Origin of the sequence: Akkermansia sp. KLE1798, assembly GCF_001580195.1 — a bacterium.
Classification (GTDB): Bacteria; Verrucomicrobiota; Verrucomicrobiia; order Verrucomicrobiales; family Akkermansiaceae; genus Akkermansia; species Akkermansia biwaensis.
Window position 1 is genome coordinate 96,798 of record NZ_KQ971094.1, and the last position, 55,540, is coordinate 152,337.

The following is a 55,540-nucleotide window of genomic DNA, read 5'->3' on the forward strand; positions in this document are numbered from 1 at the left end:
CGCTCTCCGCAAGGAGGGCGTGGATTGAAACTGGCGACCAGCAGCGAGGCGGTTTTCACCGGAGAGTCGCTCTCCGCAAGGAGGGCGTGGATTGAAACTGCTCCGTGTCGGGCATGGCGAGGTAATCGTCCAGTCGCTCTCCGCAAGGAGGGCGTGGATTGAAACTTGAAGCCTTAACGGTCCTTCAATTATGATTGCAGTCGCTCTCCGCAAGGAGGGCGTGGATTGAAACTGTCCGGACAGTCATCATCAACAACGATCCTTGGGTCGCTCTCCGCAAGGAGGGCGTGGATTGAAACTGGACCCGCCCAACCATTGCCACACCGCCATTTCGTCGCTCTCCGCAAGGAGGGCGTGGATTGAAACAATCCCCAGTGCTACATCGGGGTCGACACGGGCGAGTCGCTCTCCGCAAGGAGGGCGTGGATTGAAACTCGCCCATGATGTCCTGGCGCACGACCACCCTGGTCGCTCTCCGCAAGGAGGGCTCGCTGACTTGTACGATAATTAAAAAGCACCCCGGATCAGGTAAGTCCGGGGTGCTTTTTTGTTTTCTACCGCAGGAGTCAGGGAATGGGTCGATCTTTCGGGTTGAGTTCGGCGGGCGGCAGGGAACGGAGCAGGGCCAGCAGGGGGTCCTGCACTGCGGTTCCTGTTTCACTCTGGCGTTTGAATTCCTCTTCTTCCTGCTGGAGGGCGGCCAGCTTGGTGTCTTCCACCAGGGCTTTGAATTTGTCCGCCTGGGAGTATTCTCCGTCCGTATCCCGGAACACGCGGGCAAGCCAGCGGCGTTTTTCTTCCGTGCTGAGCAGGGGATCGTTCATGAGTCCGGCTGTGTTTGTTTGTCCAGCAGGTTTCCGGCCAGTTGCCTGCCTCTCTCCGTAGAGCGGTAGACATAGGGACGGCAGTCCCCGAAGCGCTCTACGTAACCCTGCGCGATGAGGTCCTGCAAAATGTTTGTAACGGTGTTGGGGTGCAGCCGCGTCGCTTCCGTGATGGTGCTGTGTCGGCGGTACCCGGCAATGATGGCCAGAATGACTTGCGCGCTGCTGAGGCGGAAGTCCATCCTGCGTACGTTGGAAGCGAATATTTGGATGAAGTCCAGGGCTTTCATGAGTTTTTATTCACAGGTTTTTTGGATATTATTCACTTGTTATTCTCAAGTTATTCACAGTCTTCCGGATTGCGTGGGGACTTGATTTTTCTCAAGAGGTCCAACAGAGGGTGAGAGTCGTTGGAGAAGGATTGCACGGCGTTGACCGTGGCGGCCTGCGGAAGAATGATCTTGTGGAATTCCTGGTGAAGATTCTGGCGCAGGCTCTGGTTCCCTGTCATGGGCATGGCCAGTTTTTCCGCCAGGCGCGTCGCCAGGGCGTCCATGAAGAGGGGATCGAATTGTTCCGCGTCTTCAATGTCCGCGATGTAGCTCATCCGCAGCGGAGCCCGGGAGGCAAGAATGCGGCGGCCCTGCATTTTCCATTCCGTGCATTCCACGTCCAGAACGCGCAGGCAGTCTTTCGGCAGGGTGAATTGATAGGGCGTCAGGGAATTGGGGGCCTGGGCGGAAACGGAGTCCAGCGTGATTTGCACGGTGGCGAACGTCCACCGGGCCATGCAGAGTGTTTCCCTGCGGGCCGGATGGTAATGCAGGACGCAAAGGCGGGACGCTGTAGATTCATTGGCAATCAGGGCGTCCAGCGGAGCCTCCCCGATTTTGGATAGTGCGGCATTGCATATATCCAGTGCGGACGGTGTGTCCGGCTGAAGAGTAGATTCATTTGTCATAGCGCCCCATGATTGGCGGAAAATTTTTCCTGGTGCATCATGTTTGGCTGGCGCCTCTTTTGTGCCATCGGTGGCAGGTATGTGTTCGGGGCTTCCCCGGATGCATTTTATATGAATTCCGTTATTGGATAGGGGCGTCCGCCGATCGGAACCTTCCGGCAGGCGGCATAGCGTTCCTTCCGGATGCGGGGAACGGGGTGTTTTCAAGGGCAGGCCGTTTTATGGACTGCCGGACGGAATATCCCGCAGTCGGCCCAGGCCGTCCCGCCATGACCGGAACGGTAAATAACAAAATACAGAGAAAGAAGATATTATGGGATTCATGAAACCGTCCACACCTTCCACCCCGGCTCCCGTTCAGACCATCCCGGTCAAGGCGGAAAGCGTGGGTGCGGAAGTGGGAGAAGATTATCAGGCCAGGGAACGCCAGAGGCAGGGAATGATTTCCACCATTCTGGCGCGGCGCGGTACCGCCGGAGGGCAGGAGGATGTCAACCCGAAGACCCTGTTGAGAAAAACACTGGGATAACCACCGCCATGGAAGAACGAATTGCGGAACTGACTTCCGTGTACAAGGCCCTGGCCGCCCAGCGCGCGCCCTGGGAGACCTGGTGGGACCGGCTCCGGGACTATGTGCTGCCCAGGCGCCTGAACCGGGAGGGGGAAGTTTCCCTACCCAGCCGGGACGCCATGGACCGCATGACGGACACGACCGCCGTGGAAGCCTGCCAGAAGCTGGCCAGTGGCCATATGTCCTACATCACTCCCAGCCATGACGTGTGGTTCAAGTGGTCCGCTCCGGATGACCAGGGCGGGGATGAGGCGGAGGCGTGGTACAACCAGTGCTCGGAGGTCGCCTTGAAGGAACTCTCCGTATCCAATTTCTACACGGAGATTCACGAATGCTTCCTGGACCGCGTGGCTCTGGGAACGGGCAGTCTCTTTACCGGAACGTCCGCGGACGGGCGGCTGCTGTTCACGAACATTCCCTGCGGGCAATTCGCCTGCGCGGAGAATGCGGAGGGCAGGGTGGACACCTACGTCAGGGAATTCACGTTCACGGCTCATCAGGCGCGCAGCATGTTCGGGCTAAAGGCTCTCGGCCCTCGGGCGCGGGAAGTGCTGGAACGCGGCGGCAATCCGTATGCCACTTCCCTGAGGTTTCTTCACGTGGTGCGTCCTCGCACCCGGCGCATCCGCCGCAGGGTTCAGGCGTCCCATATGCCGTTTGAAAGCGTTTACCTGTCTCTGGACGACCAGGTGATCGTGGAGGAAGGGGGGTACATGGAATTTCCGTATCTGGTCACCCGGTTCCTGAAATGGGGAAACGGCCCGTACGGGCTGGCTCCCGGCAGGCTGGTTTTTCCCGCCATCCAGCAGGCGCAGTTCCTGAACCGTATTCTGGACACGCTGGGAGAGGTAGCCGCCTTCCCCCGCATTCTGGAACTGGCCAGCCAGATCGGGGAGGTGGACCTGAGGGCCGGCGGCAGAACGGTGATTACGCCGGAGGCCGCCTCCCTCCATTTGCCGCGGGAATGGGCCACGCAGGGCAGGTACGACATAGGGATGGACCGCCTGGCCCAGAAGCAGGAGGCCATCAAGCGGGCCTACTACCTGCCCATGCTGGAACTGTGGAGCGGCCACCACGGCAGCATGACCGCCACGGAAGTGATGGCCCGGGAAAACGAGCGCGTGCTCATGTTCTCCCCGTCTTTCACCCTGTTCGTGAGCGACCTGTATTCCACCATGGCGCGCATCTTTTCCCTCCTGTTCCGCATGGGCAAATTCCCCAGGCCGCCCCGCGCTGTTCTAAGGGAGGGGCGGGACGGCACCGTCCGGGTGGGAGAACCCAGGGTGGTGTACCAGTCCAAAATAGCCCTGGTGCTGCGGCGTTTGCAGAACGAAGGCATGGACCGCAGCCTGCAGCGCCTGAACATGATGATGCAGGCGGCTCCGGATCTGGCGGACCACGTGGACTGGGACTCCTGCTTCCGCCTCTCCGCACGGGTGGAGGGAGCCCCGGAAAGCATGCTGAAACCCTGGGCGGACGTTCAGGCCGTGCGGCGCCGGCGCCAGGCCCTGCAGCAGGCCGCGGAGCAGGAACCTGCCGTGGAGGAAGACCCTTACGCCTCCCTTGATCCGTTGCTCAGCCAATTAACAGCCATTCAGGAATGAACCAGGATACCATCTTGCAGCAGGAGGCTTCCCTGAAGGAGGCCCGCCTTAAAAGGCGGCAGCTTCTCCGCGTGTTTGACACGCCGGACGGCCGCGACGTCCTCTCCTTTCTGGAAGCCCGCTTCCAGACTGATTTACCCGTTTTTCAAGGCAGTCCGGGGAATTACGATCCCCTGGACGCCATGAGGCGCGATGCGTACAGGGAAGTATTCCTGTACATCCGCCGCCAGCTCCAGCTAGCCCTTAAAGAATCCACAACAGAAAACAAAAATGATTGATTCCATAGACACCAATGCCGCCGCACCCGCCGGGGATGCGGACTTTTCCTCAGCCGCGCCCCTTGAGGCGGAATCCCCTGCCGGCTCCATCCCTGCTACCCCCGCTTCGTCCGGCCTGCTGGGGGAAGACGGTTCCTTTGTTCCGGAATGGTATTCCCGGTTTGAGGAATTGAAAGGAACGGAAAAATCCCTGGCCAAATTCAAGACTCCGGAAGCCCTTGCCCGGAGCTACACGGAACTGGAACGCCTGCGGCGTTATCCCGGGGTGGATAATGAAGAACAAATGGCGCGTTTCCGCCAAATGGCCGGCCTGCCTGACTCCGAAGAAGACTACCGCCTGGAACGTCCGGAAACCATGCCGGAAGAGGAATGGAACCCTGAACTGGCGGAACGCATGGCCCGTGCCGCCTACCGCTACGGCGTTCCTCCGGAAGCCATGAACGCCCTGCAGGACACGATGGCGCAGGCCTACCAGGAGGCCAGGGAAAAGGTGCAGGAACAGCAGATGGAACAGGAAACCCAGGCGGAACAGTCCCTGCAGAACGAATGGGGCGGCAGCTACGAGCGCAACATGGGCAGGGCCACGGCGGCCCTTCAGCGCCTGGCCTCGGAAACGGGGGTGGATGCGGACGCCCTTCTGGACAACCCGGCCCTGGGTTCCAATCCGGACGTCATCCGCCTGCTGTACCAGGTCTCCCGCCTGCTGGATGAGGCGCCCCTCCATCAGGCGGGAGCAGCCGCTCCCTCCCCGGCTGAAGAAGCCATGCGGATGGAGTCGGACCCCTCCCATCCCCTCTATGAGGCATACATGAGCGTGAACCATCCCAATCACAAGTACGCCAATGAATTGTATGACCGCCTGACTTCCCGGTAACGGCCCCGGCCCGCGGAACGCCGCAGCCGGATAAAACAAGCCCGGCGGAAGGGGAACCTCCGCCGGGCTTAATGTCAGTTTTTCATCAGGGGAAGGTTTCAAGGGCTGGGGCCTTCTTTTTCCTTCCTACCATTAGCGTCCTGAGAGGGTGCTTGTGTTCAAAAAAAGTTGAAAAAAGATTTTTGAGCATCAGAAATTACGGTGTGGAAAAGCGTTCTTCTTATCGTATCGGAACACGTCATTTAAGTTTTGTTGCCCATTCCCGGCGTGTGTCCTGTTCCCGGAAACAGTGCCATAAAAAAATCCCGTCCGGAATGGGACGGGATTTTAAGGGGAAGTGGTACGCGGTATAGGATTTGAACCTACGACCTCCACCATGTCAAGGTGTTGCTCTACCACTGAGCTAACCGCGCGTTTGGAAGTGCGGGCGGATTATTACCCGATTAAGGCGGAAAGAGCAATACTTTTTTTGAACCTTGCCCATTTTATGGAAGAGGCAGAAAACTTCCGCCCTTGGGAAAGACACTGATTTTTCTTCCTATGAGGCTTGTTTTTGGTAAGTTGAAAGGAACATTTCCAAAGTGCGATGAACAGACATTTAATTTTTGCATTATGCGCCGCGGTGGGATTCAGCGTTTCCGGGGTTTCCCTGGCTCAGGACGCCCCGGCGGACAAGGAAGCCGCCGCCAAAGCGGCCAAGGCCGCCAAGGTGAAATTCCGCTGGGGAAAGAGCCTGAAGAGCGCCCAGAAGCAGTCGGAGGAAACGGGGCTTCCCATCGTTCTTCTCTTCACGGGAACGTCCTGGTGCGGTTACTGCGTCAAGCTGGAAAAGGAAGTCCTTTCCAAGAAGGAATTCAAGCAGGGCATGGACGGCGTAGCCATAGGCGTCAAATTCGAATTCAGCAGTTCGGATTTCAGCAAGTCGAAGGAAGCCAAGACGTACAAGATCACGGGCGTTCCGGCCATGGTCGTGGTGGATGGGGAAGGCAAGGAACTGGGGCGCACGGGTTATATTCCCGGACGCACTCCCGTCCAGTACGTTGAATTTTTCAAGAAATACGCGCCCAAAACTGCTGAGGCCAAATAGGGAGGGTGGTCCTGACCGAGGCATTTCAGGCAGGTGCGGCGGCAGAAAACCGCCGTTCCTGCCGTTTGTTATTGGAGGGCAAGGAAAAACGTTCTCTACAATCTTTTTCGTGATAAAAAACAAAAAAATATCACGGAAACGTTATTTTAAAAGCACCTTGAATGAAGGAATTTGAGCATCCGATGATACCTGCATACCTGAATTTTCAAATGAATCCGGCGGATGGAAGGAGGGCCGGATTCCCTTCGTGATGAACTTGGCGAGGGGTCATCCGGTTCATGATCGCGGCGGAATATGAATCCGTTCAGCTTTATGCCCGGTTCATGGAACCTACAGGCAACAAGCTGGCTTGGAACCTCCTTTGGGACATCACGAATGAAGGAAGAAACACGCCGGCGAATTTCTCCTTCACCTTCAGGTACGGGCCCCGGACGAACAGGGCTTTTACGACGAAGGAATGGGCAAAACCAATGAAAAAATTGAAAAGCTGAAGGGGCCCTGCAAGAGCATTCCATGTACTTTCTGCAAAACCGTCCTCTGACGGGGAATTTTCCTCCGTTCATGGTGGAAACGTCCGGCTTTCTCCACGGAGGCGGGATATTGGGACGCGGCACGGTTCAATCCGTACTGCCTCGTCAGGCATGGCAAAAGGAAGGGCAGAACAGGCACGGTGCAGGCTGGACGGTCATGGTACGAGTTTTTTCATTCGTTTCCAGTAAGGCGGGGAAGGGCACGAGATGGGAAATCACACGCATTTTGCCCGGTTTTATGAATGCGGAAATCGGACAGCCGACTGCACGGGTTATATTCCTCTCCCCTTCCCGGTTGCTCCTTGGAATTTTGGAAGGATGCGGACGCAAGAGAATTCCGAAAGGGAAGGAACTTTCATTAGACCGTTTTCCGTAATGAAAGTTCAAATAATGTCACGGAAAAATTATGACAAAAGCATATTGAATGAAAGAGTGGCGCATCCGGTCATACCTGCATGCCTGAATTTTCAAATGCATTTAGCGGATTAAAGGAAGACCGGATGCTCACCCACAATGAACTGGTGAGGGCCATTCGGTTCATGATCGCCGCGGAATATGAAGCCATCCAGCTTTATACTCAGCTTGCGGAATCCACGGACAACAAGCTGGCCCAGGACGTTCTTTTGGACATCACGAATGAAGAAAAGGAACACGCCGGAGAATTTCTCCGTCTCCTTCAGGTACTGGCCCCGGATGAACAGGGCTTCTACGACGAAGGGATGGGCGAAACCAATGAAAAAATTGAAAAACTGAAAGGTTCCTGCAAGAGCGGCCAGTGCTCCTCCGGCAAGGACGCCCATTGACGAGGATTTCCCTTCGTTCATGGTTGAAACGCCCGGTTTTCCTCAGGAAGGCCGGGCGTTTTAATGGGCCGGAGTGCCGGCTTCCAGATCCGCCGCCAGGCGTGCGCAGAAGGCGATGCAGCGTTCACACGGGCGGGATGCGTAATAGGCCGCCGTCCTGTCGCCGGGGCGCGCCGTTTCCCCCGCCAGTTGTTCCGGGGTCAGGCCCAGCAGTTGCCGGCAGTACAGCGTGCCGAATTCTTTCTTGAAATCCGCGGCCAGGGACTGCACCAGGGAAAAGATTTTTTCCTTTTCCCCGGCATCCGGGGAGGTGTTGCCGTGCAGACTGCCGGCTACCATGCTCAACCCGCAGAACGCGCCGCAGACTTCCCGCATGCGGCCGATGCCCGCCCCCAGCGGGGAGGAGAGCCTGAGAGCCGTCTCTTCCGACAGTCCGCAGACGTCCGCAAAGGCCGTGAACACGGACTGGGAACAATTGTAGCCCTGGTGAAAGTAGTCCAGCGCGCGGGCTGCGCGGTATTCCCCGGGAATGGTCATGGGCGGCTGTTTATTCGTCTGTTTCCGGAGAAGCGCTTTCCGTTCCTTCCTCCGCCTTCTTCTTGTCCGTCAGCCGCAGCATGATGATGTAGCAGACGGCCAGGACGAGCACGGCCAGAATGAGGGGCAGGCTTTCGCTCTTCACGGTGCGGATCAATTCTTCAGGGGACTTGAGCAGTTCCGGATGCCGTTCGCCGATCCGGTGGCCGTACCAGGCGAGCACGGCGCACCAGGCGAAGGCGCCGAGCGTGGTAACCAGGGAAAACACGCCGAATCCCATGCGGACGATGCCCGCCGGGATGGAGATCAGGTGGCGGATGACGGGGAGAAGGCGCGCAAAAAAGACCCCGGACACTTCATAACGTTGCAGGAAAAGTTCCGCCTTTTCCACCTTGTGGGGCGGCATGAAAAAGAATTTGCCCCAGCGCATGATGACCGGGCGGCCGACAACTCTGGCCACCACGTAGGTAATGGCGGACCCCAGCCAGGAGCCGAAGGTCCCGGCAAGGACGACGCCCCAGAAGCTCATGGGGGCGTCCGGCTGGGCGGAAAGAATGGCCGCGGGGGGAATGACCACCTCGCTGGGCACGGGAAAAATGGAGCTTTCCATGGCCATGAGAATGATGACGCCCGCATATCCCCAGTCCTGGACCCAGGACATCCAAAGTGTGATCAGCTCATGCATACCGCGCGTATATTGCATTAAAATCCTTGAAAGAAAAGTCTTTTATTGCCTCGCCGGAGGGGAGCGGGTAAAATCCGCAGGCGTACGGCGCGCGTCGTTCCAGAGTATTATGAATCTTTACATTATAGCGGGTGAAAAGAGCGGGGATATTCACGGGGCCTTGTTGCTGAAAAACCTGCTGCGCCTCATGCCCGGGCTGGAGGTCCGGGGGCTGGGCGGCGGCGGCATGCACGCGCTGTGCCCGGAGGTGGAAGACTGGGCGGATGAAGCGGCGGTGATCGGCTTTGTGGAGGTGGCCAAAAAATACGGCTGGTTCAGGAAGCGCTTCCTGGCGCTGCTGGAGCAGATCCGCCGTGACCAGCCGGACTGCCTGGTCCTGATTGACTATCCGGGATTCAACCTGCGCATGGCGGAGAAAGTCCGCAAATACTGCCCATATACCAAAATCGTTTACTTCATTTCTCCGCAGGTCTGGGCCTGGCACCGCGGACGCATTCCTAAAATGGTTCGCACGCTGGACCTGATGATGTGCATTTTCCCCTTTGAAGCCCCCCTGTTCCGGGAAGCCGGATTGAAATCGGAATTCGTGGGGCATCCCCTGGTGGACGAAATCGCCGCCATCCGGAAGGAAGGCGTGCGGGAACCGTCCCTGGTCGGCCTCTTTCCCGGCAGCCGGAACCGGGAGATAGACAGGCATTTCCCCGTATTCGCGGAAGTTGTCCGCCGCCTCTCCCGGACGCGGCCGGACCTGAAATTTGAGACTGCCGCCTCCAATGAGGCCCTGGCGGAAAGAATGCGCGGCATGGCGCGGAAGGCCGGAATGTCTCCGGATATCTTCAACATCACCGTAGGGCGTTACCATGAACTCATGGACCGCGCCGCGGTGGGCGTGGTGGCCTCCGGCACCGCCACGATGGAAGCCGCCCTCCACCGCCTCCCGTACATGCTCGTGTACAAGGTTCCCCTGCTCACGTACTGGATGGCCCGCATGCTCATTAAAATCCGCTTCATCGGCATGGTGAACATTCTGGCGGAAAAGCCCGTGGTGAAGGAACTGGTTCAGTTTGATTTCACCCCGGACAAGGTCATTGAAGAAATTGAGCGGCTGCTCGTTCCTGAAAACAGGGATGCGCTGCTGGCGGAAATGAAGCGGGCCTCGGACAGGCTGGGGCAGGGCGGAGCCGCGGAACATGCGGCGCAGGCCGTCTGCCGCCTGCTGAGCGAATAACGAATAGGAGCCTTCATTCATCCGGTCCTGCCTGTGCCGTGGAGGAAACTGCCGCAGAGTGGCATTTCCCCGCGGACCCTTGCCAAAACCGTGTGTTTTCTCTAAAATCACGGCACGTTTTTTAGCTCTTATGGCCGGGAAAAAGGAAAGGGATGTCAAAACCAATGCCATGCGGCTGCTGGACGCGCTCCATGTCCCGTACAGGCATTATGCGTATGAATGTACGGAATTTGTGGACGCCCGGCACACGGCGGCGGCCCTGGGACTGCCGCCGGAAAGGATGTACAAGACTCTGGTGACGGAGGGAGCTCCCCGCCAATACTACGTATTCGTCATTCCCATTGATTCGGAACTCTCCCTGAAAAAGGCCGCCCGGGCCGTGGGAGCCAAATCCCTGTCCATGATCCCGGTGAAGGATATTACCGCGGTGACGGGTTATGTCCGCGGCGGCTGTACGGCCCTGGGCATGAAGAAAAAATATCCCACCGTGATTGACTCCGGCGCGGAAGTCCTGCCGGAAATCGTGGTGAGCGGGGGGCGCCTGGGATGCCAGATCGAACTTGCCCCCGCGGATTTGCTTCAGGCGGCGAACGCCTCCTTTGCTGATGTGGCGGAACCGGGCGGCCTCCCGTGAGGGTCCTGTTCAGGAAATGCGGGTATTCCCGGTAAAAAGCTTCCCTATTAATCGGCCTTGTCCTTCAGGAGCTTCATGGATTGGCACTGCCGGATTCCTTCCCCGGACCGCGCGTATCCAACCGCTACGAAGCTGATTTTCCCGTCTCTGGCTTCACAGGTAAAAATGATGCACCGGTCATCCGGAAGGAGAGTCGTACTTTCGGGAGCGGAAGACAAGCCTTCGGCATCCAGCAGGATGTCTGTTCCCTTGACGTTCAGCATCAGGGGCAGGATGCTTCTATGGGCAAACACCACGATTTGATCGCCGTTTCTGATCCCCTTTAAATTTCCTTTCCCTCTGATAAGGGCCGTCCTGACGACATACTTGCCATGATAAAAACATCCGACCGGGTTCAGGAATTTCTGCAGCAGCGTATTGTCCCTTTCGACGGAAATGATGCCTTCCACGGGTATTCCGTGCTGATTGTGCATGCCAACGGCCCATGGTTCTTTTCCGTGCAGATCCGGAGAAAAAACAAAAAACAGGATAAGCATGGCTCCGGGAAGGAGCCATATGCTGATTTTTAGCAAGGTATTCTTTATTCTCTTTGGCATCCCGGTTCGCTTCGTATTTCTGCGGATGAAAAATTCTTAAATGGATATCCTTATCTGCACCATGCATTAAATTATCTTCTAACATTTTTAACGTTTGGTTTCCAGATTTTTTATCCCCGGCGGCTGACTGCCGATGCGTCCGGATCATGCTGCCATGCTGGACATTTTGGCGGAGAGCGGCCCGCCCTGCGTCATTTCCGCCATTCCGGAAAAGCCCGCTTTTCCCGGTAAAAAGCTTTCCCGGCCGACTGTTTTTTTGTATTCCTGCCGGAGCCAGTCCTTCCGGTTCCATGAGCGGCCATCTCCTTTTCCATACATGCCGGCCCCCGATGAATGGGGGGCTTTCCTTCCGTTTCCCGTCGTCGTTCCCTGCGCTGGAATGCTTCTCTTTCCGTGCGGAAAAATCAATGAATACTGTCAGGTGATGAGAAGAAAAGACAGGGAAGTCCGCCGGAGGGAGGACCTGCTGGCCATGATCTCGCAGTGCAAGGTGTGCCGCCTGGGCCTGTGGGACGGGGAGGAAGTGTATGTCGTCCCCCTGAATTTCGGGTATGAGGAACGGGACGGAGTCCTGCACCTGTTTTTCCACTGCGCCAGGGAGGGACGGAAGCTGGACATTCTGCGGAATAACCCGAAAGCCGCTTTTGAAATGGACGGGAATCATCTGCTGGTGAAGGGGAATACGCCCTGCCAGTACGGCTATTCCTATTGCAGCGTCATGGGGCGTGGAATGGTGGAAATTCTTGAAAAAGACGCGGAAAAGATTCATGCCCTGAACCGCATCATGCTGCACCAGACCGGACGGGAAGCGGTCTTGACGCCGTCCATGGCGCGCACCGTCTGCGTCCTGCGCCTGAAAGAGGAATCCGTCAGCGGAAAACTCCGTGAGCGGCCGGATGTTCCCCCGGTCCCGTCGATCGTTGATATTCCTGGTGATTTATGAATGACGACGTTTCGCCCTTGTTCATCCGCTGGAGCCTGGCCCACTGGGCGGCGCTCGGGGCAGTGGCGCTGGCCGCCGCAATCCTGCTGTGGGGCGGCCGCCGTCTCCGGATGGAAAAGCGGATACTGGTGGGCAAGGTGCTGGGGGCCGTCTTTCTGTTGACTTTCCTGGCGGAAACGTTCGGGCGCATCGTCCGGGAACACTGGGAGCCCTGGCAGGACAGGCTTCCCCTGCATTTTTGCAGCCTGATGACGCTGGTGTGCTTCATTGCCCTGTGGTACCGCAGGCCCTGGGCATGCGCCGCGGCGTACTTCGGCGTGCTGACGGCCAGCATCCAGGGGCTGATCACCCCCATGCTGTATGAAGGTTTTCCTTCCGCCGCCTTCTTCGCTTTCTTTGTAGGGCACGGCCTTCTGTTTATTTCCGCCCTGTATCTGCCGCTGGTGCTGGAATGGCGCGCACGCCCGTGGGACGACGTGAAAACCCTGCTCCTGTGCGACGCCTACCTTCTCCTGATCATTCCCGTCAATATCTGGCTGGGAACGAACTACGGATTTACCCGGTACGCCCCGGAGGGAAGCGTTCTGGAATACTTCGGTCCCGCGCCCTGGTATCTGCTGACGCTCCAAATCCCGGCCCTGGCCGTGCTTAGGCTGCTGTATCTGACCGTGCGCCCCTGGAAAAAGAAGAGGGAAGAAGGAACGGCGTCCGTTGAAAAACTCCCTGGGCAATAGGGTGAATTTCCTTGCGTTGTACGATGCGGGTGCTAATCAGGGATGAAGAGTGGAGGGGGGCCGGCCCATGTCTTTCAAAATCCTCTCCCTATATTTGTAATCATTAAATAATGAATGAACCATGAAAATTTTCCCTGCAACTGCCCTGATTCCGTTCTTGTGGTTGGTGCCGGCCACGGAGGCTCGGTCCTCAGATGACGCCCCGGCGCGTGAAAAGGCGGCATCCCCGGAAAAAGAGGAGGCCGTTCCGTGGCGGCGCTGCACCGTATATGCATCCCCCGGCTCCAAGGTGAAGGAGGAGACCTCCCTGTTCCGCATCCGGGTACTGCGCTCTCCGGAGGGCACGGCTTGCGTTCTGAAGGGGGACCGTCCGTTTGAAGTGTTTCCCAAGGACGGAACGCGTCTGGTATTTCAGGAAATGAAAAAGCTTCCCTTGCCCGGAAACGTCCGTGAAATCCTGGATTTGGAACGCCGTGACGACAGCGGGAACATGAGGCGCCCCTTCAGTGAATATAAAAAAACTACCGGGTACTTTGACTACTCCTGCACCGTTCCGCGTGAATATCATACTTTCTTCTTCGGAGACGGGGGAGACGTCTTCCTGCTGGAAAAATCACAGGGCGCCAGTGCTCCCTCCCTGAAAATAAATCATCATTTCAGAAAACTGCATATCCGTAAATGCAGTCTGGACGCCCGCAAGGGAAAAATCCCGGTGTTTTACTACCGCGGAATCTCCGGGGAGGACCCCACTCTGGTCAGCGATTTCCTGGGCCTTGTTTCTCTTGAGGACGGAACGCTCACGGAATTGGGGCCTTATGAAGACATGGGAGTCTCAAGTATCAAATGGCTGAATGATCATGAATTGTTTATCTGCATGAAAACGAGGAAATCCTCCACATGGGCCGTCTATGACATTCGGCGGAAACGGGAGGCGGCACAGGGAACCACCGCTCTTGACAGCAGTGACGAGTCGTGCGAACGGTTTCTCGGCGACTACATCGTCAGAAAAGGAGTCGTCTATGGCCTGCAATGGGACGGGCGCGTGAAGCGCCTGTATCCGGCCCCGTAATGCCCGTTGCCTCCGGGGCACGGTCCCATGAAATGACCGGGAACATTCCTGAAGCGGACTGTCTCCCGTGTGTTTTTTCCGCAGGAACCCGTTTTTCAGCTCAGGGACTGGAGGGCCTCCTTCGTGAACTGGCGGATTTCCTTTTCCCGTGAATGGTGGATTTTCTGCGCCCACTCCGCATCCGCCAGCAGGGCGCGCCCCACGGCGATGAGGTCGAACTCGCCTGCCAGCATCCGTTCCACCAGGGGTTCGATGCTCGCCGCTTCCGCCTCCGGGCCTCCGTCGAAAACATTCGTGAATTCCCGGTTAAGCCCCACGGAGCCGACGGAAATGGCCGGCTTGCCCGTAAGCTTCTTGGTCCAGCCCGCCAGATTCAGGCGGGAGCCTTCGAACTCCGGTTCCCAGAACCGGCGCGTGGAGCAGTCGAAAATGTCCACGCCCGCTTCCGTCAGGGGCGTCAGGAAATCTTCCAGTTCCACGGGCGTACGCGCCAGCTTGGCGTCGTAATGCCCGGTTTTCCACTGGGAAAAGCGGAAAATAATGGGAAACTGGCTGCCTACCGCCTTGCGGACGGCATGAATGATGCGGCTGGCAAAGCGGGTGCGCCCCACCAGGTCTCCCCCGTACTCGTCCGTTCTCCTGTTGGTTTCCTTCCAGAAAAACTGGTCGATCAGGTAGCCGTGGGCACCGTGAATCTCCACACCGTCGAATCCCAGTCTTTTGGCGTCCGCGGCCGCACGGGCAAAGGCGTCGATCACCTCTTCTATCTTGGCGGCGCTCATGGGGTCCGTCGTCTGCCGGAGCGTATTCACGTCAATGCCGGAAGGCCCGATGGGCGGAAGTTCCGGGTTGGGAAGGTTCTCTCCCTTGAAGGGCCGCGCCATGCCCACGTGCCAGAGCTGGGGGGCTATCTTGCAATCCGTCGTGTGGACGGCTTCCAGCACTTTTTTCCAGCCCCGGAGCGGCGCGCCGCCAAAAAAATTGGGATAGTTGGAGGAAGGGGAGGCGCTCGGCTCGTCAATAAATGTGCCTTCCGTAATGATGAGGCCCACTTCATGTTTGGCCCGGCGCTGGTAGTAGGCGGCCACCTCGTCCGTGGGCACGCCGCCGGGGGAAAATCCCCGGGTCATGGCCGGCAGGACGATGCGCGTGGGGGTGTCAAGCTTGCGTGAATGGAAGGGCTGGAACAGAATTTCCATGTCCCTGATCTTGAGTTCATCCTGTGTATTCATGAAATGGAGGCTGTGATGGATGGGCCGGACTGCGGAGCGCGCCGGACATGTACAGGAATGAGACAACTCCCGGCGCGCTCCTGTTCATCCCCGTTCCGGGCATGGGGGAATTCCCGCGTACGCTGCCGCCCCTCCTTTATTCCTGAGAAAGCGCTAGGAAATTGCGCATCATGAGGCTGCCGGACGGAGTCAGGATGGATTCCGGGTGAAACTGGATGCCGTACAGGGGGCGGGTCCGGTGCCGGATGGCCTGGATATGGCCCCGGCCGTCCTCCGCCGTGACAATCAGCTCATCCGGCCAGGACTCCCGTGACAAGCGCCAGGAATGGTACAGGCCCGCGGTGAACTCCTCCGGGAGCCCGGCAAAAAGGGGAGAGGGGCCGCAGCGGCGTATCTGCGCTCGCGCTCCGTGGAGCGGGCTTGGGAGTTGTTCCAGAGCGGCTCCGAAGTGGACTCCCAGGATTTGATGCCCCAGGCAGACCCCCAGCACCGGAATATCCGGCGGCAGGCGGCGCAGCAGGCGGAAGGTGGCCCGGTGGCAGGAATCGTGCACCACGCCCGGACCGGGGGAGAGGATGACCTTTTCCCCCTTCCGCACCGCGTCTTCCAGGCCGGGAAAATCATGGGGAACCACGCGCGGAACGGCCATGCCCGTGGCCGCGGCCAGTTCCGCGAGGTTCCAGGTGAAGGAATCCCGGTGGTCGATGATCCAGACGTTCGGTTGACTCATGGCACGCACATGATAAAATAAATCCCGCCAATGTACACACGGGAAGAAACCATCCGCCGCATGAATGGCCTGGGCCGGGCCGGCGCTCCGTTTTTCTTCGTGATTTCCCATGATTTGGAGCACAACCTGCTCTTTGAAAGGAAGGATGGAGGGCAGGGGCGCTCCGCGGCCTTTTCCCTGCCGCTGGGGGAACGCGGCGGATTGCGGGACTGTCCCCCTCTCCCGGAGCAAATCCGTTTTGACCCCGTTCCCTGTTCCGTGTCCCGGTATGCCGCCGCCTTCTCTTCCGTGCGCGCCCATCTGCTGCGCGGGGATTCCTATCTGCTCAACCTGTGCGTGGCCACTCCAGTGAAGACGAATTTGACGCTTCCCCACCTGTTCCGCTTCGCGCGGGCCCCGTACAGGATGCTGCTGGGGCCGGACGCCTCCGTTCCCGGAGTTCATGGCCGCGCCTGCGCCTGCTTTTCCCCGGAACCGTTCGTGAAGGTGCGGGGGCGGGAAATCGCCACGTTTCCCATGAAGGGAACGGCGGATGCCGCCACGCCGGAAGCCCGGCGCTGGCTGGAGGAGGATGAAAAGGAAAACCGGGAATCCGCCACCATCGTGGACCTGATGCGGAACGACCTCTCCATGGTGGCCTCCCGGGTGCGGGTGAAGCGCTACCGCTACATCAGCCCCGTGGAAACGCGCGGAGGGACGATTCTGCAATGCAGCTCCGAGATTTGCGGCGCCTTGCCTGAAAACTGGCCTTCCCGCCTGGGGGAGATCATGATGGCATTGCTCCCCGCCGGAAGCGTGACGGGCGCGCCGAAGGAAGCCACCTGCCGCGCCATTGCGGAGGCGGAAGACATGGAGCGCGGATTTTATACGGGGATATTCGGCTTTTTCAACGGAAGGGACCTGGACTCCGCCGTAGCCATCCGCTTCATGGAGGAGGACGGGACGGACCTTGTCTATAAAAGCGGAGGGGGAATCACCGTAATGAGCCGGATGGAAGATGAATACCGGGAAGCAATTGCCAAAGTCTATGTGCCGTTTGATCTTTGAAACCGTGAAGTGGGCGGATGGCGCGCCCCGCCTGCTCCCCTGGCATCAGGAAAGGGTGGGGAAGGCGATGGAGCTGTACGGCGCGGCGGATGCGCCCGTTCCGGATCTGGCGGCCGTGCTGGCTTCCTGTCCGGGCCCCGGCAGCGGCATCTATAAATGCCACATTACCTACGACACGCAGGGACGGGTGAAAGCCCCCGTATTTGCACCCTACCGCCCCCGCAGGGTGAAAAAACTGGTGTGCGTGGAAGCCCCACACCTGGATTACTCCTGCAAGTGGGAGGACAGGACGGCCCTGGAGGCCGTGGGCGCGGGATTGGGCGGGGATGAGGAAGCCCTCATTCTCCGGAACGGCCTGGTGACGGATACCCGCTACAGCAACGTCGTGTTCGGGGACGGCTGCCGCTGGGTGGCTCCGGAGACCTTCCTGCTGCCGGGCACCAAGCGCGCGTTCCTGCTGGAACGGGGAAGGATGGAATGCCGCCCCCTGAAAGCGGAGGACGTGAAAAAGTTCCGCTTCTGTTCCCTGGTCAACGCCATGCTGGACCCCGGCGATGTGGTGGTGCGCACGGAAGACATTCTTCTTCCCTGAGCGATCCTTGTTATTGTGGAAAAGCGCCGTTTCCGGCCGGAAAACGGACGGCGTGGAGCCGTCCCGTGTGAAAGCCATCGTGATGGAAGCCGTGAAGTACTTGGATACGGCGCCCCGGTACAGAACAATTTCCAGCGCTTGTTACATGGCTTCCAAGGTTGGGACGCCTATGCCTGTTATGCCATAAAGGATAGGAAGACGTGCCGGATGAAGAAGACGTCCAGCAGCGTGAAAATTGCGGAAAGACGGCCTTCTCCGGATAAAAAACGGCTGCCCCGGGATAACAGGACAGCCGTTTGAACAGAGGTTGCTTTTATTTTGCCGTTAAATGGCGCCGCAGTAGTGGGCGCAGCACCACATGGCGCGGGGATGGTGGAAGAAGGACTTCCAGAGGCTGCCCTTGAGGGTGTTCGCCCTGGAGCCGTCCTTGTTCAGATAGCCGAACCAGTCGCCGTGCTGCACGTCCTGGAAATGGGAGAAAGCCCAGTTGTGCACCATGTTGTGCCGGATGGCGTAGCGTTCCTCCCCGGTAAGCTTGTAGGCGAGGGTCATGGCGATGAGCGCCTCGTCGTGAGGCCACCAGAACTTCATGTTGTGCCAGTATTCCTGGACGGGCTTGCCGTACACGTCCGTGTAGTAGAGCAGGCCGCCGTTTTCCCGGTCCCAGCCGCGTTCGAAGGCCCAGTCGATCATGTCGCAGCCCACCTTGATCAGTTCCGGATCATTGCCGCGGCAGCGGGCTTCCTCCAGAACGAACCAGCCGCCCTCGATGGTATGGCCGGGGTTCAAGGTGCGTTCGTCAAAGTGGTCGATGATGGAGCCGTCCGTTCCCACCACCTCCATCACGGCCTTGATGTCCGGCTTCATGAACAGGGTGCGCAGGTCGCGGATGCAGCGGTCGATCCACCCGGTGTAGAATCCGTCCTCGTCGCCCAGGTATTTGCGCATTTCCTGGGCGGTGGCCAGCGTAATCATGCGCGTTCCCAGCCCGGTTGTGGGGCGGTTCCCGGTGAACTTGGGCGCCATTTTGCCGGGCGTGAAGCACATGTCCGTGAAAATGTCGAACCAGTGGCGGGCTGCTTTGGCGGATTCCTCGCTGCCGGCGGCTTTCGCGTGGGCCGCGAAGGCGATGGCGGCAAAGGACTCGCTGTACGCGTAGCGGCGCTTGCGGATGGGGGTGCCGTCCGCCGCCACATGAAAGTACATGCGGCCGTCGGAAGGGTCCACGCATTTGGCGGCCAGGAAGGTCAGGGCGCTTTCCGCCCACTTGAGCCAGTCCGGGTTCTTCTCAATGCTGTTGTACATGGTCAGCAGCATCCAGGCCATGCGGCCCTGGGCCCAGACGGACTTGTCCGTGTCCACCAGGGTGCCGTCCGCGTCAAAGCAGTGGTAGAGGCCGCCGTTCTTCTCGTCGCAGGCGCGGGGGAACCAGAAGGGAAGCACGTCTTCCAGAAGCTGGCGGCGGTAAAATGCGCCCAGTGCGGGCATGTCAAGCGTTGCAGCCATAGGAAAAGACGGTTCAGTTCATGGCCCACTGGAAGAAGCCGATGGCTTCCAGTTCGGAACGGAGTTCCTTGAGCTGGTCCGCGGTCGGGTTGCCCTGCGGCAGACGCGCCGGACCCAGGTCCACGCCCAGCCAGCCCATCAGGGCCTTGGCGCATCCCATGTAGCCCTTGGAGGCCAGGATGTTGATCATCTGAACGGACTTCCACTGGCAGTCCTTCGCCGTTTCCACGTCTCCCTCTTCAAAGGCCTTGATCAGGTTCTGGTACAGGGCCGGGGCAAAATTGAAGGAGCTACCCACCGCTCCCCTGGCGCCGACGGACAAAGCCCCCGTGAACCATTCGTCCACGCCCCACGGAATATCCACGTTTTCGTCGTAATTCAGGGTGGTCTGGTACAGGGCCAGGTCCGGATTGGTGAATTTGATGCCCGCAAAATTCGGAATCTGCTCCTTGGCCAGCTTGATAAAATCGACCGGATTGAAGCGCACGCCCGTCAGCACGGGAATGTCATAGTAGTAATAGGGCAGGTCCGGAGCCCCGGAGGCGGCAAAGGCGCAGCATTCCACCAGGCGCTGGACCGTGGCGGGCTTGTAATAGGAGGGGGCCAGGGAACTGGTGGCCACAAAGCCGCATTCCTGGGCGAAAGAGGCCAGTTCCCTGGCGTCCCGGACGCTGTTGGACCCGGTGTGGGCGATCACCTGAACGCCATGCCTGGCGGAGGCTTCCTTCCATGCGGAGTAGATTTCCTTGCGTTCCTCAAGCTGCATGGAGGAGGACTCACCGGTGCTGCCGGTAATGAAAGCGAGTTTGATGCCCTGGGAGGCAAGCAGTTTGGCCTGGGCATCTACACTGGAGGCGTTAAGAGAGCCGTCCGTCTTGAACGGTGTATGTACGGCGGCCACCAGGCCGTGGAGTTTCAGTGACGTATTCATGTAGTATGAAAAAGTTCAGGCGGATGATGCCAGAGCATGTTCATGATGACAATCCCGGAGTTTCCGGACCACAAAAAAGACCACATGAAAAACCGGGCGTCCCCCGGAAAGGGACGCCCGGTTGAAGAAAACATGCCTTTAGCGGTTAGCGGACAGCCTGTTGCTTGATGACGCCGAACATGGCCTTTGCCAGGGATTTGGCGTGCGTCAGCAGCAGATCGCCGTCATAACACCAGATCATCACGCCGCCCAGTTTCTGGGTTTTTACGTACTGGCATTTTTTCTTGATCGTGGTGATGCCGTTGAAGTAGTGCTGCTGCCCGTCAATGGTGCAGGTATCCGTTCCGGGAGCCATGTTGGGATAGAGCTGGATGACGGTGGAATAGCCTTTCTGGGCGTCCCAGTTGCGGTTGGAGCGCGTTTCATTCGTGTAAAACGGCAGCCCCATCACGATTTTGCAGTCCGGCACGTTTTTATTCCGCATGGTGTTCACGTCCGTCACCATATCCGGATAAGTGGAATGCTGGCCGCCACGGTCATAGCTCATGACGTTGACGAAGTCCAGCAGGTCCATCATTTCCGAGGTGGGCGCCAGGTAGTACGGATTGATGGCGGAACTCAGGGACATGCCGTTGGCGCCCATGGCGGAACGGACTTCCCCCAGGAACAGGGAAAAATGATACCATTGGGTGTCGTTGTCGGGGTACTCCCAGTCGATGTCGATGCCGTCGAAGCCCTTTTCCTTCGCAAAGGAAACCAGTTGACGGGCGAATTTGACCCGTTTTTCCGGATCGGCCGTGATGGCCGTCATGCCCGCGTCGCAGTGGGCCACGCCCAGAATGATCTTGCTGCCCGCATTGCCGCGCAGGTTCTTGAGCTTGTCCAGTCCGTTCAGGAACTGTTCGTTGTTCTGTCCGGTCAGGTTCCCGTCGGTATCACAGCCCACGTTGAAGTAAATAAGGTCCGTGAAGGATTTGAAATGCTGCGCATTCAACTGGTCGCGGTTCCATTGCATCAGGTTGGTGTGGCGGTAGTAGGGAACCACCCGGAACTGGTAGGGGTAAACCTGGGCGCAGCCTTCCGGAGAGGGATTGGAAATGGCGATGTTGGAGTCCTCCAGCAGGGCGATTCCTGTGCAGGCGGCGTCCACCTTGTTCAGGCCGCGCGCCCTGGGGATAAGGTCCACGCACAGCCAGAAATAGTTGTCTCCGGGGGAGAGAGGGTGGCTCCCTTCAAACTGGAGATTTTTCGCGCCTTTGGAAATGGTGTTGAGGATGGGGAAGGCGCGGCGGTTGGCCTGGCCCGAATTCGGTGAAAAGTACGGAGTGGTTCCGGACGCGAATATTTGCGCCTTGGCGATATCCGCAACAGAGGTGGTTCCCGCCATGGAAAAGGTCATGCCTTTCAATATCTGGCTGGTTTCCGTGACGGTTACCTTGATTTTCATGATGGCCTGGCTGACACCTCCCGCGTACAGGACGGAATGTGTCTGTTCACAGGAGGCCGTAGCTGCCGCCGCCAAAAGAGGGGACGCACCGCAAACGCCCAGGGCCAGGGCGCACAATGCCGGTTTGAGGATGCTGTTCATGGTTGAAGGGTGTGGATGTTTTTAATGGAAGCGTTTTCTTCTGGCAAGCATGCCGCCGGCCGCCACAAGAAGCAAGACGGAAGTTGAGGGTTCCGGGACGCTGAGCCCGGTGGAAATCCAGTCCAGGTGCAGGGCGTGGTTTTCATCCCAGCGCAGTTCCCAGCGGCCCAGTTCCAGAGAGGGGTCATAGCCTTCCAGCCCCAGGTCGCCTGTCGTGACCGTGGAGGAGCTGGAAAGTCCGGAAAGAGCCCAGGAAAATTCACCGTCCGTCCGCGTGACGCCGTCCGCATCCATGACCAGCCAGGACCGGTCGGCCTGCCACGGACTGGAGGTGTAATCCACGGCACTGTCGTCAAGGGCCAGGCTGCCGCCCAGCGTCAGCGTATCCGCATGCAGGACCAGGCCTACCTGGACACCCTGTGAAAGGTCGATCGTGATGCCGCTGGACATGTCAATGGCGGCGGCGGTGATGGAAAAGCTGCCCGTCCCCGTTCCGATGATGGAAACGTCGTTGCCCAGGGTCAGCGTGTCCGCGTTCAGGCTGCCGGTTCCCGTGACGGAAAAACGCGTGCCGTCCGCAAAACTCACATCCGCCGCGTTCAAGGCGGATTGTTCACCTATGTGCAGCGTTCCGCCGCTGACCGTGAAGGAAGTGCGCGTATCTTCCGCGCTCCAGTCGGAGGACTGGTAGCCGTAGGAAGCCCCGTTGCTGACGGAAAACGTGCCTCCGTGCACCGTGGTATTGGCCTTGATGGCGGACTGGCTCTCCGCTCCGGACATGGAAACGGCGCCTTCGGCCCCCGCCTCTTCATTGACGTGGACTTCCACAACGGCATCTTCCAGGGAACTCAGGCCGTCTTCAAAAAGAATCCGGTGCCCGGCCCCGGCGTTGAGGGAGGCCGTGGCTCCGTCATTAAAATGAATGGCGTTGCGCACGCTTCCTCCCTGCGCGGTATTGCCGCGGAAAATAATGTCCGCATGGTCAGCCGCCAGGGTGAGGGTGCCGCCGCTTTGCAGATTGACGGCTCCGCCTTCGCCGTCCGCGCTGTTGTTCTCAAACAGGACCGTATCCGTGTTTCCGGCAATGGTGACGTTGTAGGCATCCAGAGCACCCCCGTCATAGCCGGCGGTATTGCCGGAAAAGGTGACCTTCCCGGAATCGGAAACGGTGATGTCGTTGTAGGCGCAAATGGCCCCTCCGTAGGTGGAGGCCTGGTTGCCGGAGAAAGTGATGCTGTCCACGGCGGAGAAGGAAACGCTGCCGTCTGCGTAAATTCCGCCGCCCCCGCCGTCACCGGCCTGGTTGTCCGTCACGGTGAAGGAGACGGCGGTATCCACCGTCATGTCCATGCCGGCCCAGATCGCGCCGCCCGCGCCTGCCTCCGCATGGTTGGAGATGAAGGAAACGTTTCCGACGCCGGACCATTCCACAGTCTCAAAATCGTTGTTGATGGCGCCTCCGTTTTCTCCCGCCGTATTGCCGGAGAAGGAAATATCTTCCGCAATATCGGAAAATGCCAGGCTGCCCGTAGTGCCTCCCGCATGGATGGCTCCTCCGTGCGTCATGGCGGTATTGCCGGTAAAGCTGATGGCGCCCGTATTGGTGAACAGCGCCCCGCCGGAAGCGTAAATGGCCCCTCCGGAGGCGGCGGAATCTCCCCGCACGCTGTTGCTGGTGAATGTGAGGGCTCCGGTGCCGCTGAACGTGACCGTATCATTGGCCGCGATGGCTCCGGCTCCGTAAAGGGCGTCCGTATTGGCCATGTCCGCCGCATTGTTGGAGAAAGCCAGGTCCTCGGTGTCCTGGAAGGTGACGTTTTCCGAAAGGATGACGGCCCATTTGGCCCCGTAATTGTCAATGTTGATGCCGTGGTTCCCGGTGAAGGAAATGCTTTGAAGCGTATTGTTGTTCCCCCTGCCGCCTATCCAGCAGTTGACGGAGCCCCCCAGTGCGTCCAGGTTCTGGTCCGCGGTCAGCGTAAAAACGGTATCCGTGTCCGTGACCACGCTCCCGGCCCAGGACCTGGACCCCAGTTCCAGCTCCGTGCGGGTCATGATGTTGAGCGTGCCCTTGTTGTTCTCCGTATTCAGGAGAATGCCGCCTTCATGCCAGTTGACCAGTCTGGCGTAGGAACTGCCCCCCATGTCCAGCGTGGCCCCGGAAACCACCTCAATGGTGTTGTTCAGCGTGTGCCCGTTCATGGAAAGCAGGGCTCCGGAGGCGATATTCACGCTGCCCAGGACGGAGCCCGTGCCGAAGGCGTTGTCCACGTCCAGCGTCAATTTGCCTGCATCCACCCGTACCACGCGGTCGGAGGAAATTGTGTTGGCCCGCTTGACGACGAGTTCCCCGCTGCCGGATTTAATCAGGCTCAAGCCGGAAAAATTGGAGGTGGTCGGGGCTCCGTATTCGTTGGCCGTATTCTTGTTGGCGAACTTCTGGTCGAAATTGAACACGGAATTTTCCCCGACGACCAGTTGCAGGGCGCTTCCCGCTCCGGACTCGCAGACGATGGAATCAAAATTCTGAGCGTTGGAAGAACTCCAGGTGAAGGTCTGGTTGGCTCCCAGTTCAATCACGGCAGTGGTTCCCCAGCCGGCAATGTAAATGCCCCGGCTGCCGGTGCCTCCCGACTCGTATCCCTGGGAAATCACGACGCGGCTGGTGGTGCCGGAGGAGAATTTGAGGGCGTAAAAATTATTCTGCAAACATCCCAGTGAGGCGGAATTATAGCCGAACTGGTTCAGCTTAAGCGTGCCGCCGTTCAAGGTAATGGTAGGCTGCTCCCAGTTGGAGGCGTAATTGGCGGCATGGAACAAGCGTCCCCCGCTGGCATCCAGAACGGCGCCGGAGGCAATATTGATCTTCCCTCCCGCCGTAATATCCCTGGCGCCCGTGAACACAAGGGTTCCCTCATTAATGTTCCAGGTTCCGTTCGCCGTATGCGTTCCGGACAAGGTGACCGTTCCGTTTCCCGTTTTGGTAAGCGTGGAGGAACCGCTCAGGCTGGTATCCCGGACGGTCCACGCGTCTTCCGCATCGGCGGCGTTCAGAGTCAGCGCCGTTCCGGAGAGGGTGGCGGAACCTCCGTTGCTGCCGGAAGCATTCCCGGCCAGAGTCAGGGAACCCCCGTTCAGCGTGACGGCTACTCCTTCATAAAGAAGGCCGGAGGCACTGATGCCGCTGCCCACGGCAAGCGTGGAGCCGGTCTGGAACAGGGCATTGCTGCCGTTGACCCAGTCCGCGGCGTTGCCGTCCAGCAGCCACGCTCCGGAGTCAGTCCAAGAGGCGTTGCCGCCGTTCCATGTATAGTCCGCGGCGCAGGCAAGGGGAAGAGAAATGCAGCCGGCGAAGATACCGAACAGAAGTGAAGTAATTTTCATGGGAAATGTATAATGGAGATATGTTAGATGAAAAAAACGGGAAAACAAGACAAGCCTGCTTTCCCGTGAAAAAAGTCAATTGCCGCACAGTGATGCTCTTCAGTATCTGCGGCGGCGGAATCCCGCCGCGGCCAGTCCCAGAATGCCTAATGCGGCCGTTGCGGGTTCCGGCACGGGGAGGGCCGGATTGGCGGCCAGGGCCGCGATTTCATCATTGTTCAAGACGCCGGAATGCAACTGAGGTGTCCATGGTGGTTTCGGCGGCGGAAGCCAGTTTCAGAGACTGGACATCCCCTGTGAAATTGACACCGGAAGCGCTGAACCTGGGCTGGCCTCCGTTCGAGCCACTGTCGCAGCCCTTTCCTTCATATCCGTCCGTATAATTGATCCAGCCGCCGCTGAACGCGGCGGTCCCTGCCGTTTCTCCCGCCAGATTATTGTCGTTCAGGGAAGACAGGCTTCCGTTGAGCTTGTTGAAATCGTAATAATATTTAAGAGTGGCGGCCTGTACGCCCAGCCCGGAATAAAGCAGGGCGGCTGCAATAAATAAGGATTTTTTCATTCTTAATTAAGATGGTTAAAACTGAACAAAAAGATATTCGGATTTATAATCCGTGATAAAACAACGCCGCCATGCAAAGATGCCTTTGGCAGGGAACATAAGGATCATAGGAATGACAGGGGAATTTTGCCGCTCCCTGTTATTCCTGTCATCCTTATAGATATTATTATCCCTAATCAACTTTTCTCCAGATTTTTTCGTTGACTTCCGGATTATAAATCCGGTGCGCTCTGAAAAGGTTTGAAAATAAAAGGACTGTTCCGCATCAATGATAGCGGAACAGTCCTGAAGGTACGAAAAGGGATATTTTTCCCGGATGGGGTTATTTGACGGCGATTGTCTGTTCACGATCGGGCCCCACGCCTACGGTGGTGACGGGGCAGCCGATGAGTTCGCTCATGCGTTTGACGAACTTTTTGGCGTTTTCCGGAATCTCTTCCCAGGTGCGGCAGGAGGAAATGTCCTGAAGCCAGCCCGGCATGGTTTCATAGACGGGCTTGCAGCGTTCCCATTCGTCCACCGTGGCGGGCGGATAGGCCAGGATTTCCCCGTCCAGGTCATAGCCCGTGCAGATTTTGATTTCCGGGCACTTGTCGTAGCCGTCCAGGTTGGTCATGGCCATTTCGTCAAAGCCGTTGAACATGGCGGAGAAATGGAGCAGAACGCCGTCCGCCCAGCCGCAGCGGCGGGGGCGTCCGGTCGTGGCGCCGAATTCGCGGCCCATGCTGTGCAGGTGGTTGGAGATGTCTTCATCTTCCGTGACGAAGGGGCCGGCTCCCACGCGGGTGGTGTAGGCCTTGCAGACGCCGATGATGCGATCGATCTTGTGGGGGGGGACTCCGGTGCCGGTGCAGGCCCCGGCGGAGGAAGTGTTGGAAGAAGTGACGAACGGATAGGTGCCGAAGTCCACGTCCAGGTAAGCTCCCTGGGCGCCTTCAAAGAGGATGCTCTTTCCGGCGGCGATGGCCTCGTTCATGACCGGAATGGTGTTGGTGATGTGGGGGCGCAGCACGTCCGCGGCGGCGCTGACTTCCTTCACCATTTTTTCCTCGTCCATGGCGGGCAGGCCCATGCGTTCCATTTCCGCGTTCGCCATCCTGATGCGGCGGCGCAATACTTCGTCAAAAATGGCGGGGTCCCGCATGTCCGCCATGCGCACGCCGATGCGGCGCGCCTTGTCCGCATACGTGGGGCCGATGCCGCGCTTGGTGGTGCCGATGGCTTTCTTGCCGAGGGCGGATTCCTGGGCGGCGTCCATTTCCTTGTGGAAGGGGAGGACCACGTGGGCGCGGTCGGAGATGAGAAGATTTTCACTGGTGATGGAAACGCCCTGGCCGCGGAGTTCGTTGATTTCCTCCACCAGGCCGACGGGGTCCAGCACGACGCCATTACCGATGACGCAGAGCTTGCCCGGCCACAGGATGCCGGAGGGGACAAGGTGCAGAATGTACTTCTTCCCGTTGGCGATAACGGTATGGCCGGCGTTGTTGCCGCCCTGGCCGCGGGCTACCACGTCGGCCGATTCCGTTAAGAAATCAATCATTTTGCCTTTGCCTTCGTCGCCCCATTGGGAGCCGATAATAATGGTATTCATGATAAAAATGGAACTCGGAGACCTTAATGATTTTCCTGCCGCATGGCAAGACAATCTTGTTAAGTTTTCCTGATTAAAGGAGTTCAGCCGCGCGGGCGTCAGCGGAAGTGCAGGGCGGAGCGGTGCGCCTCCGCCGGGACCAGGGTTTTCCAGATGTCCTCGTCCGCGGCGATCATGCGCTGGATGTCCCGCGGCGTGTGGCGCAGCAGGTATTCGTTGAAGAAGGGGACGTCCACCACCAGTTCGTTGGCCAGGAAGTGCTGGTAAAGGTGCACGTACTGTTCCGGGGCGCGGAAGGTTCTGGCCGTGACGAATTCCCCGGATTTGCGGTTGAGCCAGGGGGAGACGTACAGGCGCGTCTTGTTCTGGAAGGTGCGGCCGAAGGATTCCAGAATGCCGCCGGGAATGTCTTCCGTCCATTTTTCCTTGAACAGTTCGTTGAGCAGGCCGATGGAAAGGGCGATGGCGATGGGTTCCTTCGTGTAGCGGGCGAGCAGTTCTGAAAGGTTGTCAAAACGCGGCATCTTGGTGATCAGAACGTTTTTGCCCAGCGCCTTCAGGCTGTCCGCGCGGTCCAGGAATTCCAGATGGTCCACGTCTCCGCCGCGCAGCAGGTTGTTCATGGAAATCTCGCATATTTCCATGCACCGGTCCGCCTGCGTTTCATTGATGTGGTTGAGGAAGCATTTTTTCACCTGGGACATGACTTCCAGATGCAGGTTGCAGACGGGGTTGAAACTGCCCCTCATCAGCACGATGGGGCGCTTGTACAGCACGTCCGCCGCCTGCGCCACCTGGCCGCTGGCCAGGAACAGGGTGGCCGGCGTCAGGCCGGACTTCACCAGTTGCAGGGCAAAAAGGCGGTTGTCCACCATGGAGAAGCCGTGACCTTCAAAGCGGACCACGTCTATTTCCACCAGCCGGGGGTCCAGGTTGTCCACCAGCGCTTCAATGAATTCCTCCAGCCGGTCCCTTTTGAAAAAGACGGCGTGCAGGATGTTGACGCCCAGAATGCCCAGGTCCTTCATCTGGCTGTCGTGGTCCGGATCATTCAGGCGCACGTGGATGATCAGGTCTGAGGGCTCGGCTTCCGGCTTCAACTGGAAGCGCACGCCTATCCAGCCGTTCCACGGGCCGTTGTCCCGGTAGCCTTTTACTTTTACCGTATTGCAGAAGGCAAAGAAGCGGGTGTCCTTTCCGCGCTTGGGCCCCAGGCGGTTGATGAGCTGGGAGAATTCATAGTCCAGCATTCCCTTGAGGCGTTCCTCGGAGACGTAACGCTTGACAGGGCCATACAGCGTGTCGCTGACGGTCATGTCATAGGCGGAGATGGTTTTTGCCACGGTGCCGGCGGCGCCGGAAGCGCGGAAAAACCAGTTGGCCGTTTCCTGCCCGGCACCGATTTCCGCAAAGGTCCCGTAAATAGAAGTCGCCAGATTGAGCTGGAGAGCCTTGTCCTGTGTCTGTGCTAATGCCTTGGAACTCATGAAAAACAGGTAATCCGGTTAATATGGTCAGTTGTTTTTGGGAAGAAGCTTCCGGGTGGCCTCGCTCATCCAGCCGGGAAACTCCAGCCTGTCTATGATGACGGATTGGTTGCCGGGGAGGTCCGCCGGATAATGAATGGAGACGCAGGCCCGCACGGCGCCGTTGTAAAGCAGCTTGGTGAGTTCCAGCGCCAGCGGGGAATATCTGTCCACATAGGCGTTCAGGCGTTCCCCGTTGGGAAATTCCAGCACAAAGGCAATGTAGGCGGTGCCGCGGTAGCTTTCCGGGGCGGATTCCTCCAGGAACGGAGCCGCATAATGGCTGGACATGCTGATGGTCACCCTCACCGGAACGGGGGAAGAGGGGCGTTTTTCCTTCAATTCATCCGGAAGAATGGGGGAATAGCCTTCCCAAGCCTCCCAGTCCAGCCGCCATTTTTTGGAGTCGTGGTCATACAGGAATACGGCGGGGCGCATCGTGTTGTCGTCCATCAGCACGGGAATCTGGAGCAGGTCGCCGTTCTTGGAGCTTTTTCCCGGTTCATGGGGCAGGTAATCCTTGTAATGGGCGTATTTGGCCCAGTGCGCCATCTTCGGCCGCGTGGCGGCGGGGGAGATGACGTAGTTCAACCGTTCCTCGTCGGACCCGGCCATGCAGTACAGGGCCAGTTCATTCATGGCGGCGGTGATGTGTCTGGCTACGGATTCCGCTTCCCGGTCCTCCTCCCTGCGGTGCAGGAAAGCCGTCTGGTATTGTTCCGCCTTCTCTCTCAGTGCCTGCATCATGGCGTCATCCGCTTCCGTGGAGAAATCGGCCTCGTGATCCACGAATTTTTCCGAGATGTCCAGGATCTTGCCGCCTTCCGCCTCCAGGTCATTGCCGCGGAGGAACATGAATACGCCCAGGACGGCGAGAACCAGCCCGGAGACAAACAGCCAGACAGGCCAGGTGGTTTTGCGTTCCTCCCCGGCAGTTCCTCCGGAAGGCGGATTGTATTCGGGCAATTCTTCCGCCAGGGCGGAGGTACCCGCCGTGGCGATGGCCGGGGCCTCCTCCTTCCGTTCCCTCCGCTTGCGGATCTTCGTGGTGTTCCGTTCCGGAGCGTGCGGGGTCTCGGCGAACCGGGGAAGGTTCCGTATATCCACCTTCTTTTGAGGTGAAGGAAGATATTCGGAAACCGGAGGACGGCTGCGTTTTTCTTCTTCCTTTTCCGGTCCGGATGGCGTGGTCCCTGTCTCTCGCGTTGTTTCTGATACGGTTTCCTGCCGTTTTACGTCCCAGGTGGCTGTAACGATGGAATTGCAGACGGGGCACCTGACCTGGCAGCCCAGACAGGAGAGCTTGACGGCGAACGGATTGCTGCATATGTTGCAGCGGCAGGGTAGGCATTTTTCTTCCTTGTCCCGTTTCTCATCGTCTTGCGCGGCCGTAACGGGGTTGCTGCAAATGGGGCATTTTACCTGTTGGCCCAGGAAGGAAGTCTTGACGGCAAAAAGATTGCCGCATGCCGGGCATGAGCAGGCGACCGTGTCCTCGGGAAGGGATGGCATGGGAAAGGTGCGTGTTACAGGTGGATGAATTCCGGAACCGGAATGGCGATGGGCTTGGGAGCGGGCAGCGTGATGCTCGTGTCCGCGTGGTCCGGGGCGACGGGATCGGAGGAAAGGGCCTGCGCTTCCGGCACGTTTTCATTCGTGCCCAGCAGTTCGAAGTTGCGGTTGGGCGGTCCCTGGTTCAGTTCCGTGTGGTAGGGATCGTCCCCCAGCAGGATGGGCTTGACGGGCAGGATGGGGGGCAGGGGAAGAATGCGGTTCTGCGCCGTGAAGGGGGAGGACGGCGCGGCGGGGTCTTCTCCGTGCAGGTCGCAGAAGGGCAGGCTGGAATCCCCCTTGCGGAGGTATTCGAACATGGTATGGCGGCGGTATTTCTTGTCCACCGGGTCGATGTCGTAGCAGCTGTGGGTGGCCCGCTTTCCGGTCGTCAGGCAGATTTCCACGCGCTCCACGCTGGGCGGGGGCTCCAGTTCCCCGGCGGGGAAGAGGCGTTCGGATTCCTTAAAGGCCGTCCCGAGGATGGAGGCGCAGGTGTCCGAGGAGAAGGCGCCGTTGTAGATGGGCTTTTTCCCTTCCAGGAAGCCGATCCAGATGCCGCAGGTCACCCGGTCGTCATAGCCGAACAGCCAGTTGTCCCCGAAGTCGTACGTGGTGCCGGTCTTGACGCCGCCCTTGAAATTTCCGGGCAGGCTGTCCGCCACCCGCTGGGCGGAACCGTTTTTCAGGGAGGAATGCAGGATGTTGTGAAGCTGGAAGGCCGTGGCCGTGGAGGCGGCCCCTTTCCGGACCTGGGCGTTGTTCCTGGTTTCAATGGCCTGGGTGGACTCCCAGATCAGCCGGCCCTCCTCGTCCTCTATCCTGTCCAGGTAGTAGATGTTTTCCGGACGGGAGCCTCCGTTGGGAATGGCGGTGTAGGCCAGCGTCATTTCCGTCAGGGAGGCCGGTTCCGTTCCCACGAAAATCTTGGGGCGGTAAACCGGGTTTACCTCCGTGCTGCCCGCTTCCCGCACCGGTTTGCGGATGCCGAAGTCCGCCAGTTTCTTGATGAAGGGGGCCGTTCCCATGTCCATGCCCATGCGCAGGGAGGCGGCTATCTTGGAGGCGGCCAGGCCGCGGTGGGCGGTGATCATGCCTTCATAGCGGTTCCTGGAGCTTTCCGCCCCCCATTCTCCCAGAATCCCTTCCGAGCCGCCGATGCCGGTCAGGCGGTTGTCGATGGCGTCGTCCAGAATGCGGGTGACGGGGCTTTTGCCCGTGTCGAAGGCAGCGGCGTACAGGAAGGGCAGGATGGCCGTGCCGGTGGGGCGCGCTCCTTCCTTGATGACGTCGTACTGGCGGTTCGTGTGGTTGCGGCCTCCGTGGTAGGCGAGCACGGCGCCGGACTGGTTGTCCACCATCAGCACGGCTCCTTCCAGGTAGCGGGGCTTGCCGCCTGAGAAGCGGTCGTAGTCCGCGGCTTTCTGGTGGCTGTACCCCGGGCGTTTTTCAATGTTTTCCAGCGCCTGGGACAGGGCCTTCCCGGTAGCGTCCTGAAGTTTCTTGTCAATGGTGGTGTAAATCCTCAGGCCCGCGGCGTTGACGCGCTCCTCACCCAGATAGGCGGTGATTTCCGCGTAAATGCGGTCGTAAATGTGGGAGACTCCGCGTTTCAGGGGCTTGGGGTTGAGGCCCAGGTCCATGGAGGAAAGCCGCTGCGCTTCTTCCGGAGTGATGTATTTTTCCCTGGCCATGCGGTTGAGCACGTGGTTGCGCCATTTCAGGTTGCCCTCCTTGTTGTTGAGGGGGGACAGGCCGTTCGGGTTCTTAATCAGGGCGGCGATGGAGGCGGCCTCCCGCGTGGTCAGGTCCGCGGGTTCCTTGCCGAAGTACCCCAGGGAGGCGGACCGGATGCCGTAAAACCCGCTGCCGAAGTACACGCGGTTGATGTAAAACTCCAGCACCTGTTCCTTGCTGTACCGTTCCGTGATGCGCCGCGCCAGGGCTATTTCCACAAACTTGCGGCCAAAGCTCCCTTCGTTCCGCGCCTTGGCCCTGTTTTTCAGGTCGTAGGCGTTTCTGGCAAGCTGCTGGGTGATGGAGGACGCTCCCTGGTTGGCCTCCCCGCTGTTGCCGGCATATTCCTTGGCCGCTCTCAGAATCCCCAGGAAATCGTAGCCCGGATGTTCCCAGAAGCGCGAGTCCTCCTGGGCGACCAGGGCGTTGATCATGGCGGGGGAAATTTTATCCAGCGTTACATAACTGCGGTTTTCCACGTAAATACGGCCTATTTCCTCCCCGTTCCGGTCAAAAATGATGCTCGGCTTCTCCACGTCGTTGATGCGTTCCAGGTCAAACTCCGCGGCCCAGTTGTCATAGCGCTTCCAGGCGGCCATGAAGCCGAAGTACCCCACGGCGCCGCCGATCAGGGCCAGAACGAGGCACCAGACGATGAATTTTTTGACAAAACCCCGGAACCGCTTCCGGGGCTTGGTCTTGGGATGCCGCCTTTTGTTTGCCTGGGTGTGTCTGCGCGGAGCCTGTGAATTTAATTCAGCCATGAATACGTAGCAGGGTCTGTCCTGAGGAAAAAAACCGTGTAAAAGAGCCTACCGGATTCCGGTTTGTTTAGCAATACCATACACTGTTGGCAGGTGAAAAAAGATGTGTGTCCGCGCCATCCTCCCGTCCGCGTCCGGATGATTGCGGGCCTTTGCCGCGGCGGGACGGTGACAGGACTGTGGACGCACCTGCTTTTTGGGAAAAACTGTTTTCTGCACTTAAAGGAATTTCAACGGACGCACGGACTTGCGGCGTTCGGCCCGGATTGGGACTGAGACTGAGGGGCGGCGGACGATGGGAAGACGCTTCTACGCATCCTGTACGGTATTGAAGATATTGCCCGCCCTGGTCAGCCCGTGCTGCATGGTGTACAGGACGGCGTCCGCGGCTTTGGCCACCATGACGTCCAGAAGCTCCCGCTCCTCCGGGCGGAATTTTCCCAGGACATGCCCCGTCATTTCCCCCTTGCCGCGGGGCAGCCCGATGCCGAAGCGGAGCCGCGGGAATTCCTGCGTGCCCATGTGGGCGATCAGGGACTTGAGGCCGTTGTGGCCTCCCGCGGAGCCCTTCTCCCGGAGCTTGATGACGCCCAGCGGGAAATCCACCTCGTCATGAATGACGAACACGCTGCGCGGGTCCAGCTTGAAGAAGCGCATCATGGGCCCTACGCAGAGGCCGGATTCGTTCATGAACGTGGTCGGCTTCACCAGCAGTACGCCGGGGCCTGCCGCCAGTTCGCACTTGCGCTGTTTGTCCGTCTTGAACACGCATCCCCAGTGGGCCGCCAGGCGGTCCGCCACCATGAACCCGGCGTTGTGCCGGGTATCTTCATAAGTCTTGCCCGGATTGCCCAGGCCCACGATGATTTTGGGGGTAATGTCCACGGTAGGAGAAAATAGGAATAATGAACATGGCGGAACCTGTTCCGGGAACGCGCGCGAGACATCCTGCCCCCGTTGCGTCCGGCAATCAACCGTTCCGTGAGACAGCGCCGCCGCCTCTACCTCCCCGCCTTCTTCTTCTGGCGGCCCATCAGGAACCCCGTCAGCACGGATTCCAGGGAATCCCCGGTGCGGACCAGGCGGTAGTCCGCGTTGATGTCCGTGCAGATATTTCTCGTCTCTTCCAGATAATTGGAGACGATGGTGCGGTACTCGTCCGCGATGAGGTCCGGCTCCGTAATCAGGGAGCCGCCCCCTTCCATGTCCACGAAGCGGATGGGGCGGTCGAAGTCGAAGTCTATTTCCAGCTGGTCCACCAGGTGGAACACGGCCACGTCGTGCTTGCGGAAGTGGAGGTGCCGCATGGCGTTTTTAAGTTCGGCCGTATCCGTGAACAGGTCTGAGAAAATCAGGATCAGGGCGCGGCGGCTCACGCGCTCCGCCAGTTCGTGCAGCGTCTCCGCCAGGACGGTCTCCCCGCGGGGGTGGTGCGTGTCCATCTGGCTGATGAGCACGTTTAGGTGGGCGGGACGGCGGGAGGCGGGAATGTGCAGCGCGGCGCTGTCCTTCCCCTGCTGGGAAAAGCTCAGTCCCACGGCATCCCCCTGCCGGATGCCGATGTAGGCCAGGTTGGCGGCCAGCCTGCATGCGCGCATGTATTTGGACTCCACCTGTTCCGGGTGGTAGTTCATGGAGCCGGAGAGGTCCATGACGATGTAGGCGCGCAAGTTGGTGTCCGCCTCAAACTCCTTGATGTAATACCGGTCGGAGCGGGCGTAGGCCTTCCAGTCCAGGCGCCGGGTGTCGTCGCCCGCCACGTACTTGCGGTATTCCGCAAACTCCACGGAAGAGCCGCGGTTGGCGCTCCTGTGGCGTCCGGACACGTTCCCCGCCATGCTCTGGCGTGCCTCCAGAGGGAGGTTGCCCAGGCGGGAAAGCAGGTCGTGGTTCAGGTACTTCGTGGACATGAACAGTCGGGGAAGGGGGTGAATGCGTTCCGGCGCGTCAGACTTCCGCGGCCAGGCGGGCGACGGCCTTGCGCGGCGTGAGGCCCTGGGATTCCGCGGCGAAGTTCGTGACCACGCGGTGCATCAGCACGGGTTCCACAATGGCGTCGATATCCTCCTTGCGGACGATGTAGCTGCCCTGGAGGGCGGCGCGCGTCTTGGCGCCCAGGATCAGGAACTGCACGGCGCGCGGGCCTGCGCCCCAGGCGACGTACTGCTTCACCCATTCCGGGGAAGTCTCCAGGGAGGGGCGGGTGGAGCGCACCAGCTTCACGGCGTATTCGTAAATATGTTCCGGAACGGGCACGCGCCGCACCAGGTCCTGGTAAAAGATGATTTCATCCCCGGAGAGTATGTGCTTCAGCTCTTCGCTGCGGTTGCCCGTGGTTTCCCGGGCGATGCGCATTTCCTCGTCTTCCGTGGGGTAATCCACTTCAATCAGGAACATGAAGCGGTCGAGCTGGGCTTCCGGCAGGGGGTAGGTGCCTTCCTGCTCAATGGGGTTCTGCGTGGCAAGCACGAAGAAGGGGGGAAGCAGGGTGAAGGTGCGGCCCATCACGGTGACGCGGTGTTCCTGCATGGCCTCCAGCAGGGCGGACTGGGTCTTGGCGGGGGCGCGGTTGATTTCGTCCGCCAGCACGATGTTGGCGAAAACGGGACCTTTGATAAACTCGAACTGGCGTTTTCCGCCCGCGGAATCGTCCTGGATGATGTCCGTGCCCGTGATGTCCGCGGGCATCAGGTCCGGGGTGAACTGGATGCGGTTGAAGCTGAGGTCCAGGGTCTTGGCCACGGAGCTGATCAGCAGGGTCTTTGCCAGGCCGGGCACGCCCATCAGGAGCGCGTGGCCCCGGGAAAATAGGGCGATGCTCAAAAGTTCCACGACGCGCTGCTGGCCGATGATGACCTTGCTCAATTCCGCAGAGAGTTCCTTGTAAATGGTGCCGAGACGGTCAATGGCGGCTACGTCGTCGGCGGGCAGGGAGGGGTTGGCTGGTTCCATATTGAGGATTCATAGCATTTTTTAGCGCGTTTTCCATCAAATAATTGCGTCGCGCGCATTTTCCCTGCTTGGAATGCGGGGGCAAACAGGGTAAGGAAGAGGCATGCCGAAAATCGCACTCATTCAACTGTCCGCAGACGCCCGGCCCGCCGTGAACAAGGAAAAAACGGAAGCCGCCATCCGGGAGGCCGCCGCGAACGGGGCGCAGATCATCTGCACCCAGGAACTCTTCACCACGGAATACTTCTGCAGAACGGAGGAATGCGAATTGTTCGACCTGGCGGAACCCATTCCCGGAGAACTGACGGCGGCGCATCAGAAGCTGGCGGCGGAACTGGGCGTGGTGATCGTGGCCTCCGGCTTTGAAAAGCGCGCCACCGGCCTGTACCACAACACCGCCTGGGTGGTGGACGCGGACGGAACCTTCCTGGGCATCTACCGCAAAATGCACATCCCGCAGGACCCGGGATTCGAGGAAAAATTCTACTTCACGCCCGGCGACCTGGGCTACAAGGCGTTCGACACCAAATTCGGCCGCATCGGCGTGCTCATCTGCTGGGACCAGTGGTATCCGGAAGCGGCGCGCCTCACCGCCATGCAGGGGGCGGAAATACTCTTTTACCCCACGGCCATCGGCTGGCTGCCGGAAGAAAAGCCCCTGGTGGGCGCACAGCAGCACTGCGCGTGGGAAACCGTCCAGCGCGGGCATGCCGTGGCAAACGGTTGTTACGTCTGCGCCGTCAACCGCGTGGGCACGGAAGGGGAAAGCGAATTCTGGGGCCAGTCCTTTGTGGCGGACTATTACGGCCGGATCGTCGCCAAGGCTCCCGTCAGTGATGAAACCATCCTGTACGCGGATCTGGACCTGGATGCTCTGGAAGACCACCGCCGCATCTGGCCCTTCTTCCGCGACCGCCGCATCGACTCCTACGGCGGAATCACGGAACGCTGGGGAAAATAGGATATTGAAAGTCCGTACTGAAAGTTTTTGCCCTTGGCGGTCCGCTCCCCGCCCGGGCGCTTCCCTGAAGAAACGTTATCGGTTATGAAAAGGCTTCTTCATGTGTGCAAGGCGGTGGCGAACCTGCGCAAGGGGGTGCCGTGGAGGGAAATTGTCCCTGTTTCCCTGGGAATCATCAGGGTGTGCTTATTCGGAAACCGGAAACTTGGCAAACGTGAGCCGCAGCCGGAATGGGTTCCCGGTTTTCTTTGCCGGATGGAGGAAGATTGCAGGGAAGTAATGGTTGACTGCCTTGCGGAAACGGTGGCTGAACGGGGATGCCGGATTACTGTCCGGGATCGGGGGGCTATCCTGCACCTGTTCCGCATGCTCAACGAATGGTATGAACAAGGTCTGCCCCGGCGGGAAGATGGCGGCGATGAAGAAAATGATCCGTGGGACGATGTGGAACCGGGCGTGTGGTGCTCCGTGGCGACCTGGCTGTATGAATTTGATTTTTGCGGAAGGCCGGGGGAGCTTGTCCAGTTTGCCATAGAGGCCCGCCTGAATCCCGATGGTTCCTTCCGGGGAATTTATTCCCTGCGCCGTGACGCCTATGGAAATGAGGCCCGTTATTTTGGGGAGGAAAAAGATGTGGCTGAAAACAAATTGAATACGCTGGTTCCGGAATTGAAAAAACTGATGAACGTCCCTCCGAACGAATGCGAATTCCTGGACTGGAAAGACGCGTTTCCGCAGGATGACGATTAACCTGGAGAAAACCGCTCCGGCACAGGGGAGGGCGGTCCCGTTCCGGCGGACAAAAAAGGCTGCCGCACTTTTCAGCACGGCAGCCCGGAAGTGGAGGGAGAAGTGCAGGGGAAGGCTTAATCGCAAATGACGGCGATCTTGATGCCTTTCATCTGGACGTTGGTTTCCAGGGCCTCCGTGATTTCATCCAGCTTGAAGCGGTGGGAAATCAGTTTGGTCAGCGGCAGGCCGATTCCGTAGGCACGCTTGAGGAAGTCAAACGTGGTCGGGTAATCCTGCGGGGAATACACCCAGGAGCCTACGGCGGTTACTTCCTTGTTGCAGAGGTCGAAATGATGGTTGATGACGCTTTCCCCGCCGTCCATGAAGAAGCCCACCTCGCACAGGCCGCCGCCGCGCTTCACGAACTTCCAGGCGTTGGCCCCGGCCTTGCCGACGCCCGTGCACTGGAACACGAAATCCGCCAGACGGCCGCCGTTGTCCGCCTTCACGGCGTCCAGCAGGGCGTTCAGGTCGGCGTAATGGGTGAAATTGTAAGTGCGGGAGGCGCCCATCTCCTTGGCCAGTTCCAGGCGGGAATCGTTGCCGTCCACGGCGATGATGGTTTCCATGCCCAGCGTGCGGAGCGTGGCGATCTGGAGCAGGCCGATGGGGCCGCAGCCCTGGACGAGCACCACGGAATTGAACTTGAGCAGCCCCGTGGACTTGGCGCGTTCCAGGGAGTGGACCACGACGGCGGCGGGCTCCACCAGGATGCGCTGGTCCAGGGTCATGTTGGAAACGTTGAAGAATGTGGAACCCTTGCGCACCACCATGTACTCCCCGAAGTAGCCGTTCAGGTGAACGTCGTCGTCGGGCATCAGGCCGTACACGCCCACGTTTTCGCACAGGTTGGTGCGGGCCGGGGTGTTCAGGCAGGCGTCGCAGGTGCCGCAGGGAATGATGCAGGTGACGATCTTGTCCCCCAGTTTCACGGGATTTCCCGCCGTATCCCTGGTGATGTTTTTCCCCATCGCGACGATTTCCCCGGTGCCTTCATGGCCGAGTACCACGGGGCAGAGGCCGAAGGGGTCGCGGTTGTACTCATGGCCGTCCGTACCGCAAACGCCGCAGGCTTCCACCTTGATCAGCATTTCGTCGTCGCCGATGGCGGGAATGGGGTATTCACGGATTTCAAATGTCTTGGGAGCTGTCAGAACAGCTACGCGAGCGGTTGGTTGCATAGTGTTCCTACACTAGCCTTTTGCCTTCGGCCTCTTCAAGTACAAATGAAAGCGGGCGTAAATTAGTCTGCCGGAATCAGGAGGGAGCTCGTCTTGAAGAGGCAGTTTTTCAGACGGAAACGGAGTAGGAAGCGTCCATAAAATCCCTCCTTCCCGGACGGAACCTGCCGGGATGACGACGGAATCCGAAGTGAAAAGATCAGCTGAAACCTAACTTCTCTGTCAAACCTCCCCGCGGTATTCTGGAGACGCCTGGGGTGAAGAGGGCGGTTTCACTCCACTTATCCGTTTTTCCCTTCTCTCCGGAAAAAGGAAATCTCTTCCCTGTAAATTCCGCCGCCATCGTTGAGGAGAAGGCGGACGGCTTCCGGAGCATCTTCGGAAAATCGCTCTGGAGAAAGAAAATGCCCCGTTTTGTGGGATTGGAGTCCTGGCTGGCATGCCGCCTCTGTACAGGGAAAACAGGGAAAAGGCATGGAAAATGGCGGTTGAATAAAAAGCAATGGTCTTCCCGGAGGCGTCCGTCAAATCTTCCGCGGCCGGGAATCCGGCATATCCCCCTTGTCGTAAGTTTTACCGGAAGAGAGCCGGGAGCCGTGCAAAATACTGCATGAGTTCCTTTGTGGGGCGTTTCTACATTGAATCGGTAGCTTCCGCAGGTTCAATCCATGAGAGAAGGGAGAGGATGGCCGCCGTCAAAAAATGTCAGGGCACACGGTCCCAGCCCGTCAACGTATTTCATCGGGCCATGGATGGCAAGTTACGGGTTGTAAAGCGTGTGCGTGCGTCTGGGAGGCATTTGGAAGCGGATGGCGTTTTTCTGTTGGGGGCCGTTCATTTGGCTTGCCTGACGGAGGGAAGAAGTGCAAGCTGTGCGCGTTATGCTCGATATCCGTGTAATACGAGAAAATCCGGAGGAAGTGAAAGCGCGTCTGAAGCCCCGCAGCGGCGACGCGTGGAAACTTGTCGATGACGTTCTGGCGTGCGACGAAGCGCGCCGCAATGCAGAAACGGAAAAACAGACTTTGCAATCCGAGCGCAATGCCACCTCCAAACAGATAGGCATGCTCAAAAAGAAGGGGGAGGACACCTCCTCCATGGAAGCGCGCGTGCGCGAAATCGGCGAACGCATCCGGGAACTGGACCTGGCGGCGGAGGAAAGTTCCGCCCAGCTTACCTCCCTGCTGATGAACATTCCCAACCTGCCGCACGCGGAATGCCCCGTGGGGGCGGATGAAACGGCCAATCCGGAAATCAAGGTGTGGGGTGAAAAGCCCGCCATTGACAACCCGAAGGACCATGTGGAACTGGCCGCCGGACTGGGGATGATCTCCTTTGAGGACGGCACGCGCATTACGGGCTCCGGCTTTGTGGTGTACCGCGGCGCGGGCGCCCGTCTGGAACGCGCCCTGATCAACTTCCTGCTGAACACGCAGACGGTGGAGAACGGTTACCAGGAAGTGGGCGTCCCCTTCATCGTCAAGCGCGAGTGCATGGAAGGCACGGGCCAGCTTCCCAAGTTCGAGGAAGACATGTACGGCACGGAAGACCAGCAGATGTTCCTGATCCCCACGGCGGAAGTCCCCGTGACCAACCTGTACCGTGACACCATTCTCCAGGAGAGCGACCTGCCCGTTAAAATGGCCGCGTACACGCCCTGTTTCCGGCGGGAGGCGGGCAGCGCCGGACGCATCAACCGCGGCATGATCCGCATCCACCAGTTTGACAAGGTGGAGCTGGTGCAGATACTGAAGCCGGAAGACTCCTTCCGGGAACTGGAAGTGCTCCGCAGCCACGCGGAATCCATCCTCCAGAAGCTGGGGCTGCACTACAGGGTGATTGAACTCTGCACGGGCGACCTCGGCTTTTCCTCCGCCAAAACGTACGACATTGAAGTATGGGCGCCGGGCCAGGGTCAGTATCTGGAAGTTTCCTCCTGCTCCTGCTTCACGGACTACCAGGCGCGCCGCATGCGCCTGCGCTACAAGGACGCGGACGGCAAAAACCAGTTCTGCCATACGCTGAACGGCTCGGGAACGGCTCTGCCGCGCCTGTATGTGGCCCTGCTGGAAACCTACCAGCAGCCGGACGGTTCCATCCGCATTCCGGAAGCGCTCGTGCCGTACTTCGGCGCGGACTGCATCCGTCCGGAACAACCCTGACGAATTTTCACTTCCACCCCCCTGAATCAAGCCCATGCCTGACGAGGGTCCCCTGGAACACTATCTGGCCGCCTCCCCCGGGCATGAACCGGAAAATCCGGCTCCGGCTGCGGAGCGGAAGCCGGGGCCGTGGAGGGAAAGGGGAATCACGCTGGGCCTGGGCTTCCTGCTGGGCTGCATTGGGGCGTATGCCCTGGTTTATACGGAAATGTCCGGCAGCATGGGGGTGCTGAAAAAATCGTTGTCGGAGGAAAGGGAATCCAATGTAGTCCTGCAGAAGGAACGCGAGCGCCTGCTGGAATCCCTGGAGCAGGCGCGCATGGACGGCTTGCTGACGGAGCGCGCGCCCCTCTCCATGACGGGCAGCGGAATTCCGGCGCGGCAGCCGCAATCCGTCCCCCAGGCTCCCCCGCTGACGCCGTTGCCTTCCGGCGGCTTTCCGCCGGGAGTTTCACCTCCTCCCGGTTCCGTGGCGTCCCGGCTCGTCAATCCCGGTCCGGAAGACTGGAAGGAACGCTACCAGTACGCCGCCCTGAAATACAACCGCGTGGTGGAGGACTACAACAGGCTGAGGAAACTTTACATGGGCATGGTGGGAAAAAGCGGCGCGGACGGCGTTCTGGTGACCGGAGCCCAGTTTTACAAGGCTCTCCGGAAGAACACGCGGGAGGAAATGCGCAAGCTGGACGAACGGTACATGAAGGGTGGGCTGCGCGGCAGTGAACTCAGGGAACTGGAAAACAGCCGGGATGAAATGCGCCACCGCGACTGGTGGCTGAAAAAAATGGCCCGCCAGTTCAGGATTGAGTAGGAAGAGATTTTATCCGCATTCCTTCCTCAAGGCTGGGGAGCTGAAGACCATGGTTCCTTAAAAACGGCTTCAAAACTTTCTTGGGATTCGTTCTGAGATTCAATAAAATTTGAGATATCAATCATTGAGGGGGATGTTAATCCTAGAATAATTTCAAAAAGCTTGGTGCTTCCTCGGTAGCATGTCTCAGCACTCACTTTTTCTTCATTTTGCATAGGCAGGAAAATAATTAACAGTCGCCCCTGCAGCTGGGAAATGCGTAGGAATATGAATTTCTGCATTTCGGGAGAAGCTGGAATAGAAAGAGCCTGTTTTTTCATGTCTGCAGCACGGCCCGTGAGTTTTTTAAGAATAGGCAGAACATCCTTGTTGAAAGAATCCGCTGCGGCATCGGCGGACTCCTTGTCCGTGATGGAATTGTACCAGTCCTGCACCTTGCGGACGGGCGTTTCATAGGTTTTTACGAAGGTTTGCCACGCTTCCCTGTTCTGTTCATTGGAGAGCAAATCCTGCCCCGGCGGGTCGTAGGAAAGGTTTTTCAATACTTCAGGATCCGCCTCCAATATTTCCGGTCCTATTCTGTTGATTTTGAAAATATCTCCGTAATATTCTGGAGCATGTATAAGAAAGGGAAGCAGGAGCGCGGCGGATTTTAAAGATGCCATGAGATGAGCAACCATTGGGATAAGTTTGATTTCAAGAAGTTTTGGCATAGGACCGGATAGACCTTTCCGGACGAAAGATTAGGGAGGCTCCGTTCCCCATGGTTCCTGAAAGGTTGCTTTCATGTCTTCCTCGGTTTCGCTACGTGATCCAAGGAATTGGGAAATAGCTCTGGAGCTTGGCGCTGTTAAACCGAGGATGGTTTCAAAAAGCAATTTACTGCCGCAATAGCATGTATTGCTGTGCATTTGTCTTTCTTCTTGCATGGGAGAGAATATCACAAGCAGGCGGCTTTGAAGTTGGAGGATACGGAGAAGGATAAATTTCTGCATTTCAGGAGAGGCGGGAATGTCCAGAACCTGTTTCTTCATCTCGGCGGAACTCCCCGTAAGCTTTTTCAAGATGGGGAGGACATCCTTGTTGAAAGAATCCGCTGCGGCATCGGCGGACTCCTTGTCCGTGATGGAATTGTACCAGTCCTGCACCTTGCGGACGGGCGTTTCATAGGTTTTTACAAAGGTTTGCCAAGCTTCCCTGTTCTGTTCATGGGAAAGCAAATCCTGCCCCGGCGGGTCGTAGGAAAGGTTTTTCAATACTTCAGGATCCGCCTCCAATATTTCCGGTCCTATTCTGTTGATTTTGAAAATATCTCCGTAACATGCAGAGCAATACGTGGACAAGGCGTATATAAGTGCGATGGTTTTTATATTTTTCATATTTTGGCGATGGCTGCATCTTCCCGGACTTTTAAAGGGAGACTGCTTCATGAAGGTTTAAGACCGGATACTCCTGAACGAATTGATGGATACGGGGAACCTCTTCAGCAAAAGATAAAGAAGATACCTTGTGGAAAACCTTCCTTTTTTCAGACAAAAAGACAGTCTGCAGGTAAAAGGGAAGGATAAGCGCCTGGATTTTTTGACCAGGAAGGGAAGGGGTGCCGTCTGTCGCATGGACAAAGTTTTGCGGCAGGAGAACAAGTCCTGTGAAACAGCAAACGAGAGGAATGTTCATTAGAAGGCCCATGGAAATATTTGCCTATTCATTAAGAACAGGAATAAAAATTCTATAAAAGGTCAAGAAAATAGTTGAGCGGATAACTGTTTTTTCAGATTCACTCCATTGATTTGCATGGAGTTGACTTATCCGCGTGCGGCAGGTTCCTTCCCTGTTGTTTCCGGGATAGTTTCATCTCAGCACAATTCCGCGGCGATGGCGTCCACCAGCAGGCGGCCGCGGCCTTTCAGGATGAGGCATTGTTCTGCGGAGACGTCCGCCAGTTCCAGAGAACGGTAACGTTCCAGCAGGGGCCGGGCTTCCGGCAGGAGGTATTTCAGAGGAAGCCCTTCGTCCGTGCGGAGCATCAGGGCGATGCGCTCCAGGCGGTAGTCTTCCGCGGTGACGGGTTCCCGTTCGGATTTCGGCAGGCCGTTTTCCAGCGTGGTGCGTATGTAGATTTCCGTGTTCCGCGTGTTGGAGTAGCGTACGCCGTCGATGGTGCTGACCGCGCCGGGGCCGATGCCTACGTAGTCCTCCCCCTTCCAGTAGGCCATGTTGTGCGGAGACCGCGCGCCTTCCCTGGCGTAGTTGGAGGTTTCGTAATGCCGCATTCCCGCGGCTTCCAGAATGTTTTCCGCCAGTTCAAAGTAGGCCGCGTCCTCGTCCGGGTCCTGGATTTTTTCTCCGCGGGACAGGCTGCGGAAGAATTCCGTGTCTTCCTCATAGGTGAGGTTGTAGGCGGAGATGTGGTCCGTTCCGGCGCGGACGGCTTCCCTCAGCGTGTTTTCCCAGACGGAGAGGCTTTGCCCCGGAATGGCGAACATGAGGTCCATGTTGACGTGGGGCATTCCGGCGTTGTGGAGCATGTCCACGGAGCGGAGGGCCTGTTCCGGCGTGTGTTCCCGGCCCAGCAGGCGCAGGATGCGGGCGTCCAGGGATTGGACGCCCAGGGAAACGCGGTTCATGCCCAGGCTACGCCAGAAGCGGACTTTTTTTTCCGTAAAGGTGGCCGGATTGGCTTCAAAGGAGAATTCGTCCAGGCTGTCCACGGGGATCAGCCTGGCCAGGGATTCCATGAGGTTTCCCAGATGCGTGTCCGATAGCATGGAGGGCGTCCCTCCTCCGAAGTAGAGCGTGGAAGTCTCGCCGCCGCGGCTGGCCGACAGAGCCGCGGCGCGGGATTCCGCCTCCCGCGCCAGCGCACGGATGAAGAGCTTCATGTCCGTGGAAGCCGGCGTGTGCTTGAAAAACGCACAGTACGGGCAAATGCGGTGGCAGAAGGGAATGTGGACGTAGAGATGCACGGGGCGGAGGGCTCAGCGTCTCCGGCGGCGGCCGGAAGATTCCCCTCCTTCTCCCTTGTTGTTGGAGAGGTTCAGGATGTTTTCGGAAGCCTTTTTCATTTCCCCTTTGATGCGGGATTTCTCCGAACCGTCAACCAGGGACATGTAGTTTTTGGTCAGGGCGCTGTAGAAGGGGTGGATTTTCGTTTCCTTCTTGTTCTTGGGCTTGTACTTGAAGCCGTCCGGGCAGGTGTCCAGCATTTCCTTCATCCAGGGGATCAGCTCGTCCTTGGGAAGCACCATGCACAGGGCATCCAGGGAGAAGGACATGTCCTGCTGGTCCACGTCCTTCGGCGCGGCCAGCGCGTTGCTGTCGTTCCGGTAGAAGTTGACCGCCTTTTTGAAGCCGCGGTCCACCGTTCTCTTGAGCCGGTCGGTCCCCTGCGCCTTGGCGTAGGCGATCTGGTAGGCGGCCTTCGGTTCCGGGTAGGAGTTGTCCTTGGATTCGGATTTGAGCCAGGACATGAGTTCCGCCCACTGGAAGGTCTTGTATTCGTTGTTCTGCTTCAGGGCGTTTTCCAGAATCACGGAGCAGAGCACGTTGACGTATTCCTTGGTGTGGTTGGCCAGGATGTCCTTGCCCTTTTTGTCGCCGTGGCCCACGGAGGAAACGTATTTGCGCGTTTTCCAGAGCTTTCTGATGCCCATGCCGTCCGGCAGGGCTTCACGCACTTCCTCCACCATTTTTCTGGCGCCCATGAGGTCCTGCGGCTCCATCTGGAACAGCGTGTACCAGGCTTCCGTGTAGAACGGATTATCCTTGATGATGGTCCTCATGGCCGTCTTGGTGAATTCCTGTGGAAGCGCATTGGAGGCAATTTCCCCGGAAGATTCCGCGGAGGAGCTTCCCGCCGCCAGCTTGTACACGTTCATGGAAAAGCGGCTGCCGATGAATTTTTCATAATCGAGGTTCATGGACAGGGCCAGGCCGGACTGGTATTCGGCGTTACCCGTGCGCGCTGCCTTGGAGTCCCGCAGGTACCAGAAGCCCGTGGTGGCCTTGAGGGTGTCCACGCTCTGGCCTACGCTCAGCCAGCAGCCGTTGCCGCCGAAGTTGGTGGTCATCAGGTTGCCGTGGCCCGGCTGGCCCGCCGGGGCGGCAGGGATGCCGCGCGCGATCTGGGAATTGCGGGAAATGAGGGACATCGTGCCACAAACGCCGCCTTCATGCAGCTTGCGTTCGTTGGATTCACGGGACCATTCGGGGTCCGGGTCAAAGCTGAACAGGATGGGCGGCTCCTTATCGTCGTCCATGCGGTAGGGGCCGTACAGCCACAGGCGCGTCGGTCCGCGCTGGCCCATGTAGCGTTCCCATACGCTGTCGCATTCCCGCAGGGGCCGCGTTTCGGAAAGAGCCATCATGGCCGGCCAGGGCGTCCCTTCCAGGGAAACCCCGGTCCATTCCACCCGTTTGCGGTCCACGTCCCGCAGCTTGCTGCAGTTTTCGTACTTGTCCACCAGGTAGGTGAAGAATTCCACGGGGGTGGGGAACGGATCGCGCTTGCGCCTCAACTGGTTGTGGCGGTACATGTATTCGTGGAGGAATGCGGCGATGTTGCCCTGGGTAATGCCTTCGTCCCCGATTTCCGAGACCGTGTTGTATTTATTGATCCAGGCCTGCTTGGTCGTTATTTTCTTGTTGTCCAGGTAAGTCTCCACCTTCTTGTAAAGTTCCTCGTCCACCACGCGCGGGGAGGAACCATACCAGTTGACGGGAGGCTTGCCCGCGCAGTACAGGTCCGCGGGAGAGGTCATGACGCCGGAGTTCTTGAATTCCCGGAGTTTGCCCAGGGCGTCGATGTAACGGCCCTGCTGGGTGAGATCGAAGGCGCCCATGCCGAATTCACGGCGTCCCACGGCGAAGGCCAGGACGAGCTGGTTGTACTTTTCCGTCATTTCCAGCCCCAGTTCATCCACCATGATGGCGACGTTCGTAGCGACACTGGGGTCCGGTGGGTAGAACATCGCAAAGACTTCGCGGTTGGTCTTCGTGTTCTTCAGCCATTTTTCAAATTCGGGAGAAAAGGAGCCGCCGCGCTTTTTCACATAATCGCGCACGTAGGCTTCCGCATAATAGGGATATTTATCCAGGAGCTTTTCCGTGAATTTCCCTTTGGAAGCCAGGGCTTCTTCCCGGATGGCCTTTTCCATGGCGATGATTTCCGGGGAGGGGGAGAGGTCCGGGGCCGGCTCTTCAGGTTCCGGCTCCGGTTCCGGCGCCACGACGATGGGTTCGGGTTCCGGCTCTGGCTCCACGATGACCGGTTCCGGCTTGGGAGCCTCGGGCTTGGGTTTGGGCTTGGGCGCCGCCACCACGGGCGTTTCAATCTTCGGGGCCAGGGGCGCCTCCTTGTCCTTGAGAATCTGGTATCCCAGGAATCCGAACAGGGCCAGCATCCCGGTGACGATGACCGTGATGACGGGGAAGCCGCCGGATTTCTTCAATTTGGGCAGCGGGGCCCTGGGAACGGCTGTTCCGGCTATGGGCTTGCGGATTTGCGGCTGCGTTTTTTTGGCCGGGCGCAGGGCTTGGGCGTGCGCTACTGCCGCCACGGGAGGCTGTTCCTGAGCCGGAACCGCCGGATAGACGAAGAAGACGGTGCCGAACCCCCGCAGTTTTCCCTGGGCGTCCACGGAGCAGCGGGCTTCAAAGGCTTCCCGCGCCTGGTCGAATTGCGCCTGGTTTTCCGGGGAAACGGTCAGGTTGCCGCTGACCATGTCGCGCGTGGCGAGGCCCTGGGGGCAGAACTCGCGTATCAATACCGTTTGCCCTTCCGGGGACAGAGCCTGGTACACGTAGTAGTCCGGCCCGTTTTCCAAAACGGCCGTAATTTTATAACCGCCTGCGTTGAAATGGGGCGGCAAAGGGGAAATTTGCTGGTTTGTCATGATTAAGGGGTAGAAAAATCAAAGCCTTATATATTAAATAAAGTGCATCCCCGTTTGTCAATGCCGGAGTGCGGAAGTTACGCTGATCCTGTGTCTTAAGAAAGCTCCCGGCGCACGGCGGGAAAAGGATAAAGGCAGAGGCTTTCTCTTTCCCGTCATAACTGTACCGGACCCGCCACCGGTTTGCCTGCCGGAGGGCGGAGCAGGAACGGTCAGCGGATGGTTACCTTGGTGCCGAGAGGCGTGTTTTCAAAGAAGGTCTTGGCCATGTCCGCGGGCAGCCGCACACATCCGTGGCTGACCGGGTACCCGGTCACGAAGCCCACGTGCATGCCGTAGCCTCCCGTGATGCGCATCCAGTAAGGCATGGGCGCCGGGTCAAAGTAGGTGCCCGCGGGCGTGGAGCCGGCTCTGGCGTTATAATCGCTGTTTACAACGGCTCCCGTCGCCCGGCTGCGCAGTACCCCGTAAGTGCCGGACTTGTAGTTGGCGTCCTTCTGGATGATCTTGTAGGTCCCCTTGGGGGTGCCGTACCCTTCCTTGCCGGAGGACATGGGGGAAATGCCTACCAGGGTGGTTCCCACGTAATAGAAGACTTTCTGCTGCTTGAGGTCGATGATGATGTGGGGTTCGCCCTGAATGCCGGCGGGCTTGTCCCAGTAGCCCTGGCCCAGCCGCGCCTCCGGCGGGATTTCCGTATTGACGCCCGCCGTGGAGCCGACGCCTGCCAGATAAGCGTCTTTCTGCCCGTTGCCGCGTACTTTGTCCGCGATTTTATCAAAAAGGGGCGGCCTGTTGTACTGAGTGCAGGAGGCGAGGATGATACCGAAGGATGCTAGTGCCAGTATGCCGGGTTTCATGGGAACGGGAAATTGACAGGCAGGTTATGGGCCCTGTCCGCTCTTTTGTCAAGATTTGCATACTGTTATCCGTTGCTTATTGCGGGCGGATTTGATATACACGCCCCAATCACTTCACCATACTCCGCCATGAACGAGCCATACGACCTTCTGAAAAGCATCCTTCTTGAAAAATCCGTGCGCACGGGCACCTTCACTCTGGCATCCGGCAAGGTGTCCGACCTGTATGTGGACTGCCGCATGACCGCCCTGGACCCCGTGGGCGCCACGCTGGTGGGTTCCCTGGGCTGGAAGCTTGTCCGGGAGGAGATTCTCCCCCGCTTTCCGGAAATTGCGGCGATCGGCGGCATGACCATGGGGGCGGACCCTATTTCCCTGGCCGTGGGAATGACCAGCGCGCTAGAGGGTTCCGGCAAAAAGCTCCAGGTGTTCACCGTGCGCAAGGAACCGAAGGACCACGGACGCGGACGCCGCATCGAAGGGAATTTCCAGGCGGGAGATACGGTTCTTGTCGTGGACGACGTGATCACCACCGGGGGCTCTACACTGAAGGCTATTGACGCCATTGAGGCGGAAGGCGGCAAAGTGGCTGCCGCGCTGGTGCTGATGGACCGGGAGGAAGGCGGGCGCCAGGCGATCGAAGCGCGCGGCATTCCCGTGTACGCCCTGTTTACCAGATCTTCCCTGCTGGGCAAGTAAGCCTGCGCCTGCCATGCTTCCCGTCCTGATCGGCATCGACGGCCCTGATCTGAACGCCGGTGAAGAAGCGGCCATCCGCCGGTTCCAGCCCGCGGGCTTCGTCCTCTTTTCCCGGAATGTGGAATCCGTGGAGCAGGTCAGGCGCCTGGCGGCAAGGCTGAGGGAATTGAGCGGCCACCATCCCGTCATCGCCGTGGACCAGGAAGGGGGAAGGGTGGTGCGGACGGCCGTTCTCGGTCTGAACCTGCCTTCCCCTTCTTCCCTGGCGCGGAACGGTGATTTTTCCGGCGTGGTGGAGATGGCTTCCGTGACGGCGCTGGTCCTCCGCTGCCTGGGCGTGAACATGAACTTTGCCCCGGTGCTGGACATCTGCCACGATCCAGGGGCCGCCAACGCCCTCCCCGGACGCTGCTGGGGAAACAATGCCCAGGACGTGATTTCCTACGCCGGGGTGTATTCCTCCAACCTCCGCAGGGGCGGCATCCAAAGCTGCGGGAAGCACTTCCCCGGCATGGGCCGCGCCCAGGCGGACCCCCATTTCAGCCTTCCGGTAGTTGACCTGGATGAACGCGAGCTGTTCGAGACGGACATGCTGCCCTTTCTGGCCCTGTGTCCGGAACTTCCCGGCATCATGTCCGCCCATATCATGCTCCCCCGGATTGACGCGGAACTTCCCGCCACCCTGTCCCGCCGGGTAATCGGCGGAATGCTCAGGGAGCGCCTCGGCTTCCGGGGGGTGGTGTTTACGGATGACTTGTGCATGGGGGCCATTGCCGGGCAATATGCCCCGGATGAAGCCGCTTTTTTATCCCTGAAGGCCGGCTGCGACCTGCCCCTGGTCTGCCATGATCCGCTTCCGTGGCTGGAACCCCTGGCTGCGCGCCTGGACAAACTTGATCCTTATGAAAGGGAGGATTCTTTCAAACGCGTGGAGGCATTGAGCGATTCCCTGTGTTTCCCTCTGTCGGAGGCCTCCTTGTGGATCAAGTGCCTGCACCGTGCGGAACGCCTCTGCCTGTCTGCGGGAGAGGGGGGGGAGCAGCCCCTTCCTTCCTCCCCGGTGCAGCAGTATTAGAAGGAGCGGCATCCGGAGGCGGTGTCCCGTGTTTTTTCCGTTTGCCTGATAAAAAGAGGACACCCGCCTGAGGGATGCCTCCCTCGTTTTATGGAAGGGAGCGGATTCCGGACGGGAAAGTTCCCTGAGGAACGTAAGCCCGGAGAGTGGAAGGCGCCCGGTTTGCGCCCTTCCTTTCCTGCGCCGGAAGAGGGGAAAGTGCTTGCTTTTTTCCTGTTCGTCATGATCATGACGGTTCACCATTTTTTTAACCTGCATAATACACATTTGTTGACATGAGCGTGATTCCCAATGTTCTGGCGGAGCGGTACGCCTCCCCGGCGATGAAATCTATCTGGTCCGCCGAAGGGCGCATCGTTCTGGAACGCGAATTCTGGATTGCCGTGATGAAGGCCCAGAAGGACCTGGGGCTGGATATTCCGGACGGTGTGATTGAAGCCTATGAACGGGTGAAGGACCAAGTGAATCTGGCTTCCATCGACGCCCGCGAACGCGTCACCCGCCACGATGTGAAGGCGCGCATCGAGGAATTCTGCGACCTAGCCGGATGCGAGCACATCCACAAGGGAATGACCTCCCGCGACCTGACGGAAAACGTGGAGCAGCTCCAGGTATGGAAGTCCATGCAGATCATCCGTGACAAGGCCGTGGCCGTGCTGAACCGCATGAGCGCGCTTTCCGAACAATGGAAGCACGTGACCCTGGCCGGACGCACGCACAACGTGGCCGCGCAGACCACCACCATGGGCAAGCGCGTGGCCATGTTCGGGGAGGATATCGTTCACGGCCTGGGTTCCTGGATTTCCATCATGGACCGCTACAGCGTCCGCGGCCTGAAAGGCGCCGTGGGCACCCAGCTTGACCAGCTCTCCCTCTTCGGGAAGGATGCCTCGCGCGTGCTGGAGCTGGAGGACCGGGTGTGCGCCCATCTGGGCATTCCCGCCAAATGGATGAACGTGGGGCAGGTATATCCCCGCTCCCTTGACTTTTCCGTGGTTTCCGGCCTGGTGGAGCTGACCTCCGGCTGTTCCTCCTTCGCCAAGACCCTGCGCCTGATGGCCGGCCATGAACTGGCTACGGAAGGCTTCGCCAAGGGGCAGACGGGCTCCAGCGCCATGCCCCACAAGATGAACGCCCGCTCCTGCGAACGCGTCAACGGGTTCCACGTCATCCTGAAGGGCTACCTGATGATGATCTCCGGCCTGGCGGGCGACCAGTGGAACGAAGGGGACGTGTCCTGCTCCGTGGTGCGCCGCGTCGTGATGCCGGACTCCTTCTATGCCGCGGACGGCCTGTTTGAAACCTTCCTGACTGTGCTGAACCAGATGGGCGTCTATGAAGCCGTGGTGGCCGCGGAGCTGCGCCGCTACCTGCCTTTCCTGATGACCACCACCATCCTGATGGAAGCCGTCAAACGCGGCATCGGCCGCGAGACCGCCCATGAGGTCATCAAGGAACATGCCGTGGCCGTCTCCAACGACCTGCGCGCCGGAAAGATTTCGGAAAACAACCTGCTGGACCGCCTGGCGGAAGACGGCCGCCTGGGCATTGACCGGGCCGCCCTCCAGGAAATCTTTGACGCCAATTCCGCCGCCACCGGCATGGCGGACGCCCAGGTGGAAGCGTTCCAGGGCATGGTGGCGGACCTGGTGGACAGGTTCCCCTCCGGTGCGGGATACACGCCGGGAGACATCCTTTAAGAGATAGCCGCCGGCGGTTAACTGTTGACGGAGAGCAGGCTCTCCATGCGGGGCGGGACCGGAAGGCTCCCGCTCCCTTTTTTGCCGGCATGGGCGCGGCATGGCGGATGAGACGGAAATCCGGCACGGCACCCCCTCCGCTTCAGGGTGGGGGTGCCCGGAACGCCCGGCCTCCGATGCCGAATACATACATTGTTTTTCAATATCTTTGCGTCAGGAGAGCTTGACGAATCTGGAGGATGCCAGTAATCTGGAAGCCAGTAAACGGGCGCGCCACTTTTCTCGCGCTTTTGCAAATAAACCCTCCTGTAAACAATTTTCAATATGGAAAACCAGCAGCTCAACCTTTTGGACCGTGTATATACCGTTCTCAGAAAGAGAGGGGAAGAGACGGAATGGATCACCTCCGCGGACAATCATGAAATCAGAACGGGCATCGCGTTCGTTCCCTGTGACACGTTCACGCCCGTGAGCCTTCTGTACACGATGATGGAACACCCGGAAACGCTGGTCATTGACGTTCTCTTCGCCGCCAAGGTTCCCGAAAGCCGCCGGGTGGAAGTCAGCATCATCCTGAGCGAACTAAATGCGGACCAGACCGCCGGTGCCTTCCAGCTGGACCCCAACAGCGGATACGTTTATTACCGCCAGTCCTTTGTGCTGGAGGGAATGGACCTCAGCGAAGCCCAGTTCGCCCAGTTGATGAAGAACATTGAAACCGTGGCTGTGGAAACGGCGGAAGCCTACTCCCACATCATGGAAACGGAATATCCCAAGTAAAGGCGGCGGCTTCCCTCCCGCAATGCTGTTCATGAGCGAAGCCCCCCAAAAAAAAGGAACATGGTGGTCCATAGGCGCCGGCCTGGGGATCACCGTCCTTTTGATAGGGACGGCCATCGTGACGGAGCCGGAAACACCGGAATCCTCGGACGGCGGCAGGGAAACGGCGCAGCGCACCCTTCTTCCCCTGCAATTGCAGGACAATTCCTTTGGAATCACGGCGCGCGGCATGGTGCAGGCCGCCCACCTCACCATGCTCTCCCCCGGCGTTTCCGGCAAGGTGGACAAGGTGCATTCCCTGTTCAGGCCCGGAGAAATCATCCTGAAGGGGACTCCCCTGGTGGAGCTGGAAAAATTTGAATACCGCGCCAGGCTGGCCAAGGCGCAGGCGGAACTGGAACAGGCCCGCCTGGACGTGTCCACGGAACAGGCGGAGGCGTTGAAAGCCGTCAAAAAAACGTACAGTTCCGTCTCCAAAAGCGGCCGGGACTCCGAGCTGGTTCTCCGCGTGCCGCAGAGGCGCGCCGTGAATGCCCGGCTGAACGCCGCGGAGGCGTATGTGGAGGAATCGGAACAGGCCCTGCGGGATACGGTTCTCCAGGCTCCTTATACGTGTCAGGTGGTGGAATGCTCCGTGGGGCTGGGTTCCCGCGTGGTGGCCGGCCAGACGGTGGGGAAAATCATCCCGCTTCAGGAGCGGATGATCCGCATTCCCGTGCCGCTGGAAGAATTTTCCGCCCTGCCCAGGGACGAACAGGGCAGGGTGAGGGTGCCCCTGACGGCCTCCTGCACGCTGAAAAACGGGAAACTCCTGCAATGGCGCGGCCGCGTCACGGCGGTGGATTCCGCCCTGGACTCTGCCGGAAGCTCCGCCGTTCTGATCGCCGCCCTGGACCCGAACGAATCCCATGTGGCGGAATGGCAGGCCGCCCCGGTCAACATGGCCCTTCAGGTGGAAATGAAAGTAAATGTGCCCGCCTCCGTCTGGATTCCTTCAGCCGCCCTGAAAGACGGGCAGTCCCTTCTGGTGAACACCCCCGCGGGCGAACAGGAACGCAAGGTGCGCGTCGTGGCCATGAAAGGGGACCGGGCGCTGGTGACCATCCCGGATCTCAAGGATGGGGACAGCCTGGTGATGTGATGCCCTGCGGAATTCCGCAGGAACGCGGGGGAAAATTTCCAGAAGCATCGGTTCCGAAAATGTTCCTGAGCGCCAACTCTTTTTTGCCGCCTGTGCGGGGAATATCCCCCGTACTGCTAAAAGCTTTAATCGTTGGTCTTTAGTATTCAGTCTTTCCTCACCGGCGTCAGCCGTCAGCTGTCAATGCGCCTCCAGCCAGTTGTCCCCCGTTCTGGCCTCCACCAGGATGGGGACGCCGTTGGGCAGGGGCAGGGCGGCCGTCATGGCCGCCTCAATGCGGGGAATAAGGTCCGTTTCCTCCTTGTGCAGGTCCACCAGCAATTCGTCGTGGATTTGCAGGATGAGACGCGACCTGGTGCCTTCCAGCAGTTTGCCCACATTGATCATGGCGATCTTGATCATGTCCGCCGCGGTTCCCTGGATGGGGGCGTTGATGGCGGTGCGTTCCGCCGCGGATTTGATGGTCTTGTTGGCGGAATTGATATCCGGGATGATCCTTCTGCGTCCCAGGAGAGTTTCCGCGTATCCTTTCTGTTCCGCCTGGTGCGCCAGGTCTTCCATGAAGGTCTTGACGCCCGGGAACTGGAGGAAGTAATTTTCAATCAGGGTGGCGGCCTCGCTGCGGAGGCAGCCCAGCCGCTGGGAGAGTCCGAAGGCGGAAATGCCGTAGATGATGCCGAAATTCACCGTCTTGGCCGCGCGCCGCATGACTGCGTCCACCTGGTCGCGGGGAATGCCGTACACGCGGGAGGCCGTTTCCGTGTGGATGTCCCGGCCTTCCTTGAAGGCCTCGCACATGGCGGGGTCTCCGGACATGGCGGCCATGATGCGCAGCTCAATCTGGGAATAGTCGGCGGAAAGCATGGTGTACTCCCCGGAGGCGGGGACGAAGGCCGTGCGGATCAGCCGCCCCTGTTCCGTCCGTACCGGAATGTTCTGAAGATTGGGGTCCTGGGAGGCCAGCCGGCCCGTGGACGTCAGCATCTGGTGGAACTGGGTGTGGATGCGGCCATCCTTCGGGCAGATGTACTTGGGCAGGGCGTCCAGGTAGGTGCTCTTCAGCTTCATGTTTTCCCGGTAGGCCAGGATGTCTTCCACCACGGGATGGAGCGGCGCCAGGGCGGAAAGGGTTTCTTCATCCGTGACGAACTGCCCGGTCTTCGTCTTCTTGGGCTTCTTCACCAGTTCCAGTTCCCCGAAAAGGAAGTCGCCGAGCTGCTTGGGGGAATTCAGGTTGAGGGGATGGCCCGCGGCCGACTCGATCTTTGTGCGCAGGTCCTCAATGATGGCTCCCACCTTGATGGAAGCCTTTTCCAGGGACTCCGGAAGAACGCGGATGCCCGTGAATTCCATGTCTGCGAGTACGGGCAGCAGGGGCAGTTCCACCGTGCGGAACAATTCCTGCATGCCGCTCTCCTCCACCTGTTTCTTCAGAATGGCCGACAATTGAAGGGTGACGTCCGCATCTTCCGCGGAATACCTGCCCATGACTTCCACGGGAATATTCTTCGTGTCCAGTTCCCGTTTTTTGGCTCCCGCCGGGGCAATGTCGCTCAACTTGATGGTGGAATACTGAAGGAGGGATTCCGCCAGAATATCCATGCCGTGCTTCATGCCGGGCGCGATCAGCGCGTGGGCCAGCATCGTATCGAAAAACGGGCCAGAAACATGGATGCCGTGGGCGCGCATCACCTGGAGGTCGAACTTGAGGTTGTGGCCGATTTTTTCCGCGGAGCCTTCCAAAAGGGGCCTCACCGCTTCCAGGTCTTCCGTACCGGAGACGGGCAGGTACCAGGCTTTGTGAGGTTCGGCGCAGAAGGAGATGCCCAG

The 55,540-nt window shown here is 59.0% G+C and carries 52 protein-coding genes, 1 tRNA gene and 1 CRISPR repeat array (1 of these 54 running past the window's edge); of the genes, 22 read left to right on the forward strand and 31 right to left on the reverse strand.

Annotated elements, in window-relative coordinates:
- Positions 1-501: a CRISPR direct-repeat array (repeat unit 32 nt; unit sequence CGCTCTCCGCAAGGAGGGCGTGGATTGAAACT).
- Positions 502-566: 65 nt separating this feature from the next.
- From HMPREF3039_RS10900 to HMPREF3039_RS10910, 3 genes are read right to left on the reverse strand one after another with little or no spacing between them, the layout of a single operon-like run.
- Positions 567-824, reverse strand: a complete 258-nt coding sequence (locus HMPREF3039_RS10900) for a hypothetical protein (RefSeq protein WP_067573025.1) — start codon at positions 822-824, stop codon at positions 567-569.
- Positions 821-1,114 carry a MarR family winged helix-turn-helix transcriptional regulator gene (locus tag HMPREF3039_RS10905; RefSeq protein ID WP_067573027.1) on the reverse strand — a complete coding sequence of 98 codons (294 nt, stop codon included), beginning with the start codon at positions 1,112-1,114 and terminating at the stop codon, positions 821-823. The genes HMPREF3039_RS10900 and HMPREF3039_RS10905 overlap by 4 nt, the downstream gene beginning before the upstream one ends.
- 50 nt (positions 1,115-1,164) lie before the next feature.
- Entirely contained in the window at positions 1,165-1,785 is a 621-nt protein-coding gene (locus HMPREF3039_RS10910) for a phage connector family protein (protein WP_067573029.1), read from the reverse strand.
- 322 nt (positions 1,786-2,107) lie between these two features.
- On the opposite strand from HMPREF3039_RS10910, the gene HMPREF3039_RS10915 reads away from it, so the two are divergent.
- Genes HMPREF3039_RS10915 through HMPREF3039_RS10930 form a run of 4 tightly spaced genes read left to right on the forward strand, consistent with a single transcriptional unit; the run spans position 2,108 to position 5,112 of the window.
- Positions 2,108-2,314 carry a hypothetical protein gene (locus HMPREF3039_RS10915; protein ID WP_067573031.1) on the forward strand — a complete coding sequence of 69 codons (207 nt, stop codon included), beginning with the start codon at positions 2,108-2,110 and terminating at the stop codon, positions 2,312-2,314.
- An 8-nt stretch (positions 2,315-2,322) separates the two neighbouring features.
- Entirely contained in the window at positions 2,323-3,960 is a 1,638-nt protein-coding gene (locus HMPREF3039_RS10920; protein WP_067573033.1) for a portal protein, read from the forward strand.
- On the forward strand, positions 3,957-4,238 hold the full coding sequence (locus HMPREF3039_RS10925) for a Bbp19 family protein (RefSeq protein ID WP_067573035.1): 282 nt from the start codon (positions 3,957-3,959) through the stop codon (positions 4,236-4,238). Before HMPREF3039_RS10920 ends, HMPREF3039_RS10925 begins: the two co-directional genes overlap by 4 nt.
- A complete protein-coding gene (locus HMPREF3039_RS10930; RefSeq protein WP_067573037.1) occupies positions 4,231-5,112 on the forward strand; it encodes a hypothetical protein in 882 nt (293 codons plus the stop codon). Before HMPREF3039_RS10925 ends, HMPREF3039_RS10930 begins: the two co-directional genes overlap by 8 nt.
- Positions 5,113-5,450: 338 nt before the next feature.
- Here HMPREF3039_RS10930 and HMPREF3039_RS10935 read toward each other — a convergent pair.
- A tRNA-Val gene (locus HMPREF3039_RS10935) sits at positions 5,451-5,525 on the reverse strand.
- 173 nt (positions 5,526-5,698) lie between these two features.
- Here HMPREF3039_RS10935 and HMPREF3039_RS10940 point away from each other — a divergent pair.
- Complete coding sequence (locus HMPREF3039_RS10940) at positions 5,699-6,199, forward strand: thioredoxin family protein (RefSeq protein WP_067573039.1); 501 nt, start codon at positions 5,699-5,701, stop codon at positions 6,197-6,199.
- Between the two features lie 985 nt (positions 6,200-7,184).
- On the forward strand, positions 7,185-7,532 hold the full coding sequence (locus HMPREF3039_RS10955; protein ID WP_067573044.1) for a ferritin family protein: 348 nt from the start codon (positions 7,185-7,187) through the stop codon (positions 7,530-7,532).
- Positions 7,533-7,592: 60 nt separating this feature from the next.
- Here HMPREF3039_RS10955 and HMPREF3039_RS10960 read toward each other — a convergent pair whose 3' ends face one another.
- A complete protein-coding gene (locus HMPREF3039_RS10960; RefSeq protein WP_067573046.1) occupies positions 7,593-8,069 on the reverse strand; it encodes a C-GCAxxG-C-C family protein in 477 nt (158 codons plus the stop codon).
- Between the two features lie 10 nt (positions 8,070-8,079).
- Positions 8,080-8,730, reverse strand: a complete 651-nt coding sequence (locus HMPREF3039_RS10965; protein WP_067573190.1) for a DedA family protein — start codon at positions 8,728-8,730, stop codon at positions 8,080-8,082.
- 133 nt (positions 8,731-8,863) lie between these two features.
- On the opposite strand from HMPREF3039_RS10965, the gene lpxB reads away from it, so the two are divergent.
- Positions 8,864-9,982: a lipid-A-disaccharide synthase gene (gene lpxB / locus HMPREF3039_RS10970; RefSeq protein WP_067573047.1), complete on the forward strand. Its 1,119-nt coding sequence runs from the start codon at positions 8,864-8,866 to the stop codon at positions 9,980-9,982.
- A gap of 130 nt (positions 9,983-10,112) precedes the next feature.
- The gene (gene ybaK / locus HMPREF3039_RS10975; protein WP_067573049.1) at positions 10,113-10,616 is read left to right on the forward strand and encodes a Cys-tRNA(Pro) deacylase; all 504 of its coding nucleotides are present in this window, start codon (positions 10,113-10,115) and stop codon (positions 10,614-10,616) included.
- Between the two features lie 47 nt (positions 10,617-10,663).
- Here the strand turns inward: ybaK and HMPREF3039_RS13890 are convergent, their stop codons facing one another.
- Entirely contained in the window at positions 10,664-10,912 is a 249-nt protein-coding gene (locus HMPREF3039_RS13890; protein WP_147550147.1) for a hypothetical protein, read from the reverse strand.
- On the reverse strand, positions 10,896-11,504 hold the full coding sequence (locus HMPREF3039_RS13895; RefSeq protein ID WP_147550144.1) for a hypothetical protein: 609 nt from the start codon (positions 11,502-11,504) through the stop codon (positions 10,896-10,898). The genes HMPREF3039_RS13890 and HMPREF3039_RS13895 overlap by 17 nt, the downstream gene beginning before the upstream one ends.
- Before the next feature lie 132 nt (positions 11,505-11,636).
- Here HMPREF3039_RS13895 and HMPREF3039_RS10985 point away from each other — a divergent pair, with 132 nt between their 5' ends.
- From HMPREF3039_RS10985 to HMPREF3039_RS10995, 3 genes are all read left to right on the forward strand, one after another.
- On the forward strand, positions 11,637-12,155 hold the full coding sequence (locus tag HMPREF3039_RS10985) for a pyridoxamine 5'-phosphate oxidase family protein (RefSeq protein WP_067573191.1): 519 nt from the start codon (positions 11,637-11,639) through the stop codon (positions 12,153-12,155).
- Entirely contained in the window at positions 12,152-12,889 is a 738-nt protein-coding gene (locus HMPREF3039_RS10990) for a YwaF family protein (RefSeq protein ID WP_067573053.1), read from the forward strand. The genes HMPREF3039_RS10985 and HMPREF3039_RS10990 overlap by 4 nt, the downstream gene beginning before the upstream one ends.
- A gap of 121 nt (positions 12,890-13,010) precedes the next feature.
- Positions 13,011-13,958, forward strand: a complete 948-nt coding sequence (locus tag HMPREF3039_RS10995; protein WP_067982702.1) for a hypothetical protein — start codon at positions 13,011-13,013, stop codon at positions 13,956-13,958.
- Positions 13,959-14,053: 95 nt separating this feature from the next.
- Here the strand turns inward: HMPREF3039_RS10995 and HMPREF3039_RS11000 are convergent, their stop codons facing one another.
- Complete coding sequence (locus tag HMPREF3039_RS11000) at positions 14,054-15,190, reverse strand: NADH:flavin oxidoreductase (protein ID WP_067573057.1); 1,137 nt, start codon at positions 15,188-15,190, stop codon at positions 14,054-14,056.
- Positions 15,191-15,326: 136 nt separating this feature from the next.
- Positions 15,327-15,920, reverse strand: coding sequence for an anthranilate synthase component II (locus HMPREF3039_RS11005; RefSeq protein ID WP_067573059.1), 594 nt, complete (start codon positions 15,918-15,920; stop codon positions 15,327-15,329).
- Between the two features lie 30 nt (positions 15,921-15,950).
- On the opposite strand from HMPREF3039_RS11005, the gene HMPREF3039_RS11010 reads away from it, so the two are divergent.
- Positions 15,951-16,967 (forward strand): aminodeoxychorismate synthase component I, encoded by a 1,017-nt coding sequence (locus tag HMPREF3039_RS11010; RefSeq protein WP_067573061.1) that lies wholly within the window; start codon positions 15,951-15,953, stop codon positions 16,965-16,967.
- Positions 16,948-17,559: an aminotransferase class IV gene (locus tag HMPREF3039_RS11015; RefSeq protein ID WP_067952121.1), complete on the forward strand. Its 612-nt coding sequence runs from the start codon at positions 16,948-16,950 to the stop codon at positions 17,557-17,559. Before HMPREF3039_RS11010 ends, HMPREF3039_RS11015 begins: the two co-directional genes overlap by 20 nt.
- Positions 17,560-17,883: 324 nt before the next feature.
- Here the strand turns inward: HMPREF3039_RS11015 and HMPREF3039_RS11020 are convergent, their stop codons facing one another.
- The 13 genes from HMPREF3039_RS11020 to HMPREF3039_RS11075 all read right to left on the reverse strand — a co-directional run bounded on the left by HMPREF3039_RS11020 (position 17,884) and on the right by HMPREF3039_RS11075 (position 35,654).
- Entirely contained in the window at positions 17,884-19,065 is a 1,182-nt protein-coding gene (locus HMPREF3039_RS11020) for an AGE family epimerase/isomerase (protein ID WP_067573064.1), read from the reverse strand.
- 13 nt (positions 19,066-19,078) lie between these two features.
- Entirely contained in the window at positions 19,079-19,996 is a 918-nt protein-coding gene (locus HMPREF3039_RS11025; RefSeq protein WP_067573066.1) for a dihydrodipicolinate synthase family protein, read from the reverse strand.
- A gap of 145 nt (positions 19,997-20,141) precedes the next feature.
- Positions 20,142-21,584 (reverse strand): glycosyl hydrolase family 18 protein, encoded by a 1,443-nt coding sequence (locus HMPREF3039_RS11030; protein ID WP_067573068.1) that lies wholly within the window; start codon positions 21,582-21,584, stop codon positions 20,142-20,144.
- A 21-nt stretch (positions 21,585-21,605) separates the two neighbouring features.
- A complete protein-coding gene (locus HMPREF3039_RS11035; RefSeq protein WP_067573070.1) occupies positions 21,606-24,968 on the reverse strand; it encodes a PEP-CTERM sorting domain-containing protein in 3,363 nt (1,120 codons plus the stop codon).
- A 99-nt stretch (positions 24,969-25,067) separates the two neighbouring features.
- Positions 25,068-25,190 (reverse strand): PEP-CTERM sorting domain-containing protein, encoded by a 123-nt coding sequence (locus HMPREF3039_RS13390; protein ID WP_167506807.1) that lies wholly within the window; start codon positions 25,188-25,190, stop codon positions 25,068-25,070.
- Positions 25,180-25,530: a hypothetical protein gene (locus HMPREF3039_RS11040; protein ID WP_067573072.1), complete on the reverse strand. Its 351-nt coding sequence runs from the start codon at positions 25,528-25,530 to the stop codon at positions 25,180-25,182. Before HMPREF3039_RS11040 ends, HMPREF3039_RS13390 begins: the two co-directional genes overlap by 11 nt.
- A 322-nt stretch (positions 25,531-25,852) precedes the next feature.
- Positions 25,853-27,124, reverse strand: a complete 1,272-nt coding sequence (locus tag HMPREF3039_RS11045; RefSeq protein ID WP_067573074.1) for an adenylosuccinate synthase — start codon at positions 27,122-27,124, stop codon at positions 25,853-25,855.
- 98 nt (positions 27,125-27,222) lie between these two features.
- The gene (locus tag HMPREF3039_RS11050) at positions 27,223-28,611 is read right to left on the reverse strand and encodes a P-loop NTPase family protein (RefSeq protein ID WP_067573076.1); all 1,389 of its coding nucleotides are present in this window, start codon (positions 28,609-28,611) and stop codon (positions 27,223-27,225) included.
- Positions 28,612-28,638: 27 nt separating this feature from the next.
- Positions 28,639-30,162: a hypothetical protein gene (locus HMPREF3039_RS14200; RefSeq protein ID WP_067573078.1), complete on the reverse strand. Its 1,524-nt coding sequence runs from the start codon at positions 30,160-30,162 to the stop codon at positions 28,639-28,641.
- Between the two features lie 14 nt (positions 30,163-30,176).
- Positions 30,177-32,702 (reverse strand): transglycosylase domain-containing protein, encoded by a 2,526-nt coding sequence (locus HMPREF3039_RS11060; protein ID WP_067573080.1) that lies wholly within the window; start codon positions 32,700-32,702, stop codon positions 30,177-30,179.
- Between the two features lie 309 nt (positions 32,703-33,011).
- Positions 33,012-33,587: an aminoacyl-tRNA hydrolase gene (gene pth / locus HMPREF3039_RS11065; RefSeq protein WP_067952124.1), complete on the reverse strand. Its 576-nt coding sequence runs from the start codon at positions 33,585-33,587 to the stop codon at positions 33,012-33,014.
- 116 nt (positions 33,588-33,703) lie between these two features.
- Positions 33,704-34,612, reverse strand: a complete 909-nt coding sequence (locus tag HMPREF3039_RS11070; RefSeq protein WP_067573082.1) for a DUF58 domain-containing protein — start codon at positions 34,610-34,612, stop codon at positions 33,704-33,706.
- Positions 34,613-34,649: 37 nt separating this feature from the next.
- On the reverse strand, positions 34,650-35,654 hold the full coding sequence (locus HMPREF3039_RS11075) for an AAA family ATPase (RefSeq protein WP_067573084.1): 1,005 nt from the start codon (positions 35,652-35,654) through the stop codon (positions 34,650-34,652).
- A 103-nt stretch (positions 35,655-35,757) separates the two neighbouring features.
- On the opposite strand from HMPREF3039_RS11075, the gene HMPREF3039_RS11080 reads away from it, so the two are divergent.
- On the forward strand, positions 35,758-36,615 hold the full coding sequence (locus HMPREF3039_RS11080) for a carbon-nitrogen hydrolase (RefSeq protein WP_067573086.1): 858 nt from the start codon (positions 35,758-35,760) through the stop codon (positions 36,613-36,615).
- Between the two features lie 84 nt (positions 36,616-36,699).
- Positions 36,700-37,365: a hypothetical protein gene (locus HMPREF3039_RS11085; protein ID WP_067573088.1), complete on the forward strand. Its 666-nt coding sequence runs from the start codon at positions 36,700-36,702 to the stop codon at positions 37,363-37,365.
- 116 nt (positions 37,366-37,481) lie between these two features.
- Here HMPREF3039_RS11085 and HMPREF3039_RS11090 read toward each other — a convergent pair whose 3' ends face one another.
- The gene (locus HMPREF3039_RS11090) at positions 37,482-38,588 is read right to left on the reverse strand and encodes a zinc-dependent alcohol dehydrogenase (RefSeq protein WP_067573090.1); all 1,107 of its coding nucleotides are present in this window, start codon (positions 38,586-38,588) and stop codon (positions 37,482-37,484) included.
- 881 nt (positions 38,589-39,469) lie between these two features.
- Between HMPREF3039_RS11090 and serS the strand changes: the two genes are divergently transcribed.
- Both serS and HMPREF3039_RS11105 read left to right on the forward strand, forming a co-directional pair.
- Positions 39,470-40,750, forward strand: coding sequence for a serine--tRNA ligase (serS, locus tag HMPREF3039_RS11100; RefSeq protein WP_067573094.1), 1,281 nt, complete (start codon positions 39,470-39,472; stop codon positions 40,748-40,750).
- Positions 40,751-40,784: 34 nt separating this feature from the next.
- Positions 40,785-41,561: a hypothetical protein gene (locus HMPREF3039_RS11105; protein ID WP_067573095.1), complete on the forward strand. Its 777-nt coding sequence runs from the start codon at positions 40,785-40,787 to the stop codon at positions 41,559-41,561.
- Positions 41,562-41,587: 26 nt separating this feature from the next.
- On the opposite strand, the gene HMPREF3039_RS11110 is transcribed toward HMPREF3039_RS11105, so the two are convergent.
- The 6 genes from HMPREF3039_RS11110 to HMPREF3039_RS11135 all read right to left on the reverse strand — a co-directional run bounded on the left by HMPREF3039_RS11110 (position 41,588) and on the right by HMPREF3039_RS11135 (position 48,315).
- The gene (locus tag HMPREF3039_RS11110) at positions 41,588-42,274 is read right to left on the reverse strand and encodes a hypothetical protein (RefSeq protein ID WP_067952126.1); all 687 of its coding nucleotides are present in this window, start codon (positions 42,272-42,274) and stop codon (positions 41,588-41,590) included.
- 30 nt (positions 42,275-42,304) lie between these two features.
- Positions 42,305-42,991, reverse strand: a complete 687-nt coding sequence (locus HMPREF3039_RS11115; protein WP_156473618.1) for a hypothetical protein — start codon at positions 42,989-42,991, stop codon at positions 42,305-42,307.
- Entirely contained in the window at positions 42,972-43,238 is a 267-nt protein-coding gene (locus HMPREF3039_RS11120) for a hypothetical protein (protein ID WP_147550123.1), read from the reverse strand. The genes HMPREF3039_RS11115 and HMPREF3039_RS11120 overlap by 20 nt, the downstream gene beginning before the upstream one ends.
- Positions 43,239-43,417: 179 nt before the next feature.
- Positions 43,418-44,527 (reverse strand): radical SAM family heme chaperone HemW, encoded by a 1,110-nt coding sequence (hemW, locus tag HMPREF3039_RS11125; protein WP_067573103.1) that lies wholly within the window; start codon positions 44,525-44,527, stop codon positions 43,418-43,420.
- Between the two features lie 12 nt (positions 44,528-44,539).
- Positions 44,540-47,455: a hypothetical protein gene (locus HMPREF3039_RS14205; protein WP_067573106.1), complete on the reverse strand. Its 2,916-nt coding sequence runs from the start codon at positions 47,453-47,455 to the stop codon at positions 44,540-44,542.
- Positions 47,456-47,667: 212 nt separating this feature from the next.
- Positions 47,668-48,315: a L,D-transpeptidase gene (locus HMPREF3039_RS11135; RefSeq protein ID WP_067952129.1), complete on the reverse strand. Its 648-nt coding sequence runs from the start codon at positions 48,313-48,315 to the stop codon at positions 47,668-47,670.
- A gap of 129 nt (positions 48,316-48,444) precedes the next feature.
- On the opposite strand from HMPREF3039_RS11135, the gene pyrE reads away from it, so the two are divergent.
- The 5 genes from pyrE (at position 48,445) to HMPREF3039_RS11165 (ending at position 53,710) form a co-directional block, all read left to right on the forward strand.
- Entirely contained in the window at positions 48,445-49,014 is a 570-nt protein-coding gene (pyrE, locus tag HMPREF3039_RS11140; RefSeq protein ID WP_067573108.1) for an orotate phosphoribosyltransferase, read from the forward strand.
- A gap of 13 nt (positions 49,015-49,027) precedes the next feature.
- Entirely contained in the window at positions 49,028-50,089 is a 1,062-nt protein-coding gene (nagZ, locus tag HMPREF3039_RS11145; protein WP_067573110.1) for a beta-N-acetylhexosaminidase, read from the forward strand.
- Between the two features lie 275 nt (positions 50,090-50,364).
- Positions 50,365-51,789 (forward strand): adenylosuccinate lyase, encoded by a 1,425-nt coding sequence (gene purB, locus HMPREF3039_RS11155; RefSeq protein WP_067573114.1) that lies wholly within the window; start codon positions 50,365-50,367, stop codon positions 51,787-51,789.
- A 324-nt stretch (positions 51,790-52,113) separates the two neighbouring features.
- Complete coding sequence (locus HMPREF3039_RS11160) at positions 52,114-52,569, forward strand: YbjN domain-containing protein (RefSeq protein ID WP_067573115.1); 456 nt, start codon at positions 52,114-52,116, stop codon at positions 52,567-52,569.
- Between the two features lie 31 nt (positions 52,570-52,600).
- Positions 52,601-53,710, forward strand: coding sequence for an efflux RND transporter periplasmic adaptor subunit (locus HMPREF3039_RS11165; protein WP_167506805.1), 1,110 nt, complete (start codon positions 52,601-52,603; stop codon positions 53,708-53,710).
- Between the two features lie 180 nt (positions 53,711-53,890).
- Here the strand turns inward: HMPREF3039_RS11165 and polA are convergent, their stop codons facing one another.
- Positions 53,891-55,540, reverse strand: partial view of a DNA polymerase I gene (gene polA / locus HMPREF3039_RS11170; protein WP_067573118.1) — the 3' portion only. It continues 1,173 nt past the right edge of the window; only the last 1,650 of its 2,823 coding nucleotides appear in the window; its start codon lies beyond the right edge, outside the window; it ends in the stop codon at positions 53,891-53,893.

What these genes read in the sequence shown, in the direction of transcription:
- HMPREF3039_RS14205 (WP_067573106.1), bottom strand. Translation starts at nt 47,455, where the DNA reads ATGACAAACCAGCAAATTTCCCCTTTGCCGCCCCATTTCAACGCAGGC.
- HMPREF3039_RS10925 (WP_067573035.1), top strand. Translation starts at nt 3,957, where the DNA reads ATGAACCAGGATACCATCTTGCAGCAGGAGGCTTCCCTGAAGGAGGCC.
- HMPREF3039_RS11035 (WP_067573070.1), bottom strand. Translation starts at nt 24,968, where the DNA reads ATGAAAATTACTTCACTTCTGTTCGGTATCTTCGCCGGCTGCATTTCT.
- HMPREF3039_RS11060 (WP_067573080.1), bottom strand. Translation starts at nt 32,702, where the DNA reads ATGGCTGAATTAAATTCACAGGCTCCGCGCAGACACACCCAGGCAAAC.
- nagZ (WP_067573110.1), top strand. Translation starts at nt 49,028, where the DNA reads ATGCTTCCCGTCCTGATCGGCATCGACGGCCCTGATCTGAACGCCGGT.
- HMPREF3039_RS10960 (WP_067573046.1), bottom strand. Translation starts at nt 8,069, where the DNA reads ATGACCATTCCCGGGGAATACCGCGCAGCCCGCGCGCTGGACTACTTT.
- serS (WP_067573094.1), top strand. Translation starts at nt 39,470, where the DNA reads ATGCTCGATATCCGTGTAATACGAGAAAATCCGGAGGAAGTGAAAGCG.
- HMPREF3039_RS11040 (WP_067573072.1), bottom strand. Translation starts at nt 25,530, where the DNA reads ATGAAAAAATCCTTATTTATTGCAGCCGCCCTGCTTTATTCCGGGCTG.
- HMPREF3039_RS11015 (WP_067952121.1), top strand. Translation starts at nt 16,948, where the DNA reads ATGTGCCGTTTGATCTTTGAAACCGTGAAGTGGGCGGATGGCGCGCCC.
- HMPREF3039_RS10940 (WP_067573039.1), top strand. Translation starts at nt 5,699, where the DNA reads ATGAACAGACATTTAATTTTTGCATTATGCGCCGCGGTGGGATTCAGC.
- HMPREF3039_RS11080 (WP_067573086.1), top strand. Translation starts at nt 35,758, where the DNA reads ATGCCGAAAATCGCACTCATTCAACTGTCCGCAGACGCCCGGCCCGCC.
- HMPREF3039_RS14200 (WP_067573078.1), bottom strand. Translation starts at nt 30,162, where the DNA reads ATGCCATCCCTTCCCGAGGACACGGTCGCCTGCTCATGCCCGGCATGC.
- HMPREF3039_RS10955 (WP_067573044.1), top strand. Translation starts at nt 7,185, where the DNA reads ATGCCTGAATTTTCAAATGCATTTAGCGGATTAAAGGAAGACCGGATG.
- HMPREF3039_RS10915 (WP_067573031.1), top strand. Translation starts at nt 2,108, where the DNA reads ATGAAACCGTCCACACCTTCCACCCCGGCTCCCGTTCAGACCATCCCG.
- HMPREF3039_RS11105 (WP_067573095.1), top strand. Translation starts at nt 40,785, where the DNA reads ATGCCTGACGAGGGTCCCCTGGAACACTATCTGGCCGCCTCCCCCGGG.
- HMPREF3039_RS11070 (WP_067573082.1), bottom strand. Translation starts at nt 34,612, where the DNA reads ATGTCCACGAAGTACCTGAACCACGACCTGCTTTCCCGCCTGGGCAAC.
- HMPREF3039_RS11090 (WP_067573090.1), bottom strand. Translation starts at nt 38,588, where the DNA reads ATGCAACCAACCGCTCGCGTAGCTGTTCTGACAGCTCCCAAGACATTT.
- HMPREF3039_RS10900 (WP_067573025.1), bottom strand. Translation starts at nt 824, where the DNA reads ATGAACGATCCCCTGCTCAGCACGGAAGAAAAACGCCGCTGGCTTGCC.
- HMPREF3039_RS11000 (WP_067573057.1), bottom strand. Translation starts at nt 15,190, where the DNA reads ATGAATACACAGGATGAACTCAAGATCAGGGACATGGAAATTCTGTTC.
- HMPREF3039_RS11045 (WP_067573074.1), bottom strand. Translation starts at nt 27,124, where the DNA reads ATGAATACCATTATTATCGGCTCCCAATGGGGCGACGAAGGCAAAGGC.
- HMPREF3039_RS11110 (WP_067952126.1), bottom strand. Translation starts at nt 42,274, where the DNA reads ATGCCAAAACTTCTTGAAATCAAACTTATCCCAATGGTTGCTCATCTC.
- ybaK (WP_067573049.1), top strand. Translation starts at nt 10,113, where the DNA reads ATGGCCGGGAAAAAGGAAAGGGATGTCAAAACCAATGCCATGCGGCTG.
- HMPREF3039_RS11165 (WP_167506805.1), top strand. Translation starts at nt 52,601, where the DNA reads ATGAGCGAAGCCCCCCAAAAAAAAGGAACATGGTGGTCCATAGGCGCC.
- HMPREF3039_RS11075 (WP_067573084.1), bottom strand. Translation starts at nt 35,654, where the DNA reads ATGGAACCAGCCAACCCCTCCCTGCCCGCCGACGACGTAGCCGCCATT.
- HMPREF3039_RS11020 (WP_067573064.1), bottom strand. Translation starts at nt 19,065, where the DNA reads ATGGCTGCAACGCTTGACATGCCCGCACTGGGCGCATTTTACCGCCGC.
- HMPREF3039_RS11085 (WP_067573088.1), top strand. Translation starts at nt 36,700, where the DNA reads ATGAAAAGGCTTCTTCATGTGTGCAAGGCGGTGGCGAACCTGCGCAAG.
- HMPREF3039_RS10905 (WP_067573027.1), bottom strand. Translation starts at nt 1,114, where the DNA reads ATGAAAGCCCTGGACTTCATCCAAATATTCGCTTCCAACGTACGCAGG.
- HMPREF3039_RS11050 (WP_067573076.1), bottom strand. Translation starts at nt 28,611, where the DNA reads ATGAGTTCCAAGGCATTAGCACAGACACAGGACAAGGCTCTCCAGCTC.
- HMPREF3039_RS11030 (WP_067573068.1), bottom strand. Translation starts at nt 21,584, where the DNA reads ATGAACAGCATCCTCAAACCGGCATTGTGCGCCCTGGCCCTGGGCGTT.
- HMPREF3039_RS10985 (WP_067573191.1), top strand. Translation starts at nt 11,637, where the DNA reads ATGAGAAGAAAAGACAGGGAAGTCCGCCGGAGGGAGGACCTGCTGGCC.
- HMPREF3039_RS10965 (WP_067573190.1), bottom strand. Translation starts at nt 8,730, where the DNA reads ATGTCCTGGGTCCAGGACTGGGGATATGCGGGCGTCATCATTCTCATG.
- HMPREF3039_RS11025 (WP_067573066.1), bottom strand. Translation starts at nt 19,996, where the DNA reads ATGAATACGTCACTGAAACTCCACGGCCTGGTGGCCGCCGTACATACA.
- HMPREF3039_RS10930 (WP_067573037.1), top strand. Translation starts at nt 4,231, where the DNA reads ATGATTGATTCCATAGACACCAATGCCGCCGCACCCGCCGGGGATGCG.
- HMPREF3039_RS11115 (WP_156473618.1), bottom strand. Translation starts at nt 42,991, where the DNA reads ATGAAGCAGTCTCCCTTTAAAAGTCCGGGAAGATGCAGCCATCGCCAA.
- HMPREF3039_RS10995 (WP_067982702.1), top strand. Translation starts at nt 13,011, where the DNA reads ATGAAAATTTTCCCTGCAACTGCCCTGATTCCGTTCTTGTGGTTGGTG.
- HMPREF3039_RS11135 (WP_067952129.1), bottom strand. Translation starts at nt 48,315, where the DNA reads ATGAAACCCGGCATACTGGCACTAGCATCCTTCGGTATCATCCTCGCC.
- HMPREF3039_RS13895 (WP_147550144.1), bottom strand. Translation starts at nt 11,504, where the DNA reads ATGGAACCGGAAGGACTGGCTCCGGCAGGAATACAAAAAAACAGTCGG.
- purB (WP_067573114.1), top strand. Translation starts at nt 50,365, where the DNA reads ATGAGCGTGATTCCCAATGTTCTGGCGGAGCGGTACGCCTCCCCGGCG.
- HMPREF3039_RS10910 (WP_067573029.1), bottom strand. Translation starts at nt 1,785, where the DNA reads ATGACAAATGAATCTACTCTTCAGCCGGACACACCGTCCGCACTGGAT.
- HMPREF3039_RS11120 (WP_147550123.1), bottom strand. Translation starts at nt 43,238, where the DNA reads ATGAACATTCCTCTCGTTTGCTGTTTCACAGGACTTGTTCTCCTGCCG.
- lpxB (WP_067573047.1), top strand. Translation starts at nt 8,864, where the DNA reads ATGAATCTTTACATTATAGCGGGTGAAAAGAGCGGGGATATTCACGGG.
- HMPREF3039_RS11010 (WP_067573061.1), top strand. Translation starts at nt 15,951, where the DNA reads ATGTACACACGGGAAGAAACCATCCGCCGCATGAATGGCCTGGGCCGG.
- HMPREF3039_RS10990 (WP_067573053.1), top strand. Translation starts at nt 12,152, where the DNA reads ATGAATGACGACGTTTCGCCCTTGTTCATCCGCTGGAGCCTGGCCCAC.
- HMPREF3039_RS11160 (WP_067573115.1), top strand. Translation starts at nt 52,114, where the DNA reads ATGGAAAACCAGCAGCTCAACCTTTTGGACCGTGTATATACCGTTCTC.
- pyrE (WP_067573108.1), top strand. Translation starts at nt 48,445, where the DNA reads ATGAACGAGCCATACGACCTTCTGAAAAGCATCCTTCTTGAAAAATCC.
- HMPREF3039_RS10920 (WP_067573033.1), top strand. Translation starts at nt 2,323, where the DNA reads ATGGAAGAACGAATTGCGGAACTGACTTCCGTGTACAAGGCCCTGGCC.
- HMPREF3039_RS11005 (WP_067573059.1), bottom strand. Translation starts at nt 15,920, where the DNA reads ATGAGTCAACCGAACGTCTGGATCATCGACCACCGGGATTCCTTCACC.